The organism is Desulfobacter vibrioformis DSM 8776 (genome assembly GCF_000745975.1).
In the GTDB taxonomy this organism is placed as follows: Bacteria; Desulfobacterota; Desulfobacteria; order Desulfobacterales; family Desulfobacteraceae; genus Desulfobacter; species Desulfobacter vibrioformis.
In genome coordinates, this window is record NZ_JQKJ01000008.1 from 57,672 (window position 1) to 115,342 (window position 57,671).

Here is a 57,671-nt window from a genome sequence, read left to right on the forward strand (position 1 = left end):
CGTGTATATCTTCAAAAATCTCCTGGGCCCAGTTAAAGGTTTGGGGTAATTCGGCTGAATTCAGTCTTTTAAAAAACGTTTGTGCTTCGATTTCACGTTGGGCCATATCCTGAATCCCATTGAGTGCCATCACCTCTTTATAGAAGCGTTTCAACGTCATTGGTTCCCTCCCGGTTAAATGGATTACATATCTTGTTTTAAGGCCGCTCCTGCCTTGCCCTTAAAGGCAGAATCCGCAAGAAAGGTCTGTCATTTAGAAAACTTTCATTTATACCAGGCCGGCAGTTTTCTACCAATCGGTTGAAGGCTTAATTTTCATGTCAGTGGATTACTCGCTATACTATAGGCGTATTCCCTCGCCGCATGTAGGTGTAAAAGCCTACATAATGAATTCAATGAACAATTTGGCCGTAACGCCGATGTCCGGTGACTTGGCCGTTTAATGTTGCAGATACTTTTCCATCAGGGCATCATATGTACCGTCTGCTTTCATTTTGTCCAACTTGGCCTGCCAGTTGACAATAACGCTGTCCGGAGTTGACTTGCTGAAAGCAATGTAAAGCTGGGTTTTTTTTACGTCGAATACTTTTTCAAATGCAGATGCATCCCCTAAAACGCTTTTGGCCTTAAATACCCCCTGAAGTTCTCCAACTATCCAAAGATCGATACGGTCTGCATTCAGTTTCTTTACATTGGCCAGGTCATCCACCACGCTTTCGAGATTGGTGAATTTGTTCTCTTTTAAGAAGGTTTCAGCGGCATCGTCTTTGTATGTCCCTATCTTTTTAACCTTTTTTGCATCTTCAAGGGAGTTGATCTGCAATCCGCTTCCTTTTTTTGCGAAAAAAACCCATTTGTTCGGTGCAACCGGCCCCACCCATTTGAACATGTTTTCCCGTGCCTCGGTACGGGTCATGGAATAAAGGATCACGCCGTCTTTTTTCTGAATCATATTGTATGCCCTTGCCCAGGGGAGTACTTTAACGTCATTGGAGTGCCCCAGTCTTTGGGTCAACTCCATCATCACGTCAGATGAAAGGCCGGTCACTTTCCCGTTTTCCGTGTAGTTAAACGGCGGAAACTCCTCGGTCATGATGGAAAACTCCTGGGCTGATGCGTCTGCAGCAATCCCAACAACGTAGAACAGTGCGATAATCAGCTTGATTGCGTATGATTTCATTGTGTTTCTCTCCCCTAATTTTTATTTTAAATGTTTACGTATTCTCAAAAGAAAGGCAGAGGATTTGGATTCTGTGCAATCATACCCTGAATTTCCCCATGAGTTCTAAAAGTCTGTTGCCAAGGCGTAAAAGCTTGTCTGCGTTGGTTTTGACCTCCTGGCTGGAATCGGCCAGACTGCCAGACGCCTGCTTAATTTCAGTTATTTCTCCGGCGACCTGGCTGGTGGCAGATGATCCCTGGGACACGTTTTCACTGGCCTCTCCGATACCATTGGAGGCATGGGAGATATTCTGTGTAATTGTTTGGGTTGCGGCAGACTGTTCTTCCACTGCTGAAGCGATTGCGGAAACAACGGAATTGATCTGCGACACTACTTCCGAAATATTGGAAATTTCTTTTACTGTGTTTCCAGTGGAGGACTGGATGTCCCGGATCTGTTCTTTGATTGCAGCGGACGCATCTGCTGTCTGGGTTGCCAGGACTTTTATTTCATTTGCCACAACCGCAAACCCCTTGCCGGCTTCACCTGCCCGTGCTGCTTCAATGGTCGCGTTAAGCGCCAGAAGGTTGACCTGCTCGGATATGTCTGTAATGGTTTCAATGACTTTGCCGATCTGAGTTGTTGCATTCCCTAGTTCATTGACCTGGGCGGACGCATTCTGCGTCTGGGATACGGCATTATTCGTTATGATTCTGGCTTTTTCCGCATTTTGTGCAATCTCATTGATTGTGGCTAACATCTCTTCGGAAGCTGTGGCAACCATATTGATGTTCCCGGATGCGTCTCCCATGGCGACAGCCACAGAGGTCATATGGGCGCTCATCTCTTCGGCAGCATCAGACACACTGCCCGAACGCAAAGAAAGCCCCTCAATGCCAGAGCTCATGGATGCCGACAACTGGGAAAAACCGGTGGATGCGGTATTGATTTCTCTGGAGTTTTCCCCCACCTCCTTAATCAGCGCCTGAAGTCTTTCTATAAACCGGTTAAACCAGCTGGATAACTCACCGATTTCATCACGGCTCTTTGCTTCCAAGCGTTTGGTCAAATCACCTTCTCCCTGCGCAATGTCCTTGATCATTTCAATTGTTTTTTTGATGGGCCGGGTGACGAACATTTTCAAACAGATGACCAGTGTGAACAGCAATGCAACAATAATAACCGCCGCGACAATGACCTGGATCGTTACTGATTTTTTGATGTTGGACTTTGCAATAGACCGGAATTCAGTAATGCTGGTCTGTGTCTGGGACTCTTTTCTGGCAATATCTCTTTTCACCTGGTCTTCTGAATAATAAAACCTGACGGTTCCAACTTTTTCTTTTTCATGAATCGCATCTGCTGCCAGGGACAGATTTTCATCCAGTGATATTGATTCCGGCAGACTTTTTCCGGTCTTGATTTCGGGTGTTTTCCAGCCTGCGCCAAACGGTTTGCCATCTGCATCCAATATTTTAATGGCTTGGATGCCTTCCAGTTTGAGGTAGGTTTTTATCAGTTTGAACAAATTATCCTGATCAAAGTTGTAGAGAAAAGAACGGGTCATGCAGGTACAGATTCCCAGGTTGACGGACATATCTGCAACCAGTGATTTTTTCAGATGTTTCGCATTCTCTTCAAGGGCACTTTTCTGGGTGATTGAAAATTGTTTGATCATGCTCTCAGATAGGCCGGACTGAAGACGGATGGAGATGATACTGTTGATTGCTAAAAGAACAAGAATAATGACCCCACAGGTGACAGACGTCTTAAGAGCAATGCTGCCCCTACCTTTTATTTCAGCGGTTCTCATGAATTTTCCCCGGCATGCGCCATGCAATAATGTGATGGTTCCGACTTCGGAAAAAAGATTCCGGAAGCCAATTCAGTATAATTTTTGATTAAAGGTAAAAAAAAGTATTATTCTTACCGCATATGTCAGTCAAATTAGTTTCAGATTAGTTTTTAATTTGATAGCGTATAAATAATAGAAGAGATCTTAAAAAAAGAGGGGATTTTACACAATAACTGCTGTTATATCAGTTTGTTAGCCAGATCGTTAATCAGGTTTTTGATCAAATAAACAAGAGCGGGCCTTTATTCAGGATGCAGTTCCTTTGCTTCGGCATTGAAATCGCCTGAAATCCGGTCCGATTCAAAATATCTGGGATAGGCGGTCTGGTAGGCCGCCATAAGTCTGCCCCAGGGCAGATCATCAAAATGGCCATGGTTTTTAATATATGCCATATGCCGCTGGCCTTTGGCATCAAAGGGGTGAAATACACTGTCTTTTTGACCATCAAATTCCAGGGGCAGTACACCAAACGCCTGGCACAGGCTCAAGTTGAATGTCGGTGTAGCCTTGACCCATTTTCCTTCCAGAAAGATCTCTGTATACCCGTGCCATACAAAAAGATCTGTGCCCATTTTTGCCTTGAGTTTGGGCGTGGTCAAATGATTCTTCACATTGGCAAATCCCAGACAGGCCGGTATGGACTGGGCCCTGAGACAGGCCGCCAAAAGCACAGCCTTTGACACGCAGAACCCCTTGCCTGCCGCCAGCACCCGGCTTGCCTTAAACCCCTCTTGGCAGTCAGGAATTTCATAGGGGTCATACCGGATCTGATCCCTGACAGCGTAATAAATGCTGACAGCCTTTTTTACTGGGGTATTCGATGATCCTGCATGCCGGGATGAAAAGGCAATGATTTTTTCATGATCCGAATCAATGAAAAACGTCGGTGTACAATACAAAGAGAACTTATCCATATTCATATCTTTTATCCTGGAAATTAAATTGCGAATATAAATCCAAATTCCGGGGTCACGCCACATGCCTGCTATACCTGTTACCTGCCATGAAATCAATAGCCGTACCTGTATCGGGATACATTTATGTGCCGGTTTTTGAGACAGATAAACCATGGCCGCGTGTTCATATCCGCCTGATATCTTTTTAAAACCGCTTGAAACACGCATGGGCCAAGTGTTTGATAAATTTTTTTCTGATCCGCTGAAAAAACAGGCAGGCCTGTGTTTTTGGAATGAATTTTGTTAATTTGTTAATTATTGTTAATAAAATACAGCTTGAACTTTTCAATGGCTGACATGATTGTGTTACACGAAATAAAATATGGAGTAAAATCATTGACACCGCAAATTGAGACCGCCGATAATTCGGAAAAATTTGATTCCATTGTCATCAACGAAGTACAGCTGCTCCTGGCGGAAAAACGCACATCCCTGGCTGTTATGAGAACCGGAATCGCTGTGCTGGCCCTGCCTTTGTCCGTGATCGGACTTTTGATTGCCACCTCCAAATATTACAATATTTTCAACGTGCTGCACCTGGTTATTCCCTTTGGCATTCTTAATCTTGGATTGATTGTCCTGGGCTGTTATCTGATCACCGGGGCCATTATAAAAATGCGCAACTATGACAAACACATCCATGAACTGAAGGTCAAATTCAGTGCTTTGGGGCAGTTCATATAGTAAAAGTCAACAGTCCGGCCTGGACCGGGTTGGCATAATTTGTGCTCTTTCTGGTATTAAAGCAGACGCCCGGATATGTTAAAGGGCGGGCTGAAACAGCAATACACATGTGAAAGAGAACAACTATGAAACCCTACGGCAGAAAGATAAAAAAACAAGTGGGCGAAATCCTTGCCCTTGGCAGCCGCAGCCAGGCCCTGGCCAGGCTGGCGCAGATTCCGGATGCCCAGCTCACCGGACATCTGTTCTCTTCTTTTTACAATAAGGACGAGTTGATCAAATTTCGCAGCGTGACTGCCATGGGAGAGCTTGCCGCAAGGACTGCGGAAAATAGTCTGGAAAACGCCAGAGTCATTTTGAGACGGATCATGTGGAACTTGAATGATGAATCCGGCGGCATTGGCTGGGGTTCACCCGAAGCCATGGGAGAGATTTTAAGCAAAAGCCCGGCCCTGGCCCGGGAATTTAAAAGCATCCTTTTTTCCTACCTGGATCACAAAGGCAACCACATTGAACATGACATGCTCCAGCGCGGGGTTTTGTGGGGGATTGGCACATATCTTGGCACAGCACCCCGGGATATGACAGATATCACCCGGGAACAGCTCCAGGCCCATCTGGATTCCAAGGATCCGGTAAAGCGTGGATATGCTGTCAGGGCCTTGTCCAATGCCGGTGCCTTTAAATGTATGGTTCTGCCCGATTTTATTAAGGCAGACAGAACCCCCATTGATATTTACACAGGGTGGGATTTTACGGTTGTCCGGATATCGGATATGGTGCTTGCCTGCACCCCCTGAGCAGATACTGGGCTGAAATAAATAATGACCCGTTTTATTTGCCCGGGGGTGAAACGATTAAAGAGAATTTGCCATGCTGAAAAAAAAATGTGACATAAATATCGCGCGCACCATTGATCTGGCCCATAAAATGATAGAATTGGCGCAGACCGGATATGAACACCATGAAGACCCCGGATGCGGCGTGCTTTACGGGATTTTGCTGGACACAGGGTACAAGATTCTTGACCTGGCTGAAAAAGAGAAACAGGCGCATATTTTAAAGGGCTGGTGGGTTGAATCCATTGACATAAATTCATTGATAAAGGAAGGCCTTAATGAGCATACAAAAAAAACCGGTGATTGATCTTGGCTGCTGCATTGAATGCGGGGTCTGCATTGATCTGGCCCCCCACGCCTTTGAAATCAAAGATGCAGGGTATGTGGATGTACGGCCCCTTGACAGGTATGAGGATGACGACGATATCCTTGAAGCTGTGAAAAACTGCCCTAGAAACTGTATCTCCTGGGAGTAATTTTCTGGCGCAATTCCCGTTTCAGCCTTACCGTTCGGACATTCATTCAGTATCCACCCTTTTTTTCTTTTTACAGATGCAGAAAAACATTGCACATGATACACAAATGTGCCATTTAAGAAACCGGTTCAAGAACAGCTTGGTATTTAATACTGAAAGCGCGTTGCCGGGAAATCAAAAATGGAAAAATTTACACACTCTCTGCTGGATCTTCACAATCTCAACCTCGTGGTGGACAATCTTAAACTTGGCGTCATGGCACATACCACAGAACGTATGATCACTGTTTTTAATAAGGAAGCAGAAAAAATTACCGGATATAGTAAAAAAGAGATTTTGGGCAAAGACTGCCACGATGTGTTCCAGGCCCCGTTCTGCGGTTCCAAATGTTCCTTTTGTGAAAACTCCCCGAAACTTTCCGGCGGAACCAAGGAGTATCCGGTTACCATAGTCACCAAAACAGGGGATACCCGGCATCTGGAAATGACGGTTTCCTGCATTCTGGATCATGAAGGGAAAATCCGGGGGATAGTGGCCTCGTTCCGGGATATGACCGATTCCATACGTCTGTCCCTGAAAGCCGAAGATCTCTCCAATTTTGCAGGCATCATCGGCAAGGACAAAGTCATGCAGGACATTTTCCGGCAGATCCGGGATGTGGCCCTGTATAACTATCCGGTCCACGTATCCGGTGAGACCGGTACCGGCAAAGAACGGGTGGCCTATGCGATTCATGACATTTCGTCCTACGGCAACGGCAGTTTTGTCCCGGTGAACTGCGGGGCCATCCCCGAAGGCATTGTGGAAAGTGAGTTGTTCGGCCATGTCAAAGGCGCATTCTCAGGGGCGGTCAGGGAGCGTAAAGGCCGGTTTGAACTGGCCCATAAAGGCACCCTGTTTCTGGACGAAGTGGCGGATCTGCCGCTGAAAACCCAGGTAAAACTGTTGCGGTTCCTCCAGGAGGGATCATTTGAAAAAGTAGGCGGAGAAAAAAAGATCAGCGTGGATGTCCGAATTATCTCAGCCACCAACAAGGACCTGGCCGAAGAGGTCCGGGCCGACCGGTTCAGGGAAGACCTTTACTACCGGCTTAACGTCATTCCCGTCCACCTGCCGCCCCTGCGGGAAAGAAAAAACGATATCCCGCTTTTAGCCGAGCATTTCCTGCGGGAGGCGGAAAAAGAAAATAAAAAGCCCGTACCGGAACTGGCCCCTGACACCATTCGGGAGATGATGGACTACCACTGGCCCGGTAATGTCAGGGAATTAAAAAATGTGATCCAGTTTTCCGTGGTCCGGTCCCGGGGCAGCGTTATCCTGCCCACGGATCTTCCCTTTGCATCCAACAGGCATCCCCTGCGGCCTGTCTTATCAAATGAGCCCGCATCGCCTGGGCTACAGTTTACCCGGGGAAAACTCAATCAGGAAAATGTTCAATCCGCCCTGGTCAAAACCGGAGGCAACAAATCCAAAGCGGCCCGGGTGTTAGGTGTGGGACGGGCAACACTGTACCGCTTTTTAAGTGACCATCCGGAGATCAAAGCGTTTTCAGATACCTTCTAACAAGGATGGTGCGTATATGGTAAATATTTGGGAGAGATTCCGGTTCAAGACCCTGCTCAGATTCCTGGGGCCTGGATTCCTGGTAACCGTAGGATTTATTGATCCGGGTAACTGGGCCACCAATATCGAGGGCGGCTCAAGGTTCGGGTATTCACTGCTGTGGGTGATCACCTTGAGTACCATCATGCTCATTGTGATTCAGAACATGGCGGCAAAACTTGGGATTGCCACGGGTAAATCCCTGGCCGTTAATATCAGGGATCGCTTTTCAAGGCCGGTTTCGGCCATGCTGGGCCTGACCATTGTGCTTGCCTGCGTTGCCACGGATGTGGCCGAACTTCTGGGGGGCGCCATCGGGTTCAATCTGCTTTTCGGCTTTCCCCTCTGGATGGGCGCACTTGTGACCGTAGGACTTGAAACCTTTTTAATTGTCAGCCAGCGCTACCACCGGCTTGAAATTATTATCATGGGATTTTTGGCCATCATTGCCCTTTGCTATCTGATTGAAATTTACATTGTTAAACCGGACTGGTCCGCAGCTCTTCCGGCCATGGTGGTCCCCCACCTGAACCGGGAAAGTATTTACGTTGCCATGGCTATTCTAGGCGCTGTGGTGATGCCCCATAACATTTTTTTGCATTCCAACGTCATTCATTCCCGGGAATGGGGTATTTCGGAAGAGGAAAAAATGTCCCAGCTCAATTACGAGAAAGCCGATACCCTGGCGGCCATGATTATGGGCTGGGTGGTTAATTCGGCCATGATCATTGTGGCGGCAGCCGTGTTTGCAAAGAATCAAGCCGCGGTCACAAGTATTGAACAGGCATCTGCCACGTTGACCCCCCTGGCAGGACCTTTGGCGGGATTCCTTTTTGCCCTGGCCCTGGTCTTTGCAGGTGTCGGGTCTTCCGTGACATCATCCATGGCCGAGGTCAATGTGATCACAGGCTTTCTGGGAAAGCCCGAGGATCCCAGAACTTTGTTATACCGGTTTTCCGTATTTGCCACGGCCATACCTTCTTTTTTAATCATTGTCCTGTCCATGGATACCTATAAGATTTTGATTTTCAGCCAGGTGGTCTTAAGTCTCCAGCTGCCGTTTACCCTGATTCCGCTTTTGATGCTGTGCCGGGATAAAAAACGCATGGGCAGATTTGCCTCGGGGCCGGCCGAATTTGCAGCAGCCATTGTGATTTCGGCCATTGTCATTGTTTTAAATATTTATCTGCTTTATACCACGGTCACAGGAGCCTGATATCATGCAAATATATAAAAACATACTGGTTACCATGGACTGCTCACCGGTGGATGACCGGATCCTTGAACATGTGGCCCAACTTGCCCTCCAGAACCGGTCCAAGGTCTTTTTGCTGCATGTGGTTCATTCCCATACACTGGATGAGCACCGGGCATTGACCCGGAATGCAGAGATTTTGTTGGCACAAGGATGCCAAAAACTCGTTGACCAGGGTATTGATGCCAAAGTGGTGCAGCGCAGCGGCGAACCGGATGAACAGATTCTCAAAGAAATCCAAGATGGAGATTACGACCTTGTGGCCATGGCCACCCACGGGCATTCAACCTTTGGTCAGATCCTGTTCGGCAGTGTATCAAAGACCCTTAAGCAGAAAATCAGCATTCCGATGCTGCTGCTGGGCCCTGAATAAAAAATTCGTGTTTGAATCCTTTTGGATATCCTTAACAGTTAGAACCGGTCAATCCAGTGAATAAAGCTATTCATGTATTTGGTGAGAAACGTTTGGGTGTTTTCTGCAATCACCTGCCCCGAATCATCTAATGCCTCAATAATGTTTCCCACATAGGCTTCGGGGTGCTGCATGGTGTAAACATTTAAACAAGAGAGTACCTGTCTCAGGTGATGGCTGGCGCCAAATCCGCCTATGGCACCCGGGGAGACACTGACAATGCCCCCCGGCTTTCCGGTCCAGACGCTTTGCCCGTAAGGCCTTGACCCAACGTCAATGGCATTTTTCAGAACGCCCGGGATGGATCTGTTGTACTCAGGCGTAACAAATAAAAAGGCATCCAGCTCTTTTATTTCATTTCTGAATTCAACCCAGGCAGCGGTGGGCGTATCGTCCAGGTCCTGGTTGTAAAGTTCCAGGTTGCCGATATCGGGAAAGCTGACAGGATAGCTTTTGGGAGCGACTGAGGCCAGATATTTGGCCACAGAGCGGTTAAAAGACTCTTTTCTCAGGCTACCAACGATCATTCCAATTTTTTTCATGCTGTCATCTCCTGTTTGTCTTGTTATAGCGATTTGATTTCATATTTATTTCAGTATATACCATTCCAATCTGACGTTTTGCAAATGGTTCGTCAGCGATACCGGCGGATAAAAAAATCAGGGAGGCATGTTGGCAAAATCAAACGCGGAAAAGCGCAAACAAAAACGCAAGCAAAAGCAGGTGCAGGTCAGGCGGGCCAGGGCAGGGCAGGTTGCCGCTGATAAAGGGTGGTTTTACTATGAAGAAGCCCTTCATTACCATGACACCCAAAATTTTTCCCAGGCCCTCAAATTTATAAAAAAAGCCGTCAAGTTGCTGCCCAAAGAAGAGACGGTGATTCACCTCATGGGGCAGATAGGCCAGTTATGCGACGACCCGCAGGTGCAGCTGGATGCACTGGAGTGCCTTGAGAAAATCGGAAAACTAGACGATTTCATGCGTTATAACCAGGTCATTCTTTTAATGAAACTGGAGAAATATGAGCGTTGCCTGCAAACCGCCGAAGCCCTGTTCCAAAATTTTGCACTGCTTAAAATTGGCAATAAACGCAAAAACAAAGCTACCATTAAAGAGATCATTGGCTATTGCAAAGAAAAAATTGCCGCGGCCCAGAGGCGTGAGGAAGCGACCCGGCTGATTGCGGAAATGAACAGGCTGCGGGACCGTCCGGCTGGGGCGGGTGCCAAAGACCTGGCGGATGTGGCTGATCCGACCTCCCCAACACCTGACCCATCACCTGATCCAACACCTGAGCCAACACCTGATCCATCAAGGGTTCACCCTGTCAAGGTTAAGGCGCCTGAAAAACCGGCTTCGGTTCCTGTGACCGTGAACATTGACAAAGAGGCGTTTGTCAAGGCCCTGTCAGGCACTGAAACTGCCGGGCCGGATTTGTATGAACTGGCGCTCATGAGCCACCAAATCCGGTTTGCGGAATCCTTTGAAACCCTGATCTGCCTGCCGGGGCTTACACAAATCCAATCGTTCTGGTACCAGGAGGAGACCGCCAAAAAGGTACTCAAGCAGTTCAGGGGCCGGGCCCTGCTTTCGGATGAGGTGGGCCTGGGCAAAACCATTGAAGCGTTGATCATCCTGTCGGAATATTTGCGCCGGGGCATGGTGAAAACCGCGCTGATCCTGACCCCGACTCCCCTGGTTTCCCAGTGGCAGACGGAAATGGCATCCAAATTCAACCTCAAAGTGCCATCAACAGACAGTCCGGAATTCAAATCCGGGGACCGGGATTTCTGGGAACAAAATCTTGTGGTGGCGTCCATCAACCAGGCCAAGTCAAAGAAAAACTGGGACCTGATCACCGGCCGGGAGTACGACATGGTGATTGTTGATGAGGCCCATCATCTGAAAAATAAATCCACGTTGAATTTCAAGCTGGTCAATGCCCTGAAGAAAAAATTTATCCTTTTGCTGACCGCCACGCCCGTGGAAAACAACCTCATGGAGCTGTACAACCTGATCACCCTGCTCAAGCCGGGGCAGCTTGAGACGGCCACCGCCTTCAGGGAGCGGTTCATGAAGCGCGGAGACCCCACAGACCCCCAGAACAGGGAAATGCTCAAACACCTGTTAAGCCAGGTGATGATCAGAAATACCCGGGCCCTGGCAGGGATTCATATTCCGCCCCGGTTTGCCACCACCATCCGCATTGCGCCCACAAAGGGCGAGACCGCTTTTTATGAACGGCTTCAGGTTTTTTTGCACCTGCTCAACGATCAGAACAAGGGGCAGGGCAAACTGATGATTAAAAATCTGCTGGCCCAGGCCGGATCATCCCCCAAGGCAGTGGAGGCCGCCCTGGACCGGATGCTTGAAAGCCGGTCCTGGCTGCCGGAGATTGAAAAAGAGATTAACGCGGTGCGGAACCTGTGCCGGACAACGGTGGATACCCCCAAGAACATGGCGTTGCTCAAGCTTTTGAAGGCGGACAAAGAAAAGCTCATTGTCTTTGTAAAATACACGGCAACCCTGGACCACCTGGCTGAATTTCTGGCCTGGAATGATGTCTCCTTTGTTCTTTTCCACGGCAGCATGCCCAATGAGAAAAGGGATGAGGCGATCCAGGCATTCAAAGATAATGTCCAGGTGCTGGTCACCACGGAAATCGGCGGAGAGGGGCGCAATATCCAGTTTTGTTCCCGGATGGTCAATTACGATCTGCCCTGGAATCCCATGAAAATTGAACAGCGAATCGGCCGTATCCACCGCATTGGCCAGGAAAAGGAAGTGCAGATCTATAATTTCTGCGCCCAGGGCTCCATTGAGGATTATATCCTGGATATCCTGGACCGGAAAATCAATATGTTTGAGATGGTCATCGGAGAGATTGACATGATCCTGGGCCGGGTCAGGGGGGAAAAGGAGTTCTCGGATATGGTCTGCGACATCTGGGTGGATTCACAAAGCCCGGAAGAGCGGGACCAATCCTTTGCCAAGCTGGGCGCAAAACTGAAACGGGCCAAAACAGGGTATGAAAAAACAAGGGAACTGGACGGCAAACTTTTTGGAGACAGCTATGAACTCTAAGGGACATGAACAGGACAGGCATGAACAGATTGATGCCATGGATTTTGCCTGCCGGTTTTTCAAGGCCCGGGGAGGGGTGGTGGAAGACCAGGGCCTGACCCGGGATATCCTGCTGCCTGAAGCGGCGGCCCAGACCCTTGGCGTGGATGATTTTTTCCGGGTGGGGCCTGAAGAGGTTGTGGAACAGGGGCGGCTAAAGGTCCATGCCGTGCAGCTGAATACCCCGTTTCTTGACCGGATGCTCACCCTGGCAGGGGAATCCGCGCCCTTTGCCCGGGCTGAACTGAAATTTGATTATATCAAAACCCAGGGATTTGACCGGCTGATTGCAGACCGGTTTCAATTCCATAAGTCCAAGGTCCGGGTGATGAAGACCGGAGAGGCAAGAACCCGGTATCTTATACTGACCTGCCGGTATACCGCCCAGAGTGATGAAATAAAACAGGGCCTTGTGGAGATTTGCGTCAACCTGGATACCGGTGTGGTGATCCCGGACATGGCCTGGGACCTTGCCCATGTTCAAAAGGAATTCAGCTTTAAAAAGGCCCGGGGATTAAATGAAAAGGAAATTGAATCGATCCGGACCGTTGTCTCCCGATATGGACAGAACCTGGTGGAAGACCGGCTGGCCTCATTTGTGGACAGCATGAACCGGCGGTTTCAAAGGGATACGGCAAGCCTTGACGCATATTACCAGGCCCTTGAAACGGAGATGCGGCAAAACCTGAGCAGAAGCGGCCTCTCCCAGGACCTGGTCAGGGAACGGGAAGAAAAAATCGCCATGATTCCAGCCGAACTTGCAGCCAAGAAAAAAGATCTGCTCAACAAATACGGCATCCGTATTGATTTTAAACCGGCAGCGGCCCTGTACCTGACCTCTGCCTGTGTGACGGTGTTTGCCCGGCTCATATCCGGCCGCAGCCATACGGATTTTACCCTGACCTACAATCCTGTGACCAAGGACATGGACCCGGTTGCCTGCCAATCCTGCGGGGCCGGTACCTATGGCCTGGGATTGTGTTCCAGCCTGCACATCAACTGCCCGGACTGTCTGGCCGGGGCTGTTTCAGTCGGTCCTGAGTCTTAAAAAAGAGGCGAATTTCGGCACCCCGTTTTTACTGAACCCATGATATTTAAACGTCACTGTTGTCCCGACGGCAGGCGGGTTGTTCCGAACCCGGTCAGTGAACCCGGTTCCTAATTTAAAGATAACGCCGTTTTCCAGTTTCAGCGTAAGCGATCCCATGGCATTTTCATATTTTCCCTTTCCCTTGTTAATCCCAATGACAAGGCCTTCCATGTCCCGGGCTTTTTTTACCTTGAGGACATGGGCGCTTCTGCCGGTGTGGTAGGGCATATCTGGATCTTTTACGATAACGCCTTCGCCGCCCCTTGATGTCACGTCAAGGAAAAAACGGTCCAGGTCTGATTTATCTTGAATCAAAGTCTGCCGGATCACCCTGACATGGGGGGTGGGATGGGATTTGAACCACTCTTTTGCCCTGGCAAGCCGGTCAAAAAATATTCCGTTCTGGTTGGGGACTTCAAAAATATGGTAATTAATTTTTTCCCACCCCGGGCCGGGCTCGGCATCAAGCACCACAGACTGGATAAACTCAAAATCCCCTTGTTTGCTCCACAACTCGCCATCCAATTCAAAGGCAGGAAAATTTTTGATGAACCACGGCGGCGGATGAAGGGGCAGCCCCTTCCGGGTCAGCAGGCGGCTGCCGTCCCAGTATCCCCTGATCCCATCCAGTTTTTCGCTCATGACCCAGCCCTTAATGTCTTCTTTTCCGGTATACGACCGGGCTTTCTGCAAATGCAACTCCTTTGCCTGACAAAACGTGCAAAAAAAGAAGATTACCATTGTTCCTGTTAACCATATCCTGATAATTTTAGGATAAACAGGGCTGGCGGAATCAGACATAAGTCCCTCCCTTTATTTGATTTGGGAATTGAAAAGGAGTGTAAGATACCCCCCCGACTTTTGTCAAGAAAGGAAGAGACCTTTTTCTTTGGATAAAAAAAATAAAACTTGTGCTATGTTTAAGGCAATTTGAATTGGCGTTTGAGGAGAACTATGAAAATTTTGATTGTTGACGATACGAAATTATCAAGAGCTATGATTTTAAAACGCATCCCTGAAAATGTGAAAAACAGTTCAAAAATATTCCAGGGCGTGAATGGCCGGGAAGCTGTGGACTTGTACAAGGAGATCAAACCTGATATCACATTTTTAGATCTGACCATGCCGGAGATGGACGGTTTCACAGCCCTTGAAATCATCCGTGCCCACGATCCGGATGCCCAGGTGTATGTGATCACGGCCGATATCCAGGCCAAGGCCAGGGAGCGGGTTTTGGCCCTGGGAGCCAAAGGCATCGAAAAAAAACCCATAGACGAAACGCGTATCGCACAAATCCTGGCCACTATTCAATGAGGGTTTCCTGAAAAATGATTGATAACGAGATCAAAGATGCATTAGAAGAGTTGATCAATATTTCATACGGGTCTGCCACAGCGGCAATTGCAGATCTGTTTGACAGTTTTGCTCAACTGAGGGTGCCAGGAATTAAGGTGGTTCCGGTCGGAGAAGTGGAACATGCCGTTCTCGGTGAAAACAACCATGAACCCAACCTCTACATCAGCACACAGATGTTTAAAGGGACTTTTGAGGGCGAAATCCTGTTTGTCATAGACAAGCAGAGTGCTTCGAATATGCAGGACCTGATTTGTCTGCTGGAAGACGTATGCATAGACAAGGAAGAAGATGACGCAGAAATCCGGCAGAGTATCTTGGAAATAGCCAATATACTGGGAGCGTCTTGCATTGGCAAACTGGCCGAACTCCTGAATTCGGTGGTCTCATTTTCCCCGCCTATCATCGAATTGAACAACCGGCTGTTTATGGGCCGGGAAAAAACTGGCTACAGCATGGTGATTATTATTTCCACCCTGCTGGAGTTCGAGAAGGAGCAGATCACCGGTCATCTGTTCATCCTGTTTGATGATGAAATGTTTGTCTGGCTGGAAAAAAGCCTGTACGCATTTATAGAGGAGAATACATGACCCCCGTGAAAACTGACATTCTTGACACCCTGGAAAACGGGGTTATCATCACGGATAAGGATCTGAATATACTGTCCTGGAACAGATGGCTGGTCGTGCATACAGGGATCAGTCAGGAAAAAGCCCGGGGACAGCACCTGCCGGAATTGTTTCCAGGTACTTCATTTTCCATCCTGAAACGTAAAATCCATATAGCGTTTACGCTGAAAATCCCGGCCTTCACGAACGCATCCGTGGAAAAATACATTATTCCCATCAAACTGAACAAAATTACAAAATCCATTTTTCGTTTCATGCGCCAGGATTCAGTAATCACTGCCCTGGATGACACCCAGGCTGCCATCCTGATATATGATGCCACCCCGTTACTGGAAGCAAATGCGATTATTGAGACGCAACTCAAGCTGGTGGAAAAACAGGCTCGAACCGACGGGCTTACCCAATGCTACAACAAAACAATGTTTAATGAGCTTCTGGCTATAGAAATAAAAAAAGCGGACCGTCACGACTACACTTTTTCCATGATTATCTTAGACATTGATAATTTTAAATCAGTGAATGATACCTTTGGACACTTGGTGGGGGATTATGTTCTCAAGGAGATCGCAACCATTTCCGCCCAAAGCATCAGGGAAAGCGATGTTTTTGCCAGGTGGGGAGGCGAGGAGTTTTGTATTCTTCTTCCCCAGACCGCGTTAGCAAATGCGGTTGCCGTGGCAGACAAACTCAGGCGTATTCTGGCAGCCCACGATTTTGGAGCGGCAGGCCACCAGCACTGCAGTTTTGGTGTGGCTGAATATTCCAAGGATAACCAGCAATCAGATCTGGTGCGCCAAGCAGATGAGGCTTTATATTATGCCAAACACAATGGAAAAAATCGGGTGGCCGCATGCCTGGATGACCGGAAATTTATCCTGGGGCCTTGATCTTGGCTCAAAATTTTTTGAATAGTAACCTTTTTAAATATTAACCTAGGGCCAGTTACAAATGAAACCTATTGTGATAGTAAAAACAGGGAAAACCTTTCCGGATATCATAGATAAATACGGGGATTTTGAAGATTGGATCTCAAAGGGTCTTGGGCAACTCGAAATTAAAGTTGTCAATGCTGAATCAGACCCTCTGCCGGAACCAGATCAGATTAGGGGTGCAGTCATTTCCGGTTCTCATGCGTATGTAACAGATCGCCTGCATTGGTGCCTTAGACTTGAAGCGTGGACAAAGAAGATCATTGATCATCAAATCCCCCTGCTTGGGATATGTTTTGGCCATCAGGTGATTGCCAAAGCCATGGATGGAATTGTCGATTTTCATCCGGTTGGTCTTGAAATCGGCACCAGAGAAATAGAGCTGCTGCCAAGCTGTGATCATGATCCTTTATTTATGGGATTGCCGGGCAGATTTAAAGTTCACCTATTTCATTCACAAAGCGTTATTCACTTACCTCCCGATGCAACGCTTCTTGCTCGAAACGAATTTGAGCCGCATCAGGCATTTCGAATCGGTAAAAATGCCTGGGGGGTCCAGTTCCATCCCGAGGTAAATTCAGCGGCTACAAAAGGCTACATCAGGAATCTGTCAGAGGATGTCAAATCTGCTGGTTGGGACCCCGGGCAACTTTTTGAGCAGATAGAAGAGACGCCGTATTCGGCGTCTCTTTTAAAAAGATTTGCACAATTAGTTTGAAAAGCTATGCACGTTTTTTAGATTTGGTTCTAATCGGGCAACAGATCATAAAAATACATCATGGCATCGGACCGGGAGATGATACCGATGATTTTTCCATCTTTCATGACCGGAATTCTTCCGATATCATGTCTGATCATGAGGCGGGCCGCTTCAAAGGCGCTTTTATCATAATCAATGGTAATAATGTTGCGGCTCATAATGGCTTTAACCGGGGACTGCATCTGTTTTGACTTTTTGATTTTTCTAAAATCACGTCTTGAAACAACGCCCACAAGATTCTTGTCATCGTCCACAACAGGCATGCCCGAACACCCCATCTCCCGCAGCATCATGGCCACATCCCCCACAAGGGTGTCGGCTTTTACCGTTACCACAGGGTAGGACATGATATCGGAAAGCATGACCGAGGAATACTGGTTGCCCTTGAGCAATTCCAGAACGGTTTCCAATAGTGCGTCAGGATTCGCGCCCTTGACCAGGGCAGAACCGGCTCCGGGATGGCCGCCACCGCCCAGGGAGCGCATGAGTACGCCAATATTTATTTCATCCACCCCGCTTCTGCCGATCACCATGCATTTGTCTTTTTCCACGTCCCTGAATATGCCAAAGGCCACATCTACATTCATCAGTTCCCGGTACATCTGCATCACCATGGCCAGGTTTTCCACCCGGCCATGGATTTTCACCTGGGAGACGCTCAGTGAAAACCCTTTGATTTCACTTCGTTCTGCCCGCTGGATCATGTCAAAGAGGATCTCCTTTTGTTTTTTGCCGTAAGCCGGTTGCAAAAAGGTGCCCAGGATATTGAGATCCGCTTTGCGGTCCAGCAGAAATCCTGCCGCATAAGCGTCTTCGGGAAGGGTGGACGGATAGGACAGATGACCTGTATCTTCATAAAGGCCGATTAAAAACAAGGTGGCCTGAATCGGGGTGATCAGTTTACGTTCCTTTTGGATTTGCTGGACAAGCAGGGTAACTGCAGCCCCTGTCCGGGAAAGATGTGACTCCCGGGCGTCAATATCCCCGTCTTCGTGGTGGTCCCAGACAATGACGTCAAGGTCCGTCTTTTCAGATAAAACGCTTAAGCGCTGGTCCAGGCGGGACCATGAGTGTGTGTCCACGCAGATAAGGGTGTCTACCGTATCCAGATCCACTTCATTGGGTGCCCACAGATTAAAAATATCCTTGTGAATGGCTAAAAAATTTTTAAGGTTGGCATTAACGGTTCCGGGAAGGACAGGCTTGGCATCGGGATATATGATGGTGGCTGCCACAAGGCATGCCAGGGCATCAAAATCAGAACCTTTATGTGTGGTGATGATTTTCATAAGACCTCTTTGTTGGCGGAAGTGTTTTTATGATAGGATCTTGATCAGATATTTTGCCGGATATCATTTCAATAGGCTTGTTTACATTTTTTTGTTGGTCCATTCATACAATATACCCATTATTTGATGATGCCTCAACTTTTATCGGGCTAAAATTCAAGCAAACAGATCACAGTCCCCAATGGACGAGACCATGATAAGGGTGGGCAAAGGGGCAAGTGTCCTGGTATACCTGGCCTGAAACGCTTCTGCTTCGTTTTGTTCAGGCAGGTTGAAGCCGATGAAAACAACCGATGCACTGGTTGAGATGGATTTAAATACCGTTTCAAAGGAATCCGTGGACACGATGACCCTGGTTTCAGCCTTTACCCTGGCCTCCCGCAGCAGGGCTTCCAGGGCCTGCTTTGCCGGCTGCACTCCGGCAGGATCCTGGATGATCCTGAACAGCCTGATGGCGGCATCAGCCCATTGCCTGTTCAGCATGAGAAGATGGGCCAGGATAATCATCAGGGAACCGTTTTTTTTGCCCCGCCACCAGATATCGATAAAGATTTTTCCATGATCCTGGGGAAGCCCCTTGGCATTGATTATAACAAGATTCATTCCCATGGCCCGGACAATGCGCAGATGCCGCGTAAAGGACTGGGCCCTGGCCGGGTCTGATGACCAGCCGAAAATTACGGTGTTGTGCTTCAGGGGCCCCGGGGGATGGGCCTGGAGCGCTGCGCAGATGCCCTGGTCAAGATCGGGTAACACCATAACCGTTGAGAAACCGCTGACGCCGTATTCCCGGAAGGCTTTTTTAAGCTGGGTCAAGGCGGTCTGCCTTTTTTCCATGAGGTCCTGGATATTGCCGGGAAGGATACGGACCAGGGTTACAATGCCCCGTTCTTCGCCGATCCACAGGGCATACTGCACCAGGGGCAAACGGGTTTTAGGATTTCCCGAGAACACCAGAACCGCCGGGCGCCAGTTTTTGGGGTGAACGGGCATCATTGAAAGCTGGTGAAGATTGGCTTTAAGCCTGGAATAGAAAAACCCCCATCGTGCGTCACCGAAACGGACCTTAAGGGACCTGCGTCTAAGCAGTACAACCATTGCGGAGATGATGCCGGCCGCACAAACCGCTGTCAGCGGGTGAATCAAAAAGGCTGTGACCGCGCACCCTGCCGCCGCGACAAGGGCTTGCAGCCAGTGATAGTACCTGAATCCCGGTCTGAAGGACGGGTTGCCGGCAAAGGATTCAACAAAGGCGGCAACATTGATCATTGCATAGGTGTAAAGAAAGAACATGGTGACAACACCTGCCAGGATATTAAATGCCTGGCCGGTGTTGCCATTGCCTGCCCACAGGATTGTGATGATGGTTAAGCCCAGGGTCAGCCACAGGGCCCTGACCGGCTCATTGGCCTGTCCTGTCCCCTTTTCAAATGGATGCAGAATGGGGATCAGCCGGTCCCTGGCAACGGCCTGGATCACCCTGGGGGCCCCCATGAAGGATCCCAGGGCACTGGACAGGGTGGCTGCGAATACACCGGCAACCACCAGGAATCCGGCGTTAAAAAGCGCCTGGCTGCAAAGCGTTTCAAAGGATGAATAAATCAGTTGTTCCCGGGATTGGGCTCCGCCGCATAAGAGGATCTGAAGCCCGTACACGATAAATCCTGTGACAACTGCGCCAAGGGTGCCTGCCGGGATGGCCCGGGCCGGATTCTTCAGGTCCCCGGACATGCTGATGCCTGCCATGATTCCGGTGACTGCCGGAAAATAGATGACAAAGACGTTCCAGAAGGCGTATGTATCTTTGGTGTAGCCCGGTCCAAAGTTATCTGAAAACAGGTTGATGTCAAAATGAGCCAGGGCTCCGCCTAAAAATGCGAGAATGGAAAGCACCAGGACCGCCATGATAAGAAATTGGGTTCGTACGGCCCACCTGGCACCGGCCCGGGTGATGATGAACAGAAAAGCGGTGGTGATCAGGGCAATGGTTCTGAAGTGGATCCCAAGGGTTGGAAAGGTCCGGATCATGGATTCGGTAAATCCCAGGATATAAAACGGAACGGAAATCGCCTGGGAGCAGAACAGGGCCAGACCAATGGCACCGCCAAGCTCGGGCCCGATGGATCTTGATATCAGAAAATAGGCACCACCTGCCGAAACCGGCGTGTTTGTGGACACGGCTGAAACGGAAATTGCCGTTAACAGTGTGATGGCATGACTCAGGCATAAAATCAGAATGGTTTGAAAAATACCGGCCTGGCCAATGACAAACCCGGCGCGCATGAACAGGATTACACCGAGAATTGTAAGGATGGAGGGCGTAAAAACGCCGCCAAATGCGCTAAGGTTGTTTCCTGTATTTCCCTGGCCTGGTTGTGGTTTTCTGGTGGTTGCTGCCATGATCGTAACATCCCCCCAAGGATATTTTACTCCATCCGGCGCAGCTTTGGGTCTGGCTGGATTTTTTTGATTTCAGATCCTAGCGGACACAATAAACTATGAAAAACATTTTAACCACAGAATACACGGAAATCACAGAATTCTGTCTTCAGTGTCTTCTGTGATTTCCGTGGTTAAACTTTTTCAGATAAAAATTTCTATGGGAAAATTTTACTTTATTTTTTGGGGATAAATCTTTTTTTAGGGGAAATTCATAGGGGCGTTTCCATTTTGCCTGCTATTTGATACTGTATGCAGGATAAGAATAGAAACCTAAAAAAAAGGGTTCGTCTGTATTAATACACCTTATGATATCAATGCATTCTCTTTATAATAGATTCTTTTGCCTGTTGGCCCGGCGTCTGCCCGTGATGTCGGCTTTGGGCATCGCTGCTGTTTTCTGGTCTGCAGGGTTGGTGTTTGCATCCCAATCCGACCTGGGCTTCAGTGTGCATACGCTGACATCAAAGGTGCCTGGAAAAACAGCCCTGATCGTGGGCGGTATCCAGGGGGATGAGCCGGGCGGATTCAATGCTGCGGCCCTTATTGCCACCCGGTATAAAATTCTGTCCGGCCAGGTCATTGTGGTGCCGAACCTCAATTTTGAAAGTATTATTAAGCGCAGCCGGGGTGTTTACGGGGACATGAACCGCAAATTTGACCAGGTGAGCAAAACAGATCCCGAACGGCAGACCATTGTTAAAATAAAATCAATGATCACTGACCCGGGTGTGGATTTTATTTTAAATCTGCATGACGGCTCGGGATTTTTTACGCCCACCCGTGAAAGCAATCTGCGCAATCCTGACAGATGGGGGCAAAGCATTATCATTGACCAGGCCCGGATGCCTGCAAAATACACAGGCCTGTTTTGTGATCTTGCAGCCACGGCACAGCAGTGTGCCCAAGATGTCAATGCCCATCTTATCGATCCCGGTCATACGGTGCGCGTTAAAAATACCCGGACAGCAGAAGGGGACGAGGAAATGGCAAAAACACTTACCTTTTTTGCCCTGAAAAATGAGAAACCCGCCTTTGGTGTTGAAGCCAGCAAATCCTTTCTGACCCCAGGGCGTGTATATTATCACCTTCTGGCCATTGAATCCTTTTTAAAAAAGGCCGGGATCTCTTTTGAACGTGATTTTTCTTTAACCAGAAGTGAAATAGGAATGGCCATTGACAAGGATATCGCCCTGACCCTGGGTGAGCGCAGAATTTTGATCTATGCTGAAAATATACGCAGTCGCATCAATTACCTGCCCATGGAAAAGAACAGTGGGCTGCAGTTTCTGGTCAATAATCCCCTGCTGGCCCTGGTGCATAATAAATCGGATTTCAGCCTGTACCACGGCAACCGCTGCCTTTCCCGGCTCAGGCCCCAGTATTTTGAATATGATCTGGGAATCGACAGTATTGAGATGGACGTTGACGGACAAAGAAAACAGGTTCCCTTTGGCTCCCGGATTTCGGTTAAAGAGCAGTTTATGGTGCATCCCATACCGGATCACCGGGTGAATATCATTGGATTTTCAAAACAGGATATAGAGGACGAGGCAGGTGTCCTTGTTACCAGAAACGATTGTATGCAGCGTTTTTCAATTGACCGGGACGGCCGGATTTTCAGGATTGAAGTCTACAGCCAGGGTAAATTCAATGGTATGGTGCTTGCGGACTTCCGGTTTCAGGACAAAACCGCCGACATGGTCGGGACCACCAGCCATTTCACTATTAAAGAACAGGTGTTCAGGTAAGACCAATCTTTTAAAGGTAAAACAGGTTTTCTTTACAGCGGTACGGCTTGAATAGCTCAGCTCGATTGATTAACAAGGAATTTTTAAAGCAGGAAAAATGAATCAGGACACAAAAAAAGAGAAAATGATCACCCGCCAGACCTTTTATATTTCCCTTCTCATCTCCCTGACACTGGGGTTTTTGATTGGCACCGCATATACATCATTTAAGCTGGCAGATTCAAGGCAGCCAGGCATTGGACATATGCCGCCGGCCATGATGGGGACTATGCCAAAAGGCATGCCTACTCCTGGAAAAGAGACGGGAGAAGATCAAAGACCGGACCTTGCAACCATGGCAGAGCCCCGTATCAGGGAAATGCAGGCGTTTTTGAAGGAAAATCCTGATAATGCCCAGGCCTGGATCGAACTGGGCAATACCTTTTTTGACCTGGACCGTTTGGGGGATGCCATCAATGCCTATGGAAAAGCCCTGTCCATTCAGCCGGACAATCCACATGTGCTCACAGACCTTGGGGTGATGTATCGACGGAACAATGAACCTGAAAAAGCCCTGGAAGCCTTTAACAAGGCCGTTGCTGTTCAGCCTGATTTTGAAACCGCCTGGTTTAACAAGGGCATTGTTTACATGCACGATCTCAATGATCTCCCCAAAGCCATTGAAGCCTGGGAGCAACTGGTAAAAGTGAATCCAACTGCCCGGACATCCGGGGGAAAACTGGTGTCTGAGCTGATTAAAACCCTGAAAATCCAATCATCGTAATGCAGGACATCAGCCGGTTTTTTCCCGGCCCCCCAAAAGAAATGAAGGACGGCTTTTCATGCATGGTATGGGGACGGCAACTGCCCGTGGTGCGTGGGACCTGCAATGCCCGGCCCGGGATCTGTTTGAATTCCGAATCCGAAATCGTTATCCGGGCACCTTCCGGTTTTGATCCGAAAAAGGAGGCAAATCTGTGGAATCGATGGCTGCGTAATCTCTTAAATAAACGCATTCAGATTCTGCTTGAAAAATGGCAGCCTGTCATGGGTGTGGCACCGGCTGAATTCCGGCTGAAAAAGATGAAAACCCGATGGGGATCCTGTAACACGGTTGCAAAGCGCATATGGATTAATACGGTTTTTGTGCATCTGGAACCCTGCCTGCTGGAGTATGTGCTGGTCCATGAACTGGTTCACCTGCTGGAACCGGGGCACACCCGGCGCTTCTACCAGATTATGGAAATATATCTGCCTGACTGGAAGGAAAACGATGCGCGCCTGAACACAATAGAGTTAAGATAAGGGCAGGAGATGCAAGGCATAGATTCAGTTCTTGCCCTGTCTGGGTTTTCGAACACCATCGGCATAGGCCGACAGCAGAAGCGCAACAAGGCTGTGGTCTGAATAAAGACCTGAATCAGGCCTGGATATAGGCATCCATTTCCGGATACCGAGTTCTGAACACGTTAAATTCATACAGGGTCCGATCATCAAATGGATCAAGGGCAAACAACCGGCTCAGAATTTTTGCCGCATCCGTAATTTTATCCCGTTTGTCCCCCGGCTCTGCTTCTATAAGACGCAGCAGCCCGAACAGGGCAAATTTGTCTTCGGATATAGACAATACCTGATCATAATAATGTCTTGCCTGGGAGAACTGTTTCATCTGCAGGCAGGCATCTGCAATGCGCGTTTTTGCGATGGCCCGACTCATTCCGGCTGCCATGGCCTTTTCCCACAGCTGTTTGGCCTTTTCGTATTCTTTGTTGCCCCGGGCACAATCTGCCAGCCCGTCCATGGCATAGACATTCCGGGGGTCAATATCCAGAATCCGTTGGAACAGGGACTTTGCTTTGGAAAAATCTTCTTGCCGGCGGTAAAAGTTGGCCAGTGCGCCGATGGCTCTGGGGTTTTGGGGCTGTTTGATTACAAGCTTTTCAAGAAGCGGCCAGGCCCGGTCAAATTCCTTGAGGCGGACTAAGATATTTCCAAGGCCTGACAGGGCAAAGGGATCATCAGGGTTCAGGTTGATGGCTTTTTCATAGACCTGTCTGGCAGCGGTAAGGTCTCCTTTTTTGGTTAACGCATCAGCCAGCCGGGTCATCACAAGGTAGTTTTCAGGGTAGGCATCCAGGGCCCGGGCCCAGATGTCAATGGCTCTGTCCAGGTTATTGCTGCCCCTGTATGCGTCGCCAAGACCGGACATGGCAAAAGGATTCAGCGGATCTGCCTTAAGGCATTTTTGATAATATGTTGCAGCCGTTCTAAACTGTTTTTGCATTCGTTTGGCATCACCTAACGCAACCAGTACATAAGGGTTTATCGGCAATATTTTCAGAGCCTTCAGCAACAAGGCTTCCGCTTGTCTGGGCTTTCGAATGCGAATAAGTTCACGGGCACTTTTGCATAAATCCAATGCCTTGATCGCATCATTTTCTTCTTTTTTTTCTTTAACGCTCTTTTGCATTAGCAGTATACCTAATCACAATAAATATACAGCCAATTGTGATGCTTTGTTTGATATTTCAGTTAATCCTATATATAGTAACGCGGTTGATTTTTTGTCAATGGGAAAAAATTGTAAACTGCCTGCTGGGCCTTGGTTCTGTATTGATTTCCAAAGTGGCCGCTTGCCGTCTGCGCCTGCCATATTCTACATAATTGTTTTCCGCCGCTATTCCCGGGAAAAGACCTTGCACGAAATTTTAATGCCCTTTAAATCCCTTATGGGTACTCATCTTTGTTTCTTCTTTTTGTTGCTTGTGTATGAAAACACAAAAGTGTATTTATTTCACGCCTGAATTTTATTCATAATGGTGAAATTACATTAATGCAATTCATTAAACTCCAAAAATGTCATTTCTTTTAAAGGCGCTCTCCCAGCACCTGCATGGAAATGTTATTTAATTTCAAGTAGATGTATTAAAATATTAAAAAGTATGATTTTTGGCATCTCTCTTGCTTTCTACAGAGCATACGTTGTTTTAATGCACATTTAACATGAGGAAGAAAAAATGAAAAAAATTGTAGCGGTAATTAAACCGTTCAAGGTGGATGAGGTTAAAGATGCTTTAGCCAAAATCAGCATTAACGGGATGACTATTTCGGAAGTCAAGGGTTTCGGCCGCCAGAAAGGCCACAAAGAGGTGTACCGGGGCGCAGAATATCAGACAGACTTTGTCCCCAAAGTTGAACTTAAAATCTGTGTTGCAGATGACCAGGTCCAGGCTGTGGTGGATACAATAGTAGAAACAGCGAAAACAGGAAAAATCGGTGATGGTAAAATATTTGTTCTTCCTGTGGAAAATGTTGTCCGTATTCGTACGGGTGAAACCGGAACAGAAGCTTTATAAAATTTAAATTAATAATAATAGGAGATTAAAAAAACATGAAGTATGTACTGATGATTCTGACTTCGTTGGCTTGCACTATCACAGCCGCATGGGCCGGGACAGACGACGCCCCGACAGTGCTCTCTAATGCCGAGGCCATTAAACTGGTCCAGACCCATGCCGACTACGTCTGGACCCTTGTTGCAGCGGCCCTTGTTTTCTTTATGCAGGCCGGGTTCGCCATGGTGGAGGCAGGTTTCACCCGTGCGAAAAACGCTGTAAACATTATGATGAAAAACCTGATGGACTTTTCCATGGGATCACTTTTCTTCTGGGCCATTGGTTTCGGCCTGATGTTCGGTACCTCTAAAACCGGTTTTTTCGGTACCACCGGCTTTTTTCTAAGTGATTTTGAGGTCGGAGGAGATCCCTGGGTACTGGCCTTCTGGATGTTCCAGGTTGTGTTTGCCGCGACGGCTGCCACCATTGTTTCGGGTGCCATGGCTGAACGTACCAAATTTACCGGTTACCTTATATACAGCGCGGTTCTGTCCGCATTGATCTATCCCATCTTTGGTTCCTGGGCCTGGGGATCGTTGTTTAACGGTTCCGGCTGGCTTGAAGGTCTTGGGTTCATTGATTTTGCAGGCTCCACAGTTGTTCACTCTGTGGGTGGCTGGGCTGCATTGGCAGGTGCCATCGTTCTGGGGCCCCGTATTGGAAAGTTCACCAAAGACGGTCATGTTAAACCTATTCTTGGTCACAATATCCCCCTGGCCGCCCTTGGCGTGTTTATCCTGTGGATCGGCTGGTTCGGTTTCAACCCGGGTTCCACCACTGCTGCAAATACCGACATTGCAATGATTTTTGTAAATACCAACCTGGCTGCTGCCACAGGCTGTGTTATATCCATGATCGTTTCCTGGGTTAAGTTTGGAAAGCCTGAAGTGGGCATGAGCTTGAACGGTGCCCTGGCAGGTCTTGTGGGTATTACTGCCGGCTGTGCCAATGTTACGCCTGGTTCCGCCATTGTGATCGGTGCCGTCGCCGGTATTCTGGTTGTCTTTTCCGTACTGTTTTTTGATAAAATCAGAATTGACGACCCTGTTGGCGCAGTTTCCGTACACGGTGTATGCGGTGCCTGGGGAACCCTTGCTGCTGGTATATTTAACATCGGCGGCACAAGCATGAAGATCCTTTCCGTACAGTGCATTGGTATTGTTTCCTGCTTTGCATGGACATTTTGCACGGCTTTTATCCTGTTCAAGATCATTGATACGACCATGGGCTTAAGAGTATCCCCGGAAGAAGAAATGGAAGGGCTCGACTCCACAGAACATGGCGGCAATGCATATCCTGACTTTTTACCCAACCATTAATCATGCCTCCGGCTACTTCCGGAAACTCCGGCGGTAGCCTGGCATTCTCCCTCACATGCAGGAGGAGACTGTGCTAAAAAGTTAACGCAACCACCTGTAGATCCGCTTCGCGTCCTCCTCTCCTTACGCGCGAAACGCCTGACGCACCTGCCGCCTCCCTCCCAGGCGGCAGGTCTTTTTTTATGAAACTAGAGACAAGATACAAGAAACAAGAGGGCAAGCGCCTGCGGCGCCTATTTTAGCCCTTGGCTTTACACGTTTCATTGTTTGTTGTGGGCTTGCGATCCGTATGGGGTAGGGGGGATCAGGCCAAAGGCCTTCCTGGTAGCGGCGTGCATCCGGGCATCATAAAAGCGGGTTTAATGGTATTATGCCTAGCCAGACAATCCAGTATATCCATGGCATTTCCGGTGACAAAGGCGAATATACGGATTTCGTTTTCAACAAGCCGGGCCGCACAGGATTCCGAAATTGCCCCGCAAATCAGGGCCGTGACTTTTTCACGGTTTAAAAGCGCTGCAAGGGCGATGACATCATCCGGCTGGAAAGATTCATATTTATTGTTATGAATGCTGTGATTTTCAATCTCTGCAATCAAAAGGGTTTTTGCTGCGTCAAACACCGGAGAGACCCGGTTTCCCCAAGTGGTAATCGCAATTTTCATGATCTCCTCCTCCAGGAATTTTATGTGTGCATTTACAACTGGATTCCCAGTTTTTTGATCCGCCTGAACAGGGTGCTTTTGTGAATGCCCAGGTCCCTGGCTGCGGCATTACGGTTGTTATTGTTCCGTTTCAACGCGTCTGTAATCATTTTGATCTGGGCTTCAACCACCGGATTTATATTTTTACCGGTTCCCGGTCCTGATTTGGCTGCAAGCGACGGCGGCAGATGCGCCATGGTGATGAACGCTTTGGCGCACAGGACAAAGGCATGTTCAATGATATTTTCAAGTTCCCTGATATTTCCGGGGAAATCATGGGCCATGAATGCGGCAAGCACCTCTGGGGAAAGCCCCTGGATCATTTTGTTCCGGCGCAGGTTCAACCGGGAGATAAATTGGTCCGCCAGGTAGGGAATATCCTCCATTCTACGGCGCAGGGGGGGCAGGGATATTTTAATGACATTAATGCGGTAATAAAGATCCTGGCGGAATTCCTTGTTTTCCACCATGGTTGTCAGGTTTTTATTGGTGGCGGCAATGATTCTGACATTGGATCGCTCTTTGGCAATACCGCCAAGGGGCGTGTATTCGCGTTCCTGAAGTACCCGAAGCAGCCTGACCTGAAAGGCTGGGCTTGTGTCTGCGATTTCATCAAGAAAAATCGTACCCTTGTCTGCCAGGGCAAAATGGCCGGGCTTGTCTTTTACGGCATGGGTGAATGCCCCTTTTTTATATCCAAACAGTTCCGACTCCAGCAACGTGTCCGGCAGGGCCCCGCAGTTGATGGCTACAAAGGGACAATCTTTTCTATGGCTGGTGTTGTGAATGGCCCTTGCCATTAACTCTTTTCCCGTACCTGTTTCCCCTTCGATCAGAACGGATGAATCGCTTTCAGCAATCTGGGGAAGGATATTGAAAATATTCTTCATGGCACTGGAGTTGCTCACCATGTCGTCCACCCGGACGCCTCCGGTCAGCTCCTTTCTCAACGCTTCCACCACAGAGTGGTCCCTGAAGGTTTCCACCCCGCCCAGAACCTCCCCATCTTTATCAATGAGCAGGGAGGTGGATGCCGTTATGGGAATCTTTTTTTGCTGGTTGTTAATAATATATGCGGAACTTGATACAAAGGGTTTGCCCTGATCCATTGTTTTTTTCAGGGCACAGCCCTGTTCGCACATGTTGGAGCGAAAAACATCCCAGCAATGACGGCCTATGGCATCCTGCCGGCAGATGCCGGTAATCTCCTCGGCAGCCCTGTTAAAAGAGGTGATTTTCCAGTTGTAGTCAATGGTAAATACCCCGTCTGAAATTGAATCCAGGATGATTTTTGTGGTGTCAGTGTTTAACGGGGTATTTCCATCATTTTGGGACATGTCGGGGAATCCGTTTACCGGGTCATCTGGCGGTACTTGATTCTTGTGGGCTGGTTCTCCTTGATGCCCAGCCGTTTTCTGTGATCTTTTTCATAATCTGAATAAGACCCTTCAAAGAACAGGGTCTGGCTGTCTCCTTCAAAGGCCAGGATATGGGTGGCGATGCGGTCCAGAAACCACCGGTCATGGCTGATGATCACGGCACACCCTGCAAAGCTTTCAAGGGCTTCTTCCAATGCCCGCATGGTATTGATATCCAGGTCGTTGGTGGGCTCGTCCAAAAGCAGCAGATTGGCCTGTTTTTGCAGCATGGTGGCCATGTGTACCCGGTTGCGCTCACCGCCTGAAATATCTTTAACCTTTTTCTGCTGATCCGTGCCCGAGAAGTTAAATTTGCCCACATAAGCCCGGGCATTGATTTCCCTTCCGCCTATCACAAGGGTTTCACTTCCGCCGGAGATCACTTCATAGATGGTCTTTTCAGGATCCAGGGTGTCCCGTTCCTGGTCCACATAGGCGAGGCGCACACTGTCGCCGATTTCAATGGTGCCGGAATCGGGTTTTTCTTTCCCGGTAATCATTTTAAACAGCGTGGTCTTGCCGGCGCCGTTGGGGCCAACTACACCGACAATGGCACCTGGCGGAAGGACAAAATTCATATCTTCCACCAGAAGTTTGTCCTCAAAGGCTTTGGAAACCTTTTGCGCCACAACGACCTTTGACCCAAGCCGTGGTCCGGGTGGAATAAAAATTTCCATTTTCTGTTCCCGCTGTTTAACATCCTCTTTGAGCAATTCTTCATAGGCCGTGATTCTGGCCTTGGATTTGGAACGACGGCCCTTGGGCGACATCTTGATCCACTCAAGCTCCCGGGAAAGTGTCTGGCTGCGTTTGCTCTGGCTTTTTTCTTCCCGTGACAGACGCTGCTGTTTTTGTTCCAGCCAGGAGGAGTAGTTGCCTTTCCAGGGAATGCCTTCTCCTCTGTCCAGTTCCAGAATCCAGCCAGCCACATTGTCCAGGAAATAGCGGTCATGGGTCACGGCAATGACCGTGCCTTCAAACCGGCTTAAATGCTCTTCCAGCCAGGCTACGGATTCTGCGTCAAGATGGTTGGTCGGCTCGTCCAAAAGCAGAATGTCTGGTTTTTGCAGCAGCAGACGGCACAGGGCCACCCGGCGTTTTTCACCGCCTGAGATCACGCTGACAGGCGTATCTTCAGGTGGACAGCGAAGGGCATCCATTGCCATTTTCAGCTGGGCATCCAGGTCCCAGGCATTGATGTGGTCAAGCTTTTCCTGAAGCTTTCCCTGTTTTTCCAAGAGTGCGTCCATCTCATCATCGGACATGGGGTTGGCAAAGGCTTCGGAGATTTTTTCATATTCGTTTAAAAGGTCTACGGTCTCCTGGACCCCTTCTTCCACCACTTCCCGCACGGTTTTATTCGAGTCCACCAGGGGTTCCTGCTCAAGAAACCCCACGGTAAATCCCTTGGATAAAATGGTTTCACCCAGAAAATCAGTATCTATGCCTGCCATAATCTTTAAAAGTGTTGATTTACCGGAACCGTTAAGGCCCAGCACACCGATTTTTGCCCCGTAAAAATAGGACAGGGAAATATCCTTGAGCACCTGGCGGGTGCCATGTAATTTTCCCACATTAATCATTGAATAAATTATTTTTTTAGTATCTTCGGTCATATGGCCTCCTGGATTCTATCCTTTAATATACTGTGATGACAGGCGCTTTGCGTATCAAGTCAATGGCTTGGGCCGCTGTTTTGGCAAAAACCGGAAAATCCTGGTCCAGATGGGTCATCTGGCGAAGATTCTCCGCAGTTCTCAGAATCAGTCTGGCAAAATCCCCTTCGGCAAAATCTGACTTGCGCATCAGCTCATCCCAGGGCGTATCATGGGCCCAGGCATAAACCAGGGAGGCCGGCTGGATAAACAGGTTGGGCGCGGGAAATCCCGATTGCAGCATTTTCATGGCAAAGGGCTTCAGGCCCCGGCGCAGATCCAGAAACGTATCCTTGAGCCGTTTGGAAAGGGTAGCGTTAAATAGAAAATCATCCTTGAACTCCTTTTCATTGACAAATGTGGCCATCATGGCTGCCAGCAGTGCCGGGTCACGTTCCGGCAGAAGTTTGTCCCGAAGGCTCTGGGCCACAAGCAGTGGTGAGTCAATGCGTAGTTTGGATGCCCAGATCCCGTCTTCGGTCAGGGTGCAGGGTCTTTCCCCTTCAGGGGTGACAAAGCCCTCCTGGATCAAAAAGTCCATGTGTTCGGTAAAATCCAGCCATAAATATTCCAGGTCGCTGCCGAATTTTTTTCTGGCTTTTCTGCCGCTTTTTCCGGCATCCCCACTAATGGCGATGAGATAGGAGGCAAAGGATTTTTCTAAAAGGGTACGCACCTGCTCCGGGGTGTTGGATAACAACAGATTGAGCACCATGGAAAAATCGATTTTGATCTGGGAATCCACATTTAAAGGCGGGGCATTAACCAGTTTGGCCACAAGGGACACATCCATGTATTTGCCCGGCAGTACCGTGGCAAATCCGATGTTGTCCATGCCGCGTCTTCCGGCCCGGCCTGCCATCTGCTGGAATTCACTGGGGGTCAGAGAGAGGAAGTCCTTGCCGTTGAACCGGTCTGAATTTAGAATTACCACGGACCTGGCCGGGAAATTCACACCTGCAGCCACCGTGGAGGTGGCAAACATGGCATCTAAAAGCCCTTCGGCCATTAAGGTCTCCACCACCACTTTCCAGGCAGGCAGATGCCCTGAATGGTGGGCTGCCGTAGCGGTTTCCTCCAGATAAGGCCGCTGGGGATGGGCGGATAGGTGGGGATTGTCTGCCGTGAGTTGTACAAGCCGGTCCATCAGTGCCTGCTTTTTTTCAGGCGCATTTTTCAGCAGACTGTCATCGCATAATTTGATTGCCTGGTCGCATTCGGACCGGGATTTTAAAAAAAAGATGGCCGGCAGCAGGTCAAAGTGGGCAAGTACCTTGAGGATATCCGCAAACCTGGGCAGTTTTCCCGGCGGGGCCAGCGTGGCGCGTTTGCCTGACTGGTTGAATTGGTAAACCGTTTTATGAAGACGGGTCCGCTTGCCGTCCTTCCCTGTTTTTTCAAGCAACGGATACAGGGTACCTGACGGATGAAAAAATAAAGGAACCAGGGGGACCGGCCGTGTGGTGTTTTCCACCACTTTGCACGCCTTGTCCCGGATGGTGGACAGCCAGCCTGCAATCTGGTCCGGGTTGCCGATGGTGGCGGACAGTAAAAGCAGCGGGATGCGCACGGGCAGGTAGATCATGATCTCCTCCCACACCACCCCGCGCTCGGCATCGCCAAGAAAGTGGGCTTCATCCAGAATGATCAGATCGCATTTCAGGTTCTGGCCCGTGTACATGGCATCATAAAGCTGGTTTCTTAAAATTTCCGTGGTGCCGATGATGATGTCTGCGTTTGTATTTTCCTTGATGTCGCCGGTGAGAATGCCCACTTTTTCCTTGCCGAAAATTTTCGAAAACCCGGCATGGATGGAATTGGTCAGGGCCTTTAAAGGCGTGGCATACCACACCTTGCCGTTGCTTTCCAATATCCGTTTTGCGGCCTGCTCTGCAATCCAGGTTTTTCCGGCACCTGTGGGTGCTGTGACAAGACAGTCCGATATGTTGATGGCCCCAAGGGCTTCAAGCTGAAACGGGTCCGGTGTGAAAGGCTGTTTTTCGGGAACACCTATCCGGTTAAAGACTTTTTTCAATGTCTTGTCTGCCCCGGCAGTCAGCTCGGGGTAGCGGATGGGCCGTGAGGGCCTGGAGTCGGATTTTTTTTTCCCGGAAGGATAATATCTTTTTTTCATGTTCCGTTTAAACCACAAATTGATTAAATATACAATACGGTTCCCCTGGTGTACGTTGTAAAAGCCACATATTTAATCATTCTTTAATCATGTCCTTTTCAGCGCTTGGGGTGCTGTAACTGCTTTGAATATGCTTTTTTAAATTTTTCCAGCACATTCCGTGCCGAACCCATGCCGAACATGCCGGTGTCAAGATCATGGACCGGTATAAACCTGAAGCCGGCCACATCATCCATGGGTGTAATTAAGGAAAAATCCCTGACCTTGCAGGTGAATGCCATGTCGGTGATGGGATACACCACACAATTGTACGGATAGGTGTTGGCAAAGGAACAGAAAAATTTAAGGTCGAAAATATCCAGGTTCAGTTCTTCCTTTACCTCCCTGACAAGGCCATGGTCAATGCTTTCGCCGGGCTCGGCAAAACCGCCCGGAAGATCAAGGGTGCCTTTGCCGGGTTCTTTTGCACGCACGGTCACCAGAATCCTGTTTTGATGGTCAAGGATAATGGCCATGGCTGCCGCAGCACAGTTAAGAAAGAATCCGAATCCGCATTCCCGGCATTTAAACGATTTTATGCTGTCAGGGTCAAGGCTGTTGCTGCCGCAGGACGGGCAGAACCTGAACCGGGTGCGGTTGGGATTTGTATGGGGCATGGCTGTTATCCAAGCATGATCCCGATGGCAAAAAGAGCACTGAACATAAGCGCAAGCATTGCCGTGTCTGCAAGAGCCAGGTTAAGGATTCTTCCGTCCTGTTCGAAAATGGTTTTAAATACGGGACAGGATTTCCAGAATACGGCCAGGGGCAGCAGAATGGTCCAGGACCAGCGGCCCGAGGCAAACATCAGACAGGGGATCAAAAAGGAGAAAAGGACCAGAAATACAAACTCCACCCTGGTCCGCCAGGGGCCTAGGATTACGGCCAGGGTTCTCTTGCCCGCCCTGGCATCTGTCCCGATATCCCGCAGATTGTTAACCACGATAATGGCTGTAACCAAAAGGCCCACGGGAACGGATGCAATGAAAACAGCCGGTGTCACACATCCGGCCATCAGATAATAGGTGCCCACCACTGCCACAGGCCCGAAAAAAATAAATACAAACACCTCGCCAAGGCCGTTGGATGCAATGGGAAATGGACCGGCACTGTAACAGATCACCCCGAGAAGGGAGGCGATTACAATATACAGGATCACAACTCCGCCCTTCATAATCAGAAAAGTGCCTAAACCCAAGGCCGCCAGCATGGTCAGTATGAATGCGTTTCGAACGGTTTCAGGGGCGATCAGGCCGCTTTGGGTCATACGCTTGGGGCCTTTCCGGTCCGGGGTGTCAATGTGGTGCAGAAAATCAAAATAATCATTGGCCAGGTTCACGGAGATCTGGATTAATAACGCGCCTGCCAGGGCGGCTGCAAACATCAGTGCTGAAAATCTGTGGTCGGAAACAGCGCAGGCTGCGCCAACAACAACCGGGCAGGCCGCTGCCGGAAGGGTTTTGGGCCGGATGGCCAGCCACCAGTGGTGTAGATTCATAATATGTTTCAACCTGTATTATTGTAAGCATTCAAAAATATTATAGCAGTGCAAATACGCTGGTTGCAGCCGGTTTGTCAAGCCAGAGACTGCAACCTGTAACCTGCGCCGGCAAGATCAAGGGCGCAAAGAGCGGCACATGTAAGCGGTCAACGCCCTTGCACCGGGCCACCTCATCCGCTGTTTTCCAGGCATTGGCCAAGGCGGTTTTTATTTTGACCAGCCGGTTCTTAATCATGGCAATGCCACCCTGCACATCTTGATGTCATGTCGAATCCGTTTTCAGTTTGCATCGGTTTTCACCGTTGCAATTTTGATCAGGCCTTCAATGAAAATCCAGACAGCCAGCACAAGACTGATGCCGTTCACTGTTTGAAGCAGTACATTGTGGCTTGCGCCATATGAGGTCTGATTCAAAATGAGCGCCCAGATGGTCAGCACCATCATGGCAATGGCAGGGATACCCGCCACAATCCACTTGAGACCGCCTTTTGTTTTCAAGTAGGTGGCAATGATGATCAGTGCAAGCCCGGCCAGGGTCTGGTTCACCGCACCGAACATGGGCCACAGTTTAAGTGCGCCTTTGCCGCCGGCACCTGTGGCAAAGGCCAGGGCCAGGGCTGTGGCAACGGCCAGGAATGTGGAGACATATTTGCCTGTAAGAAAGTCAAGTTTCAGACTGGAAAACAGCTCTGAAATCATGTAGCGCTGGATACGGGTGGCGGTATCCAGGCTGGTGCCGGCAAATGAGGCCACAAATACCCCCATGACAACAACGCACAGGCTTTTGGGAATCCCCATAGCGGCAATCATATTGGCGGAGCCGTCAACAAACGCGCTGATTTTAGAGCCAAGACCAGCTGCGGCGGTCCAGGATGAATAGTGGGTGGTCCAGGCTGACACACCAGTCAGTATCTGGCCGTCTTGGGTGGGATAGCCCATACCGATACCCGCGGCCACAGATATAATAACCAGAACCGCAAGGGCACCTTCCAGAAGCATGGATCCATACCCCACAAAAAGGGCGTCGGTTTCATACCGGACCTGTTTGGCAGAGGTGCCTGATGACACCAGGGCGTGGAAGCCTGAGATGGCACCGCAGGCAATGGTGATGAAAAGGAAGGGCCACATGGGAGGCGCTTTTTCAGGGTTAAGCTGAACAGCCGGGGCCACAATTTCAAGGTTGCCGCCAAAGGCAGAGGCAAAAACACCTGCAATCAAAAGGGCCATGGCGATTAAAAGCTGGTGGGAGTTGATGAAGTCCCGGGGCTGCAGCAGTGTGGTCACCGGAAGAACCGATGCGATGAAGGCGTAAATCAACAGAATGATGCTCCATACGCCTGTGGCGGGAATTTCTGCAATTTCCGGCATGTTAAAGGGAAGATAAATACCCGTGGCAACGGTGATATACATGGCGATAACTGCAACAACGGACCAGATCATGATGCTTTTGCCCCGTTTGTAAACCGCATGGCCCAGCAGAAGGGCAATGACAACTTCGCACCATACTGGGAATACGGACTGCGGATACATGCTGAAAACAATGGCAATGACAAGGCCCAATACCGCAATAAAGATCCACAGTTCAAGAAATACAATGAAAAAGAAAAAGAACCGGGTCCGGTTGTTTACATATTTGGCCGTGTAATCGGCAATGGATTTGCCCTGGTTTCTCATGGAGATGATTAACGCACCCAAGTCGTGAACCGCACCCACGAAAATACTGCCCACAAAAACCCAGATCAGGGCGGGCACCCACCCCCAGATAATGGCCACAGCCGGGCCGACAATGGGTCCTGTACCGGCAATGGAAGTAAAATGATGACCAAAAACTACCTCTTTTTGGGTGGGCACGTAATCTGTCCCGTCTTCCATCTCCACGGCAGGGACGCCTGCCTCCCGGGTCAGGTTGAATATTTTTCTGCCCAGGTACCGGCCGTAAAGGTTGTACATGATAAGATAGCCCGCAAAGACCAGTATCATGATTAATAAAACGTTCATTTTTGCCCTCCCGTTTTTTTACCTGTTTTCATATCTTTTCTGATGCGATTTTCCACCACCACTGTTGACGGGACTATACGCCGATGATATGGGAGGAACAACTATTTTGTTTAAGTTTAATCGGTTGATTAAAATTGCCCATGACATGCATTGCAAAATCAAATCACGCGATGAACACCCTTGGGGAAATTTACGCCATGTTTGACACGGCCATGGCTGCGTTCCCCTTTGCCTGCGCAAAACAGTGCGCAGACTGCTGTACCTGTAATGTCACTGCCACAGGTCTTGAAATCGCTTATATCCACGACCGGCTGGATGGCTTCGCCCGGGACGATATTCGTGTACGGCTGGACCGTGCCGGGCAAACCCGACGGTACCGGCCTTTTCAGACTACCAATGGATTTGCTTTGGCCTGCATGGCGGGCCGTGATGCAGATGAGGAAGAAAACGATCCGTCCTGGGGGATCTGTCCTTTGCTTGATAACGGAATCTGCACCATTTATCCGGTCCGGCCCCTGGGGTGCCGGGTGATGATGTCCACCACCCCCTGCCGGCAGACAGGGCAGGCTGATATGCCGTTTCTTGCATTAACCATAACAACCGTTTTTATGCAGTTTGTGGAACACCTGGATGCCGGTGGTGTATACGGCAACTTCCTTGATCTGCTGGAACATGCAGGGACGGATGCCTTGGATTGTAACGGGGTGCCGGGGAGAGACAAAATCCCCGGAACCGTCAAAAATTTAAAGATTCCAGCACTTATGATTCCGCCCGGGCATGTCGGAAAAACCCGGAATCTTGTTCAGTCCCTTGGGGCTCTGATCCGGAAAAATGACCGCCCCTTAACTTGACTTCACCCGTAAGAATGCGTTAAATGCATGCCTGCATTTAAAATACACAGCATTAATTATCATACCTTAAGGAACAGCCATGACGAAAAATGTGGTAGAAAAAATAGACGATCTGGTTAAAATCAAGACCATTCTGGTCAGCGTATCCGATAAAAGCGGGCTTGGGGAATTTATTCCGGGTCTGCTTGGGATCAATCCGGATATCACCATTTTATCCACCGGCGGAACCTATTCCAAAATAAAAGAGATTCTCGGACCTGATGCCCAAACCCGTCTTAAACAGGTCTCTGATTATACCGGCCAGCCTGAAACCCAGGGGGGGCTTGTTAAAACCCTTGATTTTAAAATTTATCTGGGCCTTTTGACTGAAACGTATAACCCTGCCCACCAGGATGACTTGAAAAGAACCCATGCGCTGCCCATTGATATGGTTGTGGTCAATCTCTATCCATTTACCCAGACCATTGCCAGGGAAAATGTTACCCTGGAAAACGCCCGGGGCAATATTGATATTGGCGGGCCGACCATGATCCGGGCTGCCGCTAAAAATTTCATCCGGGTGGCCCCGGTGGTGGATCCAAAATCCTATGACACTATTCTGGCGGTTCTTAAAACAAAGGAAGGGGCTTTGGGGATGGAAGACCGGTATTCACTTGCGTCAAAGGCCTTTGAGCATACGGCCCGGTACGACCGGTCCATTGCCGATTATCTGGTCGGGCTTTCAAAAAAAGACGTTCAATCGTGTTATCAAACAGGGGAGTAAATATGAGCACAGATCTTAAAAAGATGTACAAAACCATTATGGATGACCATTTTACCCCGGCCATGGAAATTTCTTTTGTGGATGGCGATAACCGGCAGACCCTGTTTTATGAAAAGGTCTCCTGGATCATTGACGGGGTTCAAAAGGGCCTTCGTTACGGGGAGAACCCGGGCCAGGAAGCCGCATTATACCGGCTGGTCAATGGAAACCTGGCCCTGGGGGATGCAAAAACCATTGTGCCGGGCAAACATCTTGTGTCTGATATTGAACTGTTGCAGTCCGGCAAACACCCGGGAAAAACCAATTTGACTGATGCAGATAACTCCCTGAATATCCTGCGGTATTTTACGGATACCCCCTGTGCCGTCATTGTCAAGCACAACAACCCCTGCGGGGCTGCCCGGGCCAACAGCCTGGAACAGGCCTATGCCAAAGCCTATATGGCCGACCGTGTGGCGGCGTTTGGCGGATGTATTGCCCTGAATAAGGCCGTGGACAAAGCAACTGCCGAAGGCATTGCCGCCCAGTATGCCGAGGTGGTGGTGGCCCCGGAGTTTGAGGACGGGGTTCTCGACATTCTGGGCCGGCGGAAAAATCTGCGTGTGATCCGGATCAACGCCATGGACAAACTGCAGTCCTTTATTGGTGAGCGGGTGGTGGATTTCAAAAGTCTGATGGATGGCGGCATTGTGGCCCAATGGTCCTTTGTGCCCAAGACACTTAAAAAAGAAGATCTTTTCATTGCGTCCACAGAATATAAGGGAACAACGTATAAAATAGACCGGGAACCCACGGACCAGGAATACCAGGATATGCTTTTCGGCTGGCTGGTGGAATCGGGAATTACGTCCAACTCCGTAATTTATGTAAAAGACAACTGCACCGTGGGTATCGGCACCGGTGAACAGGACCGGGTGGGCGTTGCGGAAATCGCCGTGGATAAGGCCTATCGCAAATTATGTGACCGGTACTGTTTTGAACGGTACCATACCTCTTTTGCCGACATGGCTGATGAAGATAAAAGAGCCGAGATTGAAGCGGATGTGGCAAAGCAGAAGGGCGGACTTATCGGGTCTTCCATGGTTTCAGATGCTTTTTTTCCGTTCAGGGACGGCATTGATGTGGGGTTAAGACAGGGGGTAAAAGCCGTTATCCAGCCCGGCGGTTCAATGAATGATTACCAGTCGATTGAAGCCTGCAATGAATCCGGGGCCAGCATGGTATATACAGGCCAGCGCAGTTTTAAGCACTAGTCCTAAGTCAATGCCATAAACTTAAGCATTGAGATTGTATTGTACCACGAAGAACACGAAGTTCACGAAGATATTAGAGTACTAAACTTCGTGAACTTCGTGGTTTTAATCTGAAAAGTTTCTTAACTTTATGACATTGAATGGGCTTCGCTTCAGACGGCAAATAATGTCAACTGGCCGCGCCGTGCATCTGCATGCTGGATCGTCACCTGGATCTGGTCCCCGGGTTTGAGTTTAAGTCCGGATGCCGGCAGCCTGGATTCAAGCATGAACTCTTTGAGCAGAACGGTGTAATGGTCTCTGTATGCATCAAGCACCAGGCCTTCAAAGCTTGCTCCCTTGAAATCCTGCAGGTATTTGATCAGCCAGTAGCGTTTACGGATTGCCTGGATGCGCCCTGTATTGGATACGGCCACGGAAATGGCTGCAAGAATATCCTCAAGATCCCGGGATGAATAAGGGACGCCGATACCTAATATGGCCTTGATCTGGCGCTGGGTAAGCAGGTCATGGTAGCGCCTGATGGGGGAGGTGGCCGTAACATAGGCAGGTACCCCAAGGCCTGCATGGGGCTCGGCATGGGTGGTGATCACCGCCCGGCTTAATTGTTTGCGCTGGAGGAAATTGGGCATCAATTCCGTTTCAATACCCTTGAAAATACGCTGTTTGGGCTGCGTCTGGGACCGGAATACCCCAGGCATGCCGTTATTTTTTAAAAATTCGGCCATCAGGGTGTTGGCCAGAATCATCATCTCTGAGACCAGCATCCGAGACGGATTTTCCCGGTCCACTTTTGTATAATGTATATTTTTATTTTCATCCAGCCACACATTGACCTCGGGCAGGGTAATCTGGATGGCCCCGGCCTTGAGACGCTTTTCCCGCAGTACGGTTGCCATTTTGTAAAGGGTGGTGATGGGGTCGTTTTTACCGTTTACAATATTGGCCTCGGTATAGCTCATCTGCTGGTGGACCTTGATCACTGATGGAACAATTTGATAGTCCTGGATTTCAAAAAAGCGGTTCATGTGTACCAGGGTGGAAACCCCCGGCCGCAACTGGCCTTCCTTGAGACTGCACAGATCTTCGGACAGGCTTGACGGAATCATGGGCAGTTTGTCATCAGGCATGTAAATGGACGAGGCGCGCTCCCTGGCGGCCAGATCAATGGCATCCCCGTTGCGAATAAAGGCCCCGACATCAATAATATGAATCCCCAGCCGATAACCGTTTTCCGTTATTTCAAGGCTGATGGCATCGTCATAATCCTGGGTGGACTGGCCGTCAATGGTAATTAAGGGCAGATGGGTCAGATCCTTGCGTTTTGGATCGTCAAATACCAGGGGGGCTGTTTTGCACAGGTGATCGGCAGCCTGATTCACCTCGGCTGAGAATGCAGTGGGGATCTGCAGGGATAACAGATCCAGGTTTTCATCTGCATCCCAGATACCGGCTTTTACAAAAAGCTCGAACAACCGGTCAGGGGAACTTAACCCGGCTTTTTTAATGATATCCTTTGCGATAAAGGCTTTTTCAGCCTCATTGCTGAAAATATAATAGTCCTTTAAAATTTTGAGGAGAACAGGGTCGGGTGCCGCACTGACATCCTCCTGATCCCGGAGCCGGGCCAGCCAGGCTGCACCTTTTGTGATCAGGGCATTTCTTCGTTCTTCTTCCCTGATCAGACGTTTTTTTGCCTCCACCTGCGCTTCTGTGAAAGGTAAAAAAATTACTTTGTTAAATTTGAAATAGAGGCGGTCATTGAAAAAGGCCCGGATAACAGCTGCTTCATGATCCGGGGTCAAGGGCGGATCAAAACAGAATAAGGTCATGGCGGAAATATCAATTTCCTGGGGGTCATCATGGAGAATTTCCCATAAATCCCGGATATTTATAGACTCAGACAGTTTTTTGCGGGTTTCAGTCACCTGTTGCAGGTGAGAGACCAGGGTTGTTTTGGAAAGTCCAGTATCCAATCCGGCCTCGGAGATATGTGCCAGACGTTTCTCGGAAAAGCTGACTTCCCGGCTGTTCTCATTGAGCAGCCGAAGTTTTCCTTTTGCCTCACTTAAGATAACCGCAGATATAATTTTTTGCTGGTCTATATATTCAACAATGTTGCCAATATTCATGCTGGGACAATAACAGGAAGGTGTATTAAAGTCAAATCCGGCAAACAAATACTGAACCTTGAAGATACCCTTTTTTTTAAGTAAAATAGCTGTTATGACAAACAAAAATATCAGGAAAAATAAACAAAAATTAAAGCGGAAAAATGATCTGCCCAAGCTGGCATCGGACAAAGATTTTTTATCTGCATTTTTAAGGGATGAACAAGAAGCTTCAGCTGATAAGACTGCTGAACAGGCACCGGCAGACACTGAACCTGAAGCGGATTTTTCAACCCTGCTGGAAGCCTTCCTGAAACAGAACTGTCCTCCCCGCCATGCGCCTAAGCCCATGCCCCTCAAACGCCGCCTCAAGCGCTACCCGCCACCCGAAGCTGATCTTGACCTCCACGGATTCACCGCCATCGGGGCCCGGGTCAAGACCCGGTCTTTTATTTCAAATGCCCATGTCCAGGGTTTTTTTACCTTGCGCATTATTGTGGGCAAGGGGCTTCACTCCGAAGGCGGCCCTGTGCTTCCCCATGTGGTGGAGGACCTTTTAAAGGAGATGAAAAAAGAAAATATTGTCCTGGCGTATGAATGGGAGGGCAGGAAGAAATCAAAATCCGGTTCTGTGCTGGTTTATCTTAAACGTTTTGATGATTAAATAACCGGGCCATCACCTTGCCCTGAAAATTTTTCATCTGCCTCCTAACTCCCGCAGTTGATTATTGGAATTTTTTTTAATTCATCGCGCAGGGAACAGGAAAATTGTGCGTCAGTATTTATTGAGAAACCATTATTGGCAGGTGAACGTGTCTGCCGGGAGGAATATATGGAGTGCAAACAGGTTCAAATACGTTTAACGGCCTGGATTGACCATGAAATACCAGAGGATGACGCTGTGGCATTGGAAGGCCACCTGGGGGCTTGTCCCGCATGCCGGACCCGGGCCGACTCTTTGAAAGCGCTCATCCGTGCCCTGGACGGTCTGGGCGCCGTATCAGCCCCAGAGGGATTTTCCCGGCAGGTTTGCCGGGCCGCCCGGGCCGGCATGGAATCCGTGGATATGACCCAGTGGTGGCACCACCTCTCCCTGACCTGGCGGGGGCTGGTTTGCGGCATGGCCATGGCCGGGCTGTTATTCGGGGCGGTACTGGGCACCAGCCTGGGCACCAGTTCGGACAACACCACCTCTTCGGCAGCCCTTTATCTTGCCTTATCCGATGACGGAGGCTATTATTGATGAATACCGCCTTTAAACGAATATTGATCATTTTTTCCGTGGCCCTGAATATTGGATTTGTTGTCATGGCTGCCTGCCATCATTTTTGGATTCATCCTGAACCCAGGGATGAGCGACATTGGAAAGAACTGACGACCATCGTGGAAGAGATGGCCTTGCCAAAGGCCCAGGAAACGGAACTTCTGAAAAATATGACCGAATTTAAAAAAAAGGTGGAGATCGTCAACCGCCAGATTCGCCAGGCCAAAAAGGATACCCTGATCTTTTTGTCTAATACCTTGCCGCTTGACGAACAACTGCTTCATGGGACGTTTGAAAAGACCAACCGTCTTTACCGGGAAAGACAAAAGCTGTTTGAATCCCATATTGTCAGACTGCATCAGATACTGGGAGAGGAAAAAGGTGTTTATTTTTTCCGGCGTATTCTGGCAACCAAGAAATCAGACCCCAGCCACAAGGGATAATGTTCGGTTTTAATTTAAACCGTCTGGATGACACTGAGCTTGCCAGACTGGTGGCCAGGGGCAACGAAAAAGCCTTTGCCGAGGTGGTGACGCGCCACCAGGATGCTGTGTACGGCTTTTCCCTGCGCATGCTGAACCATCCCCAGGAGGCCGAAGACGCCGCCCAGGAAGTATTCCTAAGATTTTTCAAAACCGCGGAACGGTTTAGGCAACAATCCTCTTTGCGGACCTATCTGCTTAGGATTGCAAGGAATATCTGCATTGACACGTTCCGAAAAAAAAGGCCTGAGCTTTTGGATGAAATTCCCGAAACCCCGGATCTGGATACCCCGCTGACCCTGCTTGAAGGGGCGCTGACCCAGAAATCCATTGAAGACGCCGTGGAAAAACTGCCGGTCAACCAGCGCACGGCTATTCTTTTACGCCATGTTGAACAGATGCCCTATCATCAGATCGCAACGGCCATGGATATTTCCCGGGGAGCGGTGGAGTCGCTGCTGTTCCGGGCAAGACGGGATTTAAAGCTAACCCTGTCAAAAAACAGATAACTATGGAAACTATTTGGAGAACCCTTTTGAATCACCCCGTAAAAACAATCATTGCATTGAGTCTCACCGCACTGGTGCTCAACGGTTGCAGCACATTAACGCCCGGGCTCCGGCAGGATGCCCCCATTGCCATGCCCCACGGGTTTTCCCTTTATACAGACAAAGACCCTGGACCTGGAACCTGGTGGCACTCCTTTAGCAGCCCAGAGCTTGACAGCCTGGTCCAGCAGGCCCTGGCCGGCAATTTTGATATCCGCACGGCACTGTCCAAGGTCCGTCAGGCCGAGGCCGCGGCCCGGAAAGCCGGGGCAGACCTCTCCCCCACCATAGATTACAGCGGATCGGCCCAGACCACCCGTGAACAGATCAAAACCGATGCAAAGGGCCGGTCCAGTGAAGATGCCAAACAGTTCAGCGCAGGGCTTTCCGCCGGCTATGAAGTGGATCTTTGGGGCCGGCTCAATGCGCTGCACAAGGCCGAGCTTACCGAATACCAGGCCACAAAAGAAGATCTTGATGCCGCTGCAGTCACCGTGTCCGCAGACGTGGCAACCGCCTGGATTGACATTTTATCCCTGCGCCGGCAGATCAATATCCTGAACCAGCAGATCGAAACCAACCAGCGGATGCTCAGCCTCCAGGAACTGCGGTTTGAAAATGGTCAGTCCGATGCCCTGGATGTGTCCCAGCAGCGCGACGTCCTGGCCAAGGCCAAGGCCCTTATGCCTCCGCTGCAGCTTGGGGAGGCCCAGCAGCTCAATGCCCTTGCTGTCCTGCTGGGCCTTGCGGGTAAAGGGGATGCTGTTGCCGGCCGGATCTCCCAGAGCGATCTGCCCGATCTGATCCCGCTTCCCCAAACCGGTCTGCCCGCCGACCTCCTGGCCAGCCGGCCCGATGTCCGGGCCGCAGGGCTGAGATTAAATGAGAAGGACTGGCAGGTCTGTGCCGCAAAAGCAGACCGGCTGCCCGCCCTGGATCTTTCGGCCAGCGCAATTTTTTCCAGCGCTTCTTTGGATCTGCTGTTTTCCAACTGGGTATCCACCCTGGCCGCCTCCATCACAGGACCGTTGTTTGATGCAGGGTCCAGATCCGCCGAGGTGGACCGGGCAAAGGCCGAAGCTGACCAGTATCTCACCGCCTATGCCCGGACAGTGGCCCAGGCGGTCCAGGAGGTGGAAGACAGCCTGGCCACGGAAAGGCGGCAGACCGAATACATCCGCCTGCTCAAGGAGCAGCTGGCCACCCTTCGCATCACCGTGAACGATGCGCATCTGCAGTACATGAACGGCCAGGACAACTACCTGGATTACCTGAGTGCCTGGATCGACGTCCAGGCCCTGGAACGCCAGCTGGTGGACGAACAGGCCACCCTGATCAAAAACCGTGTCACCCTGTACCGGACCCTTGGCGGGGACTGGACCCGTGGACTCTCCAACGCTGATACCACTGAAACACCTTCTAAGAATTCATAACAACGGAAAACAACCATGTCAGACACCCCCCAAAAACTTACCTTTTTCGGTAACGCCATAAAATTTTTTATTCCTTTGCTGATCATCGCCGGCGGCGCCGGTGCCTGGTTTTATTTCCAGTCCACGGCCCCTGTCATGAAAAAAGCAACCCCGGCCCGGGAGGTCACCATGGTGGAGACCCAGGCCGCGCAAGTCGGGGAAAAACGCGTGCTGATCACTGCCATGGGCACCGTGAAAGCCTCCAGGGAGGTCACGCTGAAAGCCCAGGTCTCCGGTATGGTGCAGTCGGTGAGTGACCGGTTTACACCGGGCAGTCTGGTGCCCAAGGGCGAAGCGCTTTTGCAAATTGATCCGCTTGATTACCAGGTGGCTGTCAAGAAAGCCCAAAGCGCCCTGGATCATGCCAAGGCGGCCCTGGCCATTGAACAGGGCAGCCAGAACATTGCCAAGGAAGAGATCAAAGTGCTCTCTGAAATGACCCGGCGCACCATCAAAAAGACAGACCTGGCATTGAGAAAACCGCAGCTGGCCCAGGCCCAGGCTGACGTGACCGGCGCAGAGGCTGATCTGATCCAGGCCAGACTGGACCTTAGCCGGACCCGGATCTGTGCCCCGTTTAACAGCATTATTCTGGACCGGTCCGTTAATGAAGGGGCCTACGTGGGCACCCAGGAGGATCTGGTCACCCTGGCCGGTGCGGATGAGTTTTGGATTGAAGCCGTGGTGCCGCTGGATCAGATGACCTATATCGACCTGGACATTCCCGGGGGCAGCCCGGTGACCATCCGTTCCCAGTCCGGCCCGGGCACATGGCAGGGTCGGGTGATCCAGGCCAAGGCCCAGCTCTCTGATTCCAGCCGCATGGCCACGGTGATCATTGCCGTGCAAAATCCCCTGGGCATCCGGGATCACATCTCCGGCCAGCCCCTGATGCTCAATGACTATGTGAATGTGGAAATTTCCGGCCGCACCCTGGACAATGTGGTGCAGCTGCCCCGGTCTGCGCTGAAAGACAATGACACTGTGTGGGTAAATACCAACAATACCCTGGATATCCGCAAGGTCTCTCTGGCATGGAAAGGAACCGATCATATTTACATTAAAACCGGCCTGGATCAGGGCGACCAGGTGGTGGTTTCCAGCCTGTCCACCCCTGTCCAGGGCATGGCTGTCAAAACCTTTGAAACAACTGAACAGGAACCGGCCAAGATTGGTGAATTCACACCAGCCCCTTCCGACAATAAAAGAGATCCATCATGACAACACAAGATATACACACCCGGGGGCCTGTGGCCTGGATGGCGGGCAACTCGGTCATTGCCAACCTGCTGATGTTTGTTTTCCTGGTGGGCGGGCTGCTCATGGCCCTGAACCTGAAGCAGGAGGTATTCCCGGACTTCACAGAAAATTCGGTATCCATCAGCATCGCCTACCCCGGGGCCAGTCCCGAAGAGGTGGAGAACGGTATTATCCTGGCCGTTGAAGAGGCTCTTGAGGACATTGAGGGCATTGATGAGGTCTCTTCAAATGCCACGGAAGGCGCTGCCAGGGTCACGGTGGATCTGGTTGAAGGGGCTGACGAAATCAAGGTATGGCAGGAAATCAAAAGCGAAATTGATGCCATCACCACCTTTCCCGAGGAATCCGAAGAGCCCGTGGTCTCCATTAACAGCCATCGGCGCGGGGTTCTCACCGTGGCCCTTCACGGCAGTGTGGATGAGCTGACCCTGCGCTCGGCCGCCGACGCCATCCGGGATAAAATGCTGCTGGATTCCCGCATTACCCAGGTGGAACTCACCGGGGTCAAGGACTACGAGGTCCGGGTGGAGATTCCCCAGGCCACGCTGCGGCGGTACGGCATCACCCTGGGCGATGCGGCCGACGCCATTGCCAAGGCATCGGTGGAGCTGGGCGGCGGCAGTCTGAAGACCGAAGCCGGGGATATTCTGGTCCGGGTCAAGGACCGCAGGGAATATGCGGCCCAGTATGCCAGGGTGCCGCTGCTCACCCTGGCCGACGGTTCCAGGGTGCTTCTGGGAGATGTGGCCACTGTAGAGGAGACCTTTGAGGATTCCAACACCTGGGCCAACTTCAACGGCGACCCGTCCGTGATGATCGACATCTATCGTGTGGGAGATCAGACCCCCACCGAGGTGGCCGGGGCGGCAAAAGAGATCATCAATGAACTGAACCACACCCTTCCCAAAGGGCTTCACCTGACCATTCTCAAGGACAGGTCAAACACCTATATCCAGCGGGCCGAGCTGTTGATGAGCAATGGCCTGCAGGGGCTGGCCCTTGTCTTCATATTCCTGGCCCTGTTCCTGGAGATCCGGCTGGCCTTCTGGGTCAGCCTGGGAATTCCGATTTCATTCATCGGTTCGTTTCTTTTTCTCTCTGCGGCGGATGTCTCCATTAACATGATCTCCATGTTTGCCTTCATTGTCACATTGGGTATTGTTGTGGACGATGCGGTGGTGGTGGGTGAAAATGTCTACCACTGGCGATCCAAGGGATTGCCGCCCCTGAAGGCGGCCATTGCCGGGGTCAGGGAGGTGGCGCTGCCCGTTGTGTTCAGCGTACTCACCAACCTGGTATCGTTCATGCCGCTGCTGTTTGTTCCCGGATTCATGGGGAAAATATTCAAGGTCATCCCCATCGTGGTGGCATCGGTGTTCGGCATTTCACTGGTGGAAAGTCTGTTTATTCTGCCGGCCCATCTGGCCCACCGTACCCGCAGCCAGGCCATGTGGCCGTTCAACCACCTGGAACGCTGGCAGGGCAAGTTCAGCAATGCCTTTGAATCCTTTGTCCGCAACCAGTTCGGCAGTTTTTTGAAATTCATGCTCTCCTGGCGCTACGGCGTGATCGCCTTTGGCCTTGCCCTGATGGCGGCCCTGGGCGGATATATCTTTTCCGGGCGGATGGGGCTTGAGATGTTTCCCCGCAGCGAATCAGACTATGCCTATTGTGAAGCCACCCTGCCCTACGGGTCAGCGGAGTCCAAGCTGAAAGAGGTGGAGAACCGGCTGATTGCCTCGGCCCGGACGGTGATCGATAAAAACGGAGGGGAAAAACTGGCTGTCGGTATTTTGAGCGATGTCTCCGATAATGTCATCATCGCCAGGATCTACCTGGTATCAGAGGATGTCCGCCCCATATCCACATCCCGGGTCACGGCGTTGTGGCGTCAGGCCACAGGCGCCCTGGCCGGGCTTGAAAACCTCCGGTTTGAATCCAACATGGGCGGGCCGGGTTCCGGGAAGAACCTGACCATCCGTCTGGCCCACACCGACACCCAGACCCTGGAGAGCGCAGGCCAGGAGCTGGCTGCCGCCTTGTCCGACTATGCCATTGTCCATGATATTGACGACGGGTCAGAACAGGGGAAGCGCCAGTTCGACATCCAGCTGCTCCCCTTGGGAGAGCGCATGGGGCTGACCTCCCAGGAGGTGGCCAACCAGGTCCGGTATGCATTCCAGGGAGCCCAGGCGTTAAAGCAGCAGCGGGGCCGGAACGAGGTCACCATCCGGGTCAGTCTGCCAGAAGATGAGCGGATCACCGAATCGACCCTGGAAAACCTGGTGCTTCTCTCGGACAAGGCAGAGATCTATCTGCGGGATGCCGTGAAAATGACCCCGGGCAGGGCATATACCAAAATCGAGAGGACCGACGGCCGCCGCAACATTGAGGTGACGGCCAATGTCAATCCCCCGGCCCAGGCGGAAAATATTCTAAAAGAGGTGAAAGCCGGGATCATTCCGGCACTCCAGAAAAAATACCCGGGCCTGACCATGAGTCTCGGCGGTCACCAGGAAGATATGCGGGACAGTTTAAGCGCCATGGTGACAGGATCTTTAATGGCGTTGTTCGGCATTTACGCCCTGCTGTGCATTCCATTCAAAAGCTATGTCCAGCCGCTGATCATCATGGTCAGTATTCCCTTCGGGGTCATCGGCGCCGTGATTGGCCATATCATCATGGGATACTCCCTGTCCATCAACTCCATTTTCGGGGTGGTGGCCCTGTCCGGGGTGGTGGTCAATGATTCCCTGGTACTCATTGACTTCGCCAACCGCAGGGTCCGGGAAGGCGCATCCCGTTTTGAGGCGATCCATTCCGCGGGCATCCAGCGGTTTCGGCCCATCCTTTTAACCACGGTGACCACCTTTGGCGGGCTGATGCCCATGATCATGGAGACCTCCCGCCAGGCCCGGATGATGATCCCCATGGCCATCTCCCTGGGATTCGGGGTGCTGTTTGCCACGGCCATTATTCTGGTGATGGTACCCTCTTTGTACATGGTGACAGAGGATGTCTCCCGGTTGATGTATGAACCTGTTCCGGACGCGCTGTCACTGTCAGAGGTGCCCCGGATAGAAGAATAGGCGTTCAGCCCCGGCCCAGAACGGGTTTCCCGGAGAAATAAATAATATGGCTACCTTCAGGGAGAAAGTTAATCGAACAGTAGCATAATTTTGTGAAGTTTAAAGAAGCTGAAAGAGTACTCTTAACGCTGAAAGGGGTCGTGTGTTTTTTTGTAGCAATACATTTTCATGGTAAAATTGGCAGTATTTCAACCAATTTCAGAATTAGGACAGGCGGCTTTGGAATCATCGTCCCAAAGCAGATGCAGCACCGCTCTATGTCCGCCGGGAAACGAGCCGTTCTCATAGGCCAGATTCAGTTTCCGGGCGATCTGTGATACAAGGATCAGGCCCAGGCCAAAGCCGAAATCCGCCTCGTTCGGTCCGGGGAAACCAATGACCTGCCCGGTATTGGTGATGATAACGGCATCCGGCTTAACCCGGATCTCAACGGTTCCAAGGCTTGTGTACTGGAAGGCGTTCCGGATCAAATTGGCCAGGGCGATACGGCAGGCGGCCTTGGGGATGGCAACCAAAACAGACGGCGCATGCACTTGTAATTCCACATGTTTCCCCTTGAGAAGGTATCGGTTTTCCTCGACCAGATCATTGACCAGACTGCCGATATCCACAGGCTCGGACACAGGGATGTTCTCATCTTTCCGACTAAGCCAGAGCAGGGTCTCGGTCAGACGGCGCATGGTGTTCACCGCCCGGTCCATACGCCGATAAACCGCCTTTTCCCCGTCGTCCAAATCAGGCCTCAGACGCTCCAGAAGATCCATGTTGGACCTGAGCACGGCAATGGGAGTCCTCAGTTCATGGCTGGCGCTGCGAAGGAAAAAATGCTCCCGGACCAGGGCCTGATGAAGATCCCGGACCGCGTTTTGGATCAGATCTGCAAGCTGGTCGACTTCCCTGAAGGCAAAACCGGGTCTGGGCTCTTCAAGGCTCTCCCGGGTCAGACCGCCCGCCCAGTCTGCAAGGGATTCCAGTGAAGCGGAAACCCTGCGGAAAATCGCCCGGACCGCCATGAAGATCAGAAGGATAAATCCGATGCCAATAGCCAGGATCAGGATGTCCAGGTTTTCAGAGTATCGGAACGCCCCGGGAATATCGTCCTGCTCCATGTAGGTTTCGATGAGATAGAGCCGCCTTCCGTCAAAAAGGTCGCAGGCCATTGCCAAAATCAGGCCTTCTCTCGAGCCGTTGTCTTCAAGAACGATTTCTTCGGTGAGCAGCTTTCCGGATTCAAGGGATTTCGGAGAAAACCTGGCCTTGAACCATTCCGGCAAGTCCCTTTCCCCCAGGTAGGTCTTGAGTCGGGACCATTCCGGCAGGGGTGTGGACGGGTTTGCTTTATAAGCGCGCTCAAAATCCGCTGCGGTCCGCCGCAGGTTAAAGGCCGCGGTCTCTTCCATACCCTTGACCAGGGAAAACTCAACCAGGATGCTGTACACGCCGATCATGATCAGGGTCAGCAACCCCAGTCGAATCCCGATATACTGTCGCAGTTTACGAGACTGTTTCATGTGGGGGGCCTATCCTGTATCCGTGGCCTGGAACCGTGTGAAGCAGCGGCATCCCATCTTTGTTCACCTCGCGCCGCAGGTTGTGCAGATGCACCTTCAGGCTGTTGGTCTCAGGAATATCGTCCCCCCATACCGCCTGGGCCAGCCGCTGCCGTGTCACCACAGCCGGACTGGAACGGGTCAGGGTTTCCAGGAGCACCCATCCTGTGGGGGTGAGGGCCAGCTTCCTGCCGGACCTGACAGCTTCCCTGGTATCCACGTTCAAGGTCAGATCACAGGCGGAAAGCAGCCTGGCCTGACCGCTTCTACGCCGGGCAAGGGCCCGGACCCGCATAACCAGTTCGGGCATATCAAAGGGCTTGATTAGATAATCGTCCGTGCCCGAGGAAAAACCTGCTGTCTTGTCGTCCAGGGTATCCAGTGCTGTCAGCATCAGGACGGGAAGATCCCGCCCCTCATCCCGCAGGATCCGGCAGACATCTATTCCACTGAGCCGCGGCAGCATAATATCCAGGATCAAGATGTCGTAGTCGTTTTCGCGCACCAGGGTCAGACCGGCTTCTCCTGAAGCAGCATGGTCACAGATCATACCCTCCAGTTCCAGGTACTGGACAACGGTGGCCGCAAGATCAAAGTCATCCTCCACAAGGAGTAAAAAAAGAGACATCGCTTTACCTCCGAGGTCAATAAGGGTTACCTCGCTTCAAGGTACAGGAAAGCTTTGTAAAAATCCATTCCCGTTCGCATGGTGTTTTTTTGCAATACCGCAAAACTCACCTTTTTTGAATTTGCTGCCATTCGGCGGACTGTCACTTTCGCCCGTAATTGATGCAGTTCGAACTCTCTCACTGCTTGGGCCAATAACCGATTTCAATCCTTTTCGGGTGAGTTTTGCGGTATTGCGTTTTTTTCTTAACCCGGCCTTAACCTGCCATGGCCTACCCTCCTTTTTCAACTGCTGGAAAAAGGAAGGAAATCAAATGAACCGCCATATCATATGGATAATGATTTTTTGGGGCATGATAACGCTCCAGGGTTGTCTCGTATGTAACAAACCTGAACGGCTCCAATTGCAGCCTTTGCCCGAGCGGCTTACGGCGGCCCCCGAGATAACGGACCTGAAAATCACTGCCGATCTCCTAAACCTCGTGGGGGATCAAAGGATAAGCGCCATGGTTGACGAGGCCCTGGAAAACAATCAGGACCTGGCGGCCACGGCCCTGCGCCTTAAAGCCGCCGGCCTGCTGCTGTCCGGAACGGAAGCCGCCATGCTGCCGAAACTAGATGCCGGCTATACCGGTAACCGGAACAATCGATCTCTGGACCGGCAGGTTCAGGGCAGCCACCGGGTCGGCCTGAACCTGAGCTGGGAAATGGATCTGTGGGGGAGGCTGGCCGACTTGCACGACGCCAGGAAAGAGGCGTTCCAGGGGCAACAGTTCGGATTTTTGCGCGCCATGGACTCCCTGGCTGCCAGGGTGCTCCAGACCTGTTTCATTGCCAAATCCAGACAGATGGCCTTGGCAGTCCAGGAAAAACGGGTGGCCCTCTACGAAAAGATCGGGCAGACCATTCTGACCCGGTTCCATGCAGGAATCGGTACGCTGGACGAGATGGCTGCGGCAAGGTCAAAGACCCTGGTCGCCCGGTCAGACCTGGCCCAGGCAGGGCAGGCGCTTCACGCCTCCCTCAGGGACCTTGAGGTGCTGATGGGAAGGTACCCAAAAGCCGCCCTGGACCTGCCGGACCGACTGCCAGACGTGGCCCTGCCCTCCCCCCGTGTCCCGGCTGCCATCCTGGCCAACCGCCCCGATATCCTTGCCGCGGCAAAGGCCTATGAGTCCGCAGTCAAGGAAGCTGGGGCCAGCCACAAGGCACGGCTGCCTGCCATTACCCTGACCGCAGATATTTTCAAAGACAATGCCTGGCTGGGCAGACTCTCCTCTTCCCCCATCACATGGGAAACTGTGGGCAGCCTTTTAATGCCGGTGTTCAATGCAGGAAAGCTCAGGGATGAGGCCCGGGCGGCTGACACCCTGGCCCAGGCCGCATTTAAAGACTATGCCCAGACGGTACTCCTGGCGATGAAAGAGGCTGAAACCACCTTTTACCGGGAAACCATTTTAAAGGAACGCCTGTTTCACCTGACATTGGCCCGCAAAGAAGCTGAAAAGAACAGGCAATACTACGAGGGACGCTTCAGGGACGGAATATCCGACATCCAGGCACTTCATACCGCCCTGGACCAGGAACTGGATATCATGGCCGGCCTTATTGATATCAAAGCACAAAGAGTTGTCAACCGGATCGATATGGCCCTGAGCTTGGGAACCGGTGTAATGGAAAGGAAGGAAAAATGAAACTGCCAAACTCCATGAAAAAATGGATCATATTCTGCCTAATGGCCGCGGCCTGCGGAGCTGGGACCCTTGGACTCTACACCATGAAACCGTCCGAAAAAATTCAAATAAAACAGCCTGGTTCGCCCAGACAGGTCACGGTCCGCCAGGTTACCCCGGCAGAACGTCGCTCTGTCATTCGGGTATACGGAGAGGTGACGGCCCGCTGGACCTCTGTTCTCCGCACCCAGGTGGGAGGTCGTATCATTACCATCAACGATGCCCTTCAACCGGGGCAAAGGCTTTGCAAAGGTGACACCCTTCTCCAGGTTGACCCCACAGACTACCAGGCCGGCCTGGCCCGGGCCCGGATGGAACTTGCGGCCGCACAGGAGGAATTGATCCGGGCCGAACAGGAAGCCAATCAGGCCAGGGCCAACTGGAAAAGAGCTGGCATCAAGGAGCCGCCCGCCTCCCCTCTGGTGTTTCATTTGCCCCAGGTAAAATCGGCACAGGCCAAAGCGGACCTGGCCCGAAAAAACATGGACAAGGCCAGAAACGATCTTGACCAGACAAGGATCACGGCGCCCTATGACTGCCTTGTGGCTGAATGCTTTGTCAACAAAGGAGAAACCCTTTTTTCCGGGGACCGGTTACTGACGGTTTTAAGCGCTGACAACCTGGAGATCTCAGTGACCCTGGATGAAGCCCAGACCCATACCCTGGGGCAGTGGGAAAAAGCGGCCGCCGTCCTTCAGAATCCGGCCACGGGCAAGACCTGGACAGGGAAAGTCGTCAGAGACGGCCAGATGATGGACAAGAAGACCCGGTTGAGGCGGTTCTACCTGATCCCTCTGGGAAAAAGAGACGGACTGGTTCCGGGTATGTTTGTCATCGCAGATCTTCAGGGCAGTGAAAATGAACCCCTCCTTGCCTTGCCCGAATCCGCCCTGACCCGGGACGGCCTGGTCTGGCTGGTGGATCAGGAGAACCGGCTAAAGACTTTGGCTGCCCAACCGGTTTTTTATGAAAAAGGCCAGGTGTTTATCAAAGCACAGAAGAACCAAGGTCCTTTGCAAGTGGTGGTGACCCCGACGCCGTCTTTTATTGCCGGCACACAGGTGAGCCCCGTCATTCAGGATGGAGGCGAGTTAAGATGAACGCATTGACCCAATGGTTTGCCAAAAATCCCGTGGCCGCAAACCTTTTGGCCCTGCTGGTCATGGCAGGGGGGATTCTCACCTTTACAGGCATCCGCATCGAAGGATTTCCCCAGATCCCCCCGTCCTATATTTCCATTGACATCTCCTACCCCGATGCCAGTGCCGAACAGGTGGATACCGGAGTTTCCAGAAAGGTGGAAAAGTCCCTGGAAGGTCTGGCAGGGGTCAAAAAGGTCATCTCCCTGTCCCGGGAAAACAGCGCCCAGATCCTGGTCCAAAAAGAAACCTCAGCCGACATGCTCCGCCTGCTTAGCGATGTCAAAACCCGGGTGGACAGCATTGCCAACTTCCCCAAGAAGACCGAACGCCCCATCGTCAGCGTGGATGAGTTTAAGGGGTTTGTGCTGCTGGTCCAGGTCTCGGGAGATGTGGACGACACCGTGCTCCAGCAGTCGGCCCGGCTGGTAAAGCAGGAACTGACCGCCCATCCCAGAATCTCGAAAATAGACACCTTCGGAAAAAAAGGAAGGGAGATGCGTATCGAACTGGATGCCGAGCGTCTCAAGGCCTTCCATCTCTCCGTGGACCAGGTGGCAGGAATCGTCTCCCGCAACCTGTCCGAGACCGGTTTTGGAAAACTTGAAAGCAACGAAGCCAGGATCATCATCCGGTCCGATGCAAAGCTCAATTTTTACGATCAGCTTGCATCCCTCCCCCTCATTGCGGAAGAGGACGGTTCCAAAGTGTTTTTAAGAGATGTGGCCGCCATTGTGGACGGATACGAAGAAACCGAGGTGAAGGCTCTTTTCCAGGGAAAGGAATCCGTGGGCATGGTGCTTTACACGAGCCACAAAGGCCATATGATCCAGGTCAGCCGTGCCGCCCACGAGGTGGTGGACCGGCTGAAAAAACAGCTGCCGCCCACCGTTCATCTGGACATCTGGGGAGACTCTTCCATATACATGAAAAACCGCCTGATGCTGCTCCAGACCAATGCCTGGCAGGGGCTTCTCATCGTGTTCGCCCTCCTGGCCCTGTTCCTGGATTTCAAGCTGGCCTTCTAGGTGGCCATGGGCATTCCCTTCTCCATCGCCGGTACCCTGGCGCTCATGGGCGAATCCTTTTTAAACTACTCCCTCAACGACATCACCACCTTCGGGATGATCATCGTTCTGGGTATTCTGGTGGACGATGCCGTGGTGGTGGGCGAAAGCGTGTATGAGACGAGAAAAACCGTGACAGATCCGGTTAAAGGAACTGTTCTGGGCGTACACAAGGTGTCCGTGGCAACGGTATTCGGTACACTGACCACAGTTGCAGCCTTCTACCCCCTCATGCTCATCCAAAACGACTTCGGCAAGATCCTGGCCAGTTTCTCCATGGTGGTCTGTGTGGCCCTTCTCTTTTCCCTGGTGGAGAGCAAGCTTGTACTGCCCGCCCACCTGGTCGCCATTTCCATGGCGCCGCAAAAAGCCACAAACAGAATCTCCAAAGGGTTTGACAAGCTCCGCCACCTGGCCGCAAAAGGCCTTTCCTTTGTCAACACCCGGATCTACGCGCCGCTGCTTGACATCTGTCTGTCTCACCGCTACACGGCCCTGACACTCTTTGCCTTCCTTGTGCTCATCGCAGGCTGGTTGGTGCGCATGGACCTTGTCAGAACCGTGTTCTTCCCGGATATCCCGGGGGATGTCATCATGGTCTCAGCCAGTATGGAAAAAGGAATGCCCGCGAGCCTGGCTCAGAAGAACGCCGGCATCATCCAGGATGCGGCAGATCGGCTGAACCGGGAATTCACGGACGCCAACACAGCAGATCAGCCACCCATCAGAAAAATCATGACCTCCGTTGAAGACAACGGCGCCATAGAAATCTATGCCGAACTCCAGCCCCAGAATGAAAGGACCGTCAAGACCATGGATCTCCTGACGGCCTGGCGGGAAAGGACATCCGGCCTTGAAGGGATAGAAAGCATCAAATTCAGCGGAAACGCCGAAACAGGCGGTGGTTTTGTCCTCAAAGTCTCGTCCAGGAGCCCTGAGGGGCTTGCCCGGGCCCTAGCGCTTGTAAAGAAGGGCTTGACAGGGATCGAAGGCGTGTATGACATCCGGGATGATCTGGCTGGCGGGCAATCTGAAATCCGGCTCCGGCTAAAGGACGAGGCCCGGCACCTGGGACTGACCCCGACAGACCTGGCGGCCCAGGTCGGGGCGGCCTTTGCCGGAGTTGAAATCGATAAATTCCAGAAGGGGGACGACGAGGTCAAACTCAAGGTCGTCCTGTCAAAGTGTCAGCGACGGTACATTCACCAGCTTTTAGACACCCGCATCAGCCTTATGGACGGCTCCCTGGTTCCGTTGCCCATGGTGGCCCGGATTGAATCCCGGCTGTCTTCCGGCTATATCCGCAGGGAAAATGGCCAGCAGGTGGCCGAGGTCAAGGCCGCCCTGGATAAAGAACGCATCAGCGCGGCTGGCGTGTTCGAGGCCGTGCAAAAAGCGGTCCTCCCTGAAATCGAATCCGCCGCTCCCGGAGCCTCTGTCTTGCCTGGCGGGGAGCTGGAAGAGGAGGGAGAGGTCAGGGGCGGGCTTTTCAAGGCGCTTGCCATGGTGCTCATGCTGATTTACGCCCTCCTGGCGGTTCCCCTAAAATCCTATTGGAAGCCCGTCATCATCATGTCCGTGATTCCCTTCGGCTTTGCCGGAGCCGTGGTCGGACACTTCATTGCGGGAATCCCCCTAAGCGTACTTTCGTTTTTCGGCATGCTGGCCCTGGCTGGGATCATGGTCAACGACAGCCTTGTGATGCTCACCCGGTTCA

50 protein-coding genes and 1 pseudogene (2 of these 51 cut by a window edge) are annotated in these 57,671 nt (G+C 50.9%); 31 read left to right on the forward strand and 20 right to left on the reverse strand.

Annotation, left to right across the window (positions count from 1 at the left end):
* The 4 genes from Q366_RS06190 to Q366_RS06205 all read right to left on the reverse strand — a co-directional run.
* Positions 1 to 160, reverse strand: partial view of an AMP-binding protein gene (locus Q366_RS06190; protein ID WP_035237353.1) — the start only. It extends 1,595 nt beyond the left edge of the window; only the first 160 of its 1,755 coding nucleotides appear in the window; the start codon lies at positions 158 to 160; its stop codon lies off the left edge, out of view.
* Between the two features lie 279 nt (positions 161 to 439).
* Positions 440 to 1,180 carry a substrate-binding periplasmic protein gene (locus Q366_RS06195; RefSeq protein ID WP_035237355.1) on the reverse strand — a complete coding sequence of 247 codons (741 nt, stop codon included), beginning with the start codon at positions 1,178 to 1,180 and terminating at the stop codon, positions 440 to 442.
* Positions 1,181 to 1,259: 79 nt separating this feature from the next.
* On the reverse strand, positions 1,260 to 2,975 hold the full coding sequence (locus Q366_RS06200) for a methyl-accepting chemotaxis protein (protein ID WP_051957857.1): 1,716 nt from the start codon (positions 2,973 to 2,975) through the stop codon (positions 1,260 to 1,262).
* 284 nt (positions 2,976 to 3,259) lie between these two features.
* Positions 3,260 to 3,937 carry a transglutaminase-like domain-containing protein gene (locus tag Q366_RS06205; RefSeq protein WP_245619889.1) on the reverse strand — a complete coding sequence of 226 codons (678 nt, stop codon included), beginning with the start codon at positions 3,935 to 3,937 and terminating at the stop codon, positions 3,260 to 3,262.
* Positions 3,938 to 4,309: 372 nt separating this feature from the next.
* Between Q366_RS06205 and Q366_RS06210 the strand changes: the two genes are divergently transcribed.
* The 7 genes from Q366_RS06210 to Q366_RS06240 all read left to right on the forward strand — a co-directional run bounded on the left by Q366_RS06210 (position 4,310) and on the right by Q366_RS06240 (position 9,202).
* Positions 4,310 to 4,657, forward strand: a complete 348-nt coding sequence (locus tag Q366_RS06210) for a hypothetical protein (protein WP_156968124.1) — start codon at positions 4,310 to 4,312, stop codon at positions 4,655 to 4,657.
* Between the two features lie 125 nt (positions 4,658 to 4,782).
* On the forward strand, positions 4,783 to 5,457 hold the full coding sequence (locus Q366_RS06215) for a DVU0298 family protein (RefSeq protein ID WP_035237357.1): 675 nt from the start codon (positions 4,783 to 4,785) through the stop codon (positions 5,455 to 5,457).
* A gap of 73 nt (positions 5,458 to 5,530) precedes the next feature.
* Complete coding sequence (locus Q366_RS06220) at positions 5,531 to 5,803, forward strand: hypothetical protein (RefSeq protein WP_051957858.1); 273 nt, start codon at positions 5,531 to 5,533, stop codon at positions 5,801 to 5,803.
* On the forward strand, positions 5,775 to 5,972 hold the full coding sequence (locus tag Q366_RS06225) for a ferredoxin (RefSeq protein WP_035237359.1): 198 nt from the start codon (positions 5,775 to 5,777) through the stop codon (positions 5,970 to 5,972). Before Q366_RS06220 ends, Q366_RS06225 begins: the two co-directional genes overlap by 29 nt.
* 180 nt (positions 5,973 to 6,152) lie before the next feature.
* Positions 6,153 to 7,535, forward strand: coding sequence for a sigma-54 interaction domain-containing protein (locus Q366_RS06230; protein ID WP_035237365.1), 1,383 nt, complete (start codon positions 6,153 to 6,155; stop codon positions 7,533 to 7,535).
* 16 nt (positions 7,536 to 7,551) lie between these two features.
* On the forward strand, positions 7,552 to 8,790 hold the full coding sequence (locus Q366_RS06235) for an Nramp family divalent metal transporter (protein ID WP_035237366.1): 1,239 nt from the start codon (positions 7,552 to 7,554) through the stop codon (positions 8,788 to 8,790).
* 4 nt (positions 8,791 to 8,794) lie between these two features.
* Positions 8,795 to 9,202, forward strand: a complete 408-nt coding sequence (locus Q366_RS06240; protein WP_035237367.1) for a universal stress protein — start codon at positions 8,795 to 8,797, stop codon at positions 9,200 to 9,202.
* 38 nt (positions 9,203 to 9,240) lie between these two features.
* On the opposite strand, the gene Q366_RS06245 is transcribed toward Q366_RS06240, so the two are convergent.
* Positions 9,241 to 9,783: an NADPH-dependent FMN reductase gene (locus Q366_RS06245; RefSeq protein ID WP_035237368.1), complete on the reverse strand. Its 543-nt coding sequence runs from the start codon at positions 9,781 to 9,783 to the stop codon at positions 9,241 to 9,243.
* Positions 9,784 to 9,910: 127 nt separating this feature from the next.
* Between Q366_RS06245 and Q366_RS06250 the strand changes: the two genes are divergently transcribed.
* Positions 9,911 to 12,325: an SNF2-related protein gene (locus Q366_RS06250; protein WP_035237370.1), complete on the forward strand. Its 2,415-nt coding sequence runs from the start codon at positions 9,911 to 9,913 to the stop codon at positions 12,323 to 12,325.
* Positions 12,315 to 13,412, forward strand: a complete 1,098-nt coding sequence (locus tag Q366_RS06255) for a hypothetical protein (protein ID WP_035237372.1) — start codon at positions 12,315 to 12,317, stop codon at positions 13,410 to 13,412. The genes Q366_RS06250 and Q366_RS06255 overlap by 11 nt, the downstream gene beginning before the upstream one ends.
* On the opposite strand, the gene Q366_RS06260 is transcribed toward Q366_RS06255, so the two are convergent.
* Entirely contained in the window at positions 13,392 to 14,147 is a 756-nt protein-coding gene (locus tag Q366_RS06260) for a DNA ligase (protein WP_245619890.1), read from the reverse strand. The two genes, Q366_RS06255 and Q366_RS06260, sit on opposite strands and share 21 nt — an antisense overlap.
* Positions 14,148 to 14,408: 261 nt before the next feature.
* Here Q366_RS06260 and Q366_RS06265 point away from each other — a divergent pair, with 261 nt between their 5' ends.
* The 4 genes from Q366_RS06265 to Q366_RS06280 all read left to right on the forward strand — a co-directional run bounded on the left by Q366_RS06265 (position 14,409) and on the right by Q366_RS06280 (position 17,083).
* Positions 14,409 to 14,768, forward strand: coding sequence for a response regulator (locus tag Q366_RS06265; protein ID WP_035237374.1), 360 nt, complete (start codon positions 14,409 to 14,411; stop codon positions 14,766 to 14,768).
* A 14-nt stretch (positions 14,769 to 14,782) separates the two neighbouring features.
* Positions 14,783 to 15,397 (forward strand): hypothetical protein, encoded by a 615-nt coding sequence (locus Q366_RS06270; protein WP_035237376.1) that lies wholly within the window; start codon positions 14,783 to 14,785, stop codon positions 15,395 to 15,397.
* On the forward strand, positions 15,394 to 16,323 hold the full coding sequence (locus Q366_RS06275; protein WP_035237378.1) for a sensor domain-containing diguanylate cyclase: 930 nt from the start codon (positions 15,394 to 15,396) through the stop codon (positions 16,321 to 16,323). Before Q366_RS06270 ends, Q366_RS06275 begins: the two co-directional genes overlap by 4 nt.
* Positions 16,324 to 16,384: 61 nt before the next feature.
* A complete protein-coding gene (locus Q366_RS06280) occupies positions 16,385 to 17,083 on the forward strand; it encodes a glutamine amidotransferase (RefSeq protein ID WP_035237380.1) in 699 nt (232 codons plus the stop codon).
* 29 nt (positions 17,084 to 17,112) lie between these two features.
* Here the strand turns inward: Q366_RS06280 and Q366_RS06285 are convergent, their stop codons facing one another.
* Together Q366_RS06285 and Q366_RS06290 are read right to left on the reverse strand one after the other, a co-directional pair.
* Positions 17,113 to 18,414: a CBS domain-containing protein gene (locus tag Q366_RS06285; RefSeq protein ID WP_035237382.1), complete on the reverse strand. Its 1,302-nt coding sequence runs from the start codon at positions 18,412 to 18,414 to the stop codon at positions 17,113 to 17,115.
* 156 nt (positions 18,415 to 18,570) lie between these two features.
* Entirely contained in the window at positions 18,571 to 20,814 is a 2,244-nt protein-coding gene (locus Q366_RS06290) for an APC family permease (RefSeq protein WP_051957859.1), read from the reverse strand.
* Positions 20,815 to 21,170: 356 nt separating this feature from the next.
* Here Q366_RS06290 and Q366_RS06295 point away from each other — a divergent pair, with 356 nt between their 5' ends.
* The 3 genes from Q366_RS06295 (at position 21,171) to Q366_RS20100 (ending at position 23,888) form a co-directional block, all read left to right on the forward strand.
* Positions 21,171 to 22,604, forward strand: a complete 1,434-nt coding sequence (locus tag Q366_RS06295) for a M14 family metallopeptidase (RefSeq protein ID WP_051957860.1) — start codon at positions 21,171 to 21,173, stop codon at positions 22,602 to 22,604.
* Between the two features lie 97 nt (positions 22,605 to 22,701).
* Positions 22,702 to 23,367, forward strand: coding sequence for a tetratricopeptide repeat protein (locus Q366_RS06300; RefSeq protein WP_035237384.1), 666 nt, complete (start codon positions 22,702 to 22,704; stop codon positions 23,365 to 23,367).
* On the forward strand, positions 23,367 to 23,888 hold the full coding sequence (locus Q366_RS20100; protein ID WP_051957861.1) for a M48 family metallopeptidase: 522 nt from the start codon (positions 23,367 to 23,369) through the stop codon (positions 23,886 to 23,888). The genes Q366_RS06300 and Q366_RS20100 overlap by 1 nt, the downstream gene beginning before the upstream one ends.
* Before the next feature lie 115 nt (positions 23,889 to 24,003).
* On the opposite strand, the gene Q366_RS06310 is transcribed toward Q366_RS20100, so the two are convergent.
* Positions 24,004 to 25,053 (reverse strand): tetratricopeptide repeat protein, encoded by a 1,050-nt coding sequence (locus Q366_RS06310; protein WP_035237386.1) that lies wholly within the window; start codon positions 25,051 to 25,053, stop codon positions 24,004 to 24,006.
* A gap of 547 nt (positions 25,054 to 25,600) precedes the next feature.
* Here Q366_RS06310 and Q366_RS06315 point away from each other — a divergent pair.
* Positions 25,601 to 25,939, forward strand: a complete 339-nt coding sequence (locus tag Q366_RS06315) for a P-II family nitrogen regulator (protein ID WP_035237388.1) — start codon at positions 25,601 to 25,603, stop codon at positions 25,937 to 25,939.
* 35 nt (positions 25,940 to 25,974) lie between these two features.
* Positions 25,975 to 27,297: an ammonium transporter gene (locus tag Q366_RS06320; RefSeq protein ID WP_035237390.1), complete on the forward strand. Its 1,323-nt coding sequence runs from the start codon at positions 25,975 to 25,977 to the stop codon at positions 27,295 to 27,297.
* A gap of 304 nt (positions 27,298 to 27,601) precedes the next feature.
* Here the strand turns inward: Q366_RS06320 and Q366_RS06325 are convergent, their stop codons facing one another.
* The 8 genes from Q366_RS06325 to Q366_RS06360 form a co-directional block, all read right to left on the reverse strand.
* Positions 27,602 to 27,961: a NifB/NifX family molybdenum-iron cluster-binding protein gene (locus Q366_RS06325; RefSeq protein WP_035237392.1), complete on the reverse strand. Its 360-nt coding sequence runs from the start codon at positions 27,959 to 27,961 to the stop codon at positions 27,602 to 27,604.
* A gap of 32 nt (positions 27,962 to 27,993) precedes the next feature.
* Positions 27,994 to 29,337 carry a sigma-54 interaction domain-containing protein gene (locus Q366_RS06330; RefSeq protein ID WP_035237394.1) on the reverse strand — a complete coding sequence of 448 codons (1,344 nt, stop codon included), beginning with the start codon at positions 29,335 to 29,337 and terminating at the stop codon, positions 27,994 to 27,996.
* 14 nt (positions 29,338 to 29,351) lie between these two features.
* A complete protein-coding gene (ettA, locus tag Q366_RS06335; RefSeq protein WP_035237396.1) occupies positions 29,352 to 31,034 on the reverse strand; it encodes an energy-dependent translational throttle protein EttA in 1,683 nt (560 codons plus the stop codon).
* Positions 31,035 to 31,056: 22 nt separating this feature from the next.
* Positions 31,057 to 33,207, reverse strand: a complete 2,151-nt coding sequence (locus tag Q366_RS06340) for a DEAD/DEAH box helicase (protein ID WP_035237397.1) — start codon at positions 33,205 to 33,207, stop codon at positions 31,057 to 31,059.
* A 98-nt stretch (positions 33,208 to 33,305) separates the two neighbouring features.
* The gene (locus Q366_RS06345; protein WP_035237398.1) at positions 33,306 to 33,863 is read right to left on the reverse strand and encodes an NUDIX hydrolase; all 558 of its coding nucleotides are present in this window, start codon (positions 33,861 to 33,863) and stop codon (positions 33,306 to 33,308) included.
* A 5-nt stretch (positions 33,864 to 33,868) separates the two neighbouring features.
* Positions 33,869 to 34,744, reverse strand: coding sequence for a 1,4-dihydroxy-2-naphthoate polyprenyltransferase (locus Q366_RS06350; protein WP_035237399.1), 876 nt, complete (start codon positions 34,742 to 34,744; stop codon positions 33,869 to 33,871).
* A gap of 40 nt (positions 34,745 to 34,784) precedes the next feature.
* The gene (locus tag Q366_RS06355; RefSeq protein ID WP_035237400.1) at positions 34,785 to 34,982 is read right to left on the reverse strand and encodes a hypothetical protein; all 198 of its coding nucleotides are present in this window, start codon (positions 34,980 to 34,982) and stop codon (positions 34,785 to 34,787) included.
* Between the two features lie 44 nt (positions 34,983 to 35,026).
* The gene (locus Q366_RS06360; RefSeq protein WP_035237401.1) at positions 35,027 to 36,745 is read right to left on the reverse strand and encodes a carbon starvation CstA family protein; all 1,719 of its coding nucleotides are present in this window, start codon (positions 36,743 to 36,745) and stop codon (positions 35,027 to 35,029) included.
* A gap of 140 nt (positions 36,746 to 36,885) precedes the next feature.
* Between Q366_RS06360 and Q366_RS06365 the strand changes: the two genes are divergently transcribed.
* The 3 genes from Q366_RS06365 to Q366_RS06375 all read left to right on the forward strand — a co-directional run bounded on the left by Q366_RS06365 (position 36,886) and on the right by Q366_RS06375 (position 39,612).
* A complete protein-coding gene (locus Q366_RS06365) occupies positions 36,886 to 37,596 on the forward strand; it encodes a YkgJ family cysteine cluster protein (RefSeq protein ID WP_035237402.1) in 711 nt (236 codons plus the stop codon).
* A 79-nt stretch (positions 37,597 to 37,675) separates the two neighbouring features.
* Positions 37,676 to 38,359, forward strand: coding sequence for a hypothetical protein (locus Q366_RS06370; protein WP_035237403.1), 684 nt, complete (start codon positions 37,676 to 37,678; stop codon positions 38,357 to 38,359).
* 2 nt (positions 38,360 to 38,361) lie between these two features.
* Positions 38,362 to 39,612, forward strand: coding sequence for an IMP cyclohydrolase (locus tag Q366_RS06375; protein WP_035237404.1), 1,251 nt, complete (start codon positions 38,362 to 38,364; stop codon positions 39,610 to 39,612).
* 152 nt (positions 39,613 to 39,764) lie between these two features.
* Here the strand turns inward: Q366_RS06375 and Q366_RS06380 are convergent, their stop codons facing one another.
* Complete coding sequence (locus tag Q366_RS06380; protein WP_035237474.1) at positions 39,765 to 41,744, reverse strand: RNB domain-containing ribonuclease; 1,980 nt, start codon at positions 41,742 to 41,744, stop codon at positions 39,765 to 39,767.
* A 94-nt stretch (positions 41,745 to 41,838) separates the two neighbouring features.
* On the opposite strand from Q366_RS06380, the gene Q366_RS06385 reads away from it, so the two are divergent.
* From Q366_RS06385 to Q366_RS06415, 7 genes are all read left to right on the forward strand, one after another.
* Positions 41,839 to 42,387 carry a Smr/MutS family protein gene (locus Q366_RS06385; protein WP_035237405.1) on the forward strand — a complete coding sequence of 183 codons (549 nt, stop codon included), beginning with the start codon at positions 41,839 to 41,841 and terminating at the stop codon, positions 42,385 to 42,387.
* Between the two features lie 168 nt (positions 42,388 to 42,555).
* On the forward strand, positions 42,556 to 42,966 hold the full coding sequence (locus tag Q366_RS06390) for an anti-sigma factor (protein ID WP_156968125.1): 411 nt from the start codon (positions 42,556 to 42,558) through the stop codon (positions 42,964 to 42,966).
* Positions 42,966 to 43,430 (forward strand): periplasmic heavy metal sensor, encoded by a 465-nt coding sequence (locus tag Q366_RS06395; protein ID WP_035237407.1) that lies wholly within the window; start codon positions 42,966 to 42,968, stop codon positions 43,428 to 43,430. Before Q366_RS06390 ends, Q366_RS06395 begins: the two co-directional genes overlap by 1 nt.
* Positions 43,430 to 43,978, forward strand: coding sequence for an RNA polymerase sigma factor (locus Q366_RS06400; RefSeq protein WP_035237408.1), 549 nt, complete (start codon positions 43,430 to 43,432; stop codon positions 43,976 to 43,978). Before Q366_RS06395 ends, Q366_RS06400 begins: the two co-directional genes overlap by 1 nt.
* A 26-nt stretch (positions 43,979 to 44,004) precedes the next feature.
* Complete coding sequence (locus Q366_RS06405; protein WP_169742938.1) at positions 44,005 to 45,450, forward strand: efflux transporter outer membrane subunit; 1,446 nt, start codon at positions 44,005 to 44,007, stop codon at positions 45,448 to 45,450.
* 15 nt (positions 45,451 to 45,465) lie between these two features.
* Entirely contained in the window at positions 45,466 to 46,710 is a 1,245-nt protein-coding gene (locus tag Q366_RS06410) for an efflux RND transporter periplasmic adaptor subunit (protein ID WP_051957863.1), read from the forward strand.
* Entirely contained in the window at positions 46,707 to 49,838 is a 3,132-nt protein-coding gene (locus tag Q366_RS06415) for an efflux RND transporter permease subunit (protein WP_035237409.1), read from the forward strand. The genes Q366_RS06410 and Q366_RS06415 overlap by 4 nt, the downstream gene beginning before the upstream one ends.
* A gap of 188 nt (positions 49,839 to 50,026) precedes the next feature.
* On the opposite strand, the gene Q366_RS06420 is transcribed toward Q366_RS06415, so the two are convergent.
* Both Q366_RS06420 and Q366_RS06425 read right to left on the reverse strand, forming a co-directional pair.
* Complete coding sequence (locus tag Q366_RS06420; protein ID WP_035237410.1) at positions 50,027 to 51,349, reverse strand: sensor histidine kinase; 1,323 nt, start codon at positions 51,347 to 51,349, stop codon at positions 50,027 to 50,029.
* Positions 51,333 to 52,016 (reverse strand): response regulator transcription factor, encoded by a 684-nt coding sequence (locus Q366_RS06425; protein WP_035237411.1) that lies wholly within the window; start codon positions 52,014 to 52,016, stop codon positions 51,333 to 51,335. The genes Q366_RS06420 and Q366_RS06425 overlap by 17 nt, the downstream gene beginning before the upstream one ends.
* Before the next feature lie 313 nt (positions 52,017 to 52,329).
* Here Q366_RS06425 and Q366_RS06430 point away from each other — a divergent pair, with 313 nt between their 5' ends.
* From Q366_RS06430 to Q366_RS06440, 3 genes and pseudogenes are all read left to right on the forward strand, one after another.
* Positions 52,330 to 53,709 (forward strand): TolC family protein, encoded by a 1,380-nt coding sequence (locus tag Q366_RS06430; RefSeq protein WP_035237412.1) that lies wholly within the window; start codon positions 52,330 to 52,332, stop codon positions 53,707 to 53,709.
* A complete protein-coding gene (locus Q366_RS06435) occupies positions 53,706 to 54,848 on the forward strand; it encodes an efflux RND transporter periplasmic adaptor subunit (RefSeq protein ID WP_035237413.1) in 1,143 nt (380 codons plus the stop codon). The genes Q366_RS06430 and Q366_RS06435 overlap by 4 nt, the downstream gene beginning before the upstream one ends.
* Positions 54,845 to 57,671 (forward strand): annotated as a pseudogene (locus Q366_RS06440) (efflux RND transporter permease subunit) (it continues 284 nt past the right edge of the window). Before Q366_RS06435 ends, Q366_RS06440 begins: the two are co-directional and overlap by 4 nt.

What these genes read in the sequence shown, in the direction of transcription:
- Q366_RS06195 (WP_035237355.1), bottom strand. Translation starts at nt 1,180, where the DNA reads ATGAAATCATACGCAATCAAGCTGATTATCGCACTGTTCTACGTTGTT.
- Q366_RS06200 (WP_051957857.1), bottom strand. Translation starts at nt 2,975, where the DNA reads ATGAGAACCGCTGAAATAAAAGGTAGGGGCAGCATTGCTCTTAAGACG.
- Q366_RS06205 (WP_245619889.1), bottom strand. Translation starts at nt 3,937, where the DNA reads ATGAATATGGATAAGTTCTCTTTGTATTGTACACCGACGTTTTTCATT.
- Q366_RS06215 (WP_035237357.1), top strand. Translation starts at nt 4,783, where the DNA reads ATGAAACCCTACGGCAGAAAGATAAAAAAACAAGTGGGCGAAATCCTT.
- Q366_RS06220 (WP_051957858.1), top strand. Translation starts at nt 5,531, where the DNA reads ATGCTGAAAAAAAAATGTGACATAAATATCGCGCGCACCATTGATCTG.
- Q366_RS06225 (WP_035237359.1), top strand. Translation starts at nt 5,775, where the DNA reads ATGAGCATACAAAAAAAACCGGTGATTGATCTTGGCTGCTGCATTGAA.
- Q366_RS06230 (WP_035237365.1), top strand. Translation starts at nt 6,153, where the DNA reads ATGGAAAAATTTACACACTCTCTGCTGGATCTTCACAATCTCAACCTC.
- Q366_RS06235 (WP_035237366.1), top strand. Translation starts at nt 7,552, where the DNA reads ATGGTAAATATTTGGGAGAGATTCCGGTTCAAGACCCTGCTCAGATTC.
- Q366_RS06240 (WP_035237367.1), top strand. Translation starts at nt 8,795, where the DNA reads ATGCAAATATATAAAAACATACTGGTTACCATGGACTGCTCACCGGTG.
- Q366_RS06245 (WP_035237368.1), bottom strand. Translation starts at nt 9,783, where the DNA reads ATGAAAAAAATTGGAATGATCGTTGGTAGCCTGAGAAAAGAGTCTTTT.
- Q366_RS06250 (WP_035237370.1), top strand. Translation starts at nt 9,911, where the DNA reads ATGTTGGCAAAATCAAACGCGGAAAAGCGCAAACAAAAACGCAAGCAA.
- Q366_RS06255 (WP_035237372.1), top strand. Translation starts at nt 12,315, where the DNA reads ATGAACTCTAAGGGACATGAACAGGACAGGCATGAACAGATTGATGCC.
- Q366_RS06265 (WP_035237374.1), top strand. Translation starts at nt 14,409, where the DNA reads ATGAAAATTTTGATTGTTGACGATACGAAATTATCAAGAGCTATGATT.
- Q366_RS06270 (WP_035237376.1), top strand. Translation starts at nt 14,783, where the DNA reads ATGATTGATAACGAGATCAAAGATGCATTAGAAGAGTTGATCAATATT.
- Q366_RS06275 (WP_035237378.1), top strand. Translation starts at nt 15,394, where the DNA reads ATGACCCCCGTGAAAACTGACATTCTTGACACCCTGGAAAACGGGGTT.
- Q366_RS06280 (WP_035237380.1), top strand. Translation starts at nt 16,385, where the DNA reads ATGAAACCTATTGTGATAGTAAAAACAGGGAAAACCTTTCCGGATATC.
- Q366_RS06285 (WP_035237382.1), bottom strand. Translation starts at nt 18,414, where the DNA reads ATGAAAATCATCACCACACATAAAGGTTCTGATTTTGATGCCCTGGCA.
- Q366_RS06290 (WP_051957859.1), bottom strand. Translation starts at nt 20,814, where the DNA reads ATGGCAGCAACCACCAGAAAACCACAACCAGGCCAGGGAAATACAGGA.
- Q366_RS06295 (WP_051957860.1), top strand. Translation starts at nt 21,171, where the DNA reads ATGCATTCTCTTTATAATAGATTCTTTTGCCTGTTGGCCCGGCGTCTG.
- Q366_RS06300 (WP_035237384.1), top strand. Translation starts at nt 22,702, where the DNA reads ATGAATCAGGACACAAAAAAAGAGAAAATGATCACCCGCCAGACCTTT.
- Q366_RS20100 (WP_051957861.1), top strand. Translation starts at nt 23,367, where the DNA reads ATGCAGGACATCAGCCGGTTTTTTCCCGGCCCCCCAAAAGAAATGAAG.
- Q366_RS06310 (WP_035237386.1), bottom strand. Translation starts at nt 25,053, where the DNA reads ATGCAAAAGAGCGTTAAAGAAAAAAAAGAAGAAAATGATGCGATCAAG.
- Q366_RS06315 (WP_035237388.1), top strand. Translation starts at nt 25,601, where the DNA reads ATGAAAAAAATTGTAGCGGTAATTAAACCGTTCAAGGTGGATGAGGTT.
- Q366_RS06320 (WP_035237390.1), top strand. Translation starts at nt 25,975, where the DNA reads ATGAAGTATGTACTGATGATTCTGACTTCGTTGGCTTGCACTATCACA.
- Q366_RS06325 (WP_035237392.1), bottom strand. Translation starts at nt 27,961, where the DNA reads ATGAAAATTGCGATTACCACTTGGGGAAACCGGGTCTCTCCGGTGTTT.
- Q366_RS06330 (WP_035237394.1), bottom strand. Translation starts at nt 29,337, where the DNA reads ATGTCCCAAAATGATGGAAATACCCCGTTAAACACTGACACCACAAAA.
- ettA (WP_035237396.1), bottom strand. Translation starts at nt 31,034, where the DNA reads ATGACCGAAGATACTAAAAAAATAATTTATTCAATGATTAATGTGGGA.
- Q366_RS06340 (WP_035237397.1), bottom strand. Translation starts at nt 33,207, where the DNA reads ATGAAAAAAAGATATTATCCTTCCGGGAAAAAAAAATCCGACTCCAGG.
- Q366_RS06345 (WP_035237398.1), bottom strand. Translation starts at nt 33,863, where the DNA reads ATGCCCCATACAAATCCCAACCGCACCCGGTTCAGGTTCTGCCCGTCC.
- Q366_RS06350 (WP_035237399.1), bottom strand. Translation starts at nt 34,744, where the DNA reads ATGAATCTACACCACTGGTGGCTGGCCATCCGGCCCAAAACCCTTCCG.
- Q366_RS06355 (WP_035237400.1), bottom strand. Translation starts at nt 34,982, where the DNA reads ATGATTAAGAACCGGCTGGTCAAAATAAAAACCGCCTTGGCCAATGCC.
- Q366_RS06360 (WP_035237401.1), bottom strand. Translation starts at nt 36,745, where the DNA reads ATGAACGTTTTATTAATCATGATACTGGTCTTTGCGGGCTATCTTATC.
- Q366_RS06365 (WP_035237402.1), top strand. Translation starts at nt 36,886, where the DNA reads ATGACATGCATTGCAAAATCAAATCACGCGATGAACACCCTTGGGGAA.
- Q366_RS06370 (WP_035237403.1), top strand. Translation starts at nt 37,676, where the DNA reads ATGACGAAAAATGTGGTAGAAAAAATAGACGATCTGGTTAAAATCAAG.
- Q366_RS06375 (WP_035237404.1), top strand. Translation starts at nt 38,362, where the DNA reads ATGAGCACAGATCTTAAAAAGATGTACAAAACCATTATGGATGACCAT.
- Q366_RS06380 (WP_035237474.1), bottom strand. Translation starts at nt 41,744, where the DNA reads ATGAATATTGGCAACATTGTTGAATATATAGACCAGCAAAAAATTATA.
- Q366_RS06385 (WP_035237405.1), top strand. Translation starts at nt 41,839, where the DNA reads ATGACAAACAAAAATATCAGGAAAAATAAACAAAAATTAAAGCGGAAA.
- Q366_RS06390 (WP_156968125.1), top strand. Translation starts at nt 42,556, where the DNA reads ATGGAGTGCAAACAGGTTCAAATACGTTTAACGGCCTGGATTGACCAT.
- Q366_RS06395 (WP_035237407.1), top strand. Translation starts at nt 42,966, where the DNA reads ATGAATACCGCCTTTAAACGAATATTGATCATTTTTTCCGTGGCCCTG.
- Q366_RS06400 (WP_035237408.1), top strand. Translation starts at nt 43,430, where the DNA reads ATGTTCGGTTTTAATTTAAACCGTCTGGATGACACTGAGCTTGCCAGA.
- Q366_RS06410 (WP_051957863.1), top strand. Translation starts at nt 45,466, where the DNA reads ATGTCAGACACCCCCCAAAAACTTACCTTTTTCGGTAACGCCATAAAA.
- Q366_RS06415 (WP_035237409.1), top strand. Translation starts at nt 46,707, where the DNA reads ATGACAACACAAGATATACACACCCGGGGGCCTGTGGCCTGGATGGCG.
- Q366_RS06420 (WP_035237410.1), bottom strand. Translation starts at nt 51,349, where the DNA reads ATGAAACAGTCTCGTAAACTGCGACAGTATATCGGGATTCGACTGGGG.
- Q366_RS06425 (WP_035237411.1), bottom strand. Translation starts at nt 52,016, where the DNA reads ATGTCTCTTTTTTTACTCCTTGTGGAGGATGACTTTGATCTTGCGGCC.
- Q366_RS06430 (WP_035237412.1), top strand. Translation starts at nt 52,330, where the DNA reads ATGAACCGCCATATCATATGGATAATGATTTTTTGGGGCATGATAACG.
- Q366_RS06435 (WP_035237413.1), top strand. Translation starts at nt 53,706, where the DNA reads ATGAAACTGCCAAACTCCATGAAAAAATGGATCATATTCTGCCTAATG.